Below are 55429 nucleotides of genomic sequence, written 5' to 3' on the forward strand. Positions count from 1 at the left end.
GCGGCAGCAGGTAGCAGGCCTGGTTGACCGACAGGATGTTCGAATCGAGATCCACCGTCAGGCAGGCCGCCATCGCCACGGCCAAAGCCAGCAGGAAGCCGGCGGGCCGGTCCATCGCATGGGCGACGTCGAGCAACGCCACCACGGTGAAGATCAGGAACAGCGCCTGCAGATACCAGAAATGGGCATAGGGGAAGACGTAGATCCGCCACATCGACTCGGGAGCGTCGGTGCCGTGGGCCCCCGGCGCGTTGGTCTGCAACAGGTAGAAGATCGCCGACACCACCAGGAACGGAAAGCCCAGCCGCCGCAGCTTCTTGACGAAGAAGCTGTCCAGCCGGTCCGCCCGCGCCGGGTTCAGGGCGTAGACCAGACCGGAAATGAAGGTGAACAGCGGCATGCGGATCAGCTCGAAGCTGTCGGTGGCGTAGCGGTAGATGGAATCCGCCCCCACCTGCATGCCCGATCCCGGTATGCCGACGACGTGGTAGGCGACCAGCAGGATGCAGGCGAGCCCCCTCAGCTCCACGACATGGTACGGAAGCGTGGCTTTGCGCATGTTCAAGGTCTCCGACACGGCGCTTGTTGGCGTTGGCCGCCGGCCGGGCTCCCGGCAGCGGAAGCGCGGCCTTACGGCGGACGCTACATGGCACCTGCGGACGGCAATTGCACTTCGGGTAAATGCGCCGAAGATCATCCGTAGCGACACTCGGCGCCGCACTGGCGTTACCCTGCACAGCCCCGGCCGGCCCGCCGGGGCACTCCCGACCGGATTTTCCCACCCACCAAGTGGATTGTTCCGGCGCGGCGTGCCGGCTCCGGGATTTCCGCTTGCTACCACGGCCGGCCTGTGCATACTGCGCGCCTTCATAACTCCTTGCCGGCGGCCCGCCGTCGGCTAGGCCCGGGCGGCTGACCTGATCCATGAGGGAACGGGCGCAGCGCCGGACCATGAACAGCCATGGGGAGTGCAATGGCACTTTACGAGTGCGTGCTGATCGCGCGCCAGGACATTTCGGCCGCCCAGGCCGAGCAGCTCTCCGAGCAGTTCGCTCAGATCGTCCGCGACAATGGCGGCACGGTCGCCAAGAGCGAGTACTGGGGTCTGAAGACCCTCACGTACAAGATCAAGAAGAACCGCAAGGGTCACTACACCCTGTACAACATCGACGCGCCGGCCGCCGCCGTTGCCGAGATGGAGCGGAACATGAGCATCAGCGAAGACGTGCTGCGCTACATGACCGTGCGTGTCGACGCCCTCGACGCCAACCCGTCGGCGATGATGCAGAGCCGCAACGAGCGTGGTGATCGCGGCGAGCGTGGCGATCGCGGTCCGCGTCGCTTCGACGACCGTGGCCCGCGTCCGCCGCGCCGTCAGGAAAACACCGCCGCTGCCGAAGGGGAGTCCGTGTAAATGAGCGACAAGCAGACCACGGGCGCTCCGGCCCGCACCGGCGGCGCCCGCCGCCCGTTCTTCCGCCGCCGCAAGACCTGCCCGTTCTCGGGTGCGAACGCCCCGGCGATCGACTACAAGGACGTCAAGCTGCTGTCCCGCTTCATCTCCGAGCGTGGGAAGATCGTCCCGAGCCGCATCACCGCGGTCTCGACGAAGAAGCAGCGTGAACTGGCCCGCGCCATCAAGCGCGCCCGTTTCCTGGCCCTTCTCCCCTACGTGGTGAAGTAAGCCCGGCTGACGGCCGAAATGTGTTGGTGAAGGTCTGAAGGGGTTTCCATGGCCTGGGGTCCGGCCGTTCCGCTGGTGGTCGCCGTCGGCGGTGGTCTGGTCAGCGCGTTCTTCTACCTGTCCGTCATGTTCGGCGGGGTGGGCGCGCTGATCCTGGGTTACCTGGCGCCTTTGCCGCTGTTCCTCGTGGGGCTGTGGCTGGGGACGTCCCCGGTGGTGCTGGCCGGTCTGGCCGGCACGGTCGCGGTGATGCTGGGCACCTCCGGCAGCACGCTGGTGGCGCTGTCCTATCTGGTGACCGGGGCCGCCCCGGTCATCCTGGTGGTGCGGCAGTCGCTGCTGGCCCGGCCGGTCGAAAACGGCAAGGTCGGAAACGGCGGTGCCGCGGGTGCTGGAACCCTGGAATGGTATCCGCCCGGACGGGTCCTGATGGGCCTGACCGGGATGGGCGTGGCGGCGCTGCTCGCCGCGGTGATCCTGACGCTCGACCAGCCCGACGGGCTGGAAGGGCTGATGCGGCAGACCCTGGCCCGAGTCGTCGAGCCGGCGTTCCGCGCGCAGGGCCAACCGGCCCCGGATCCCGCGGAATTCTGGGTGGCGGCTGTCCTGCCGGGACTGGTGGCGGTGTCATGGCTGGTCATGACCATCGTCAACGCGGTGCTGGCGCAGGGGGCGCTGATGCGGTTCGGCCGCAACCGGCGCCCGCCGATGCGTCTGGCCGAACTGGAGTTGCCGGTGTGGCTGGTGCCGCTGTTCGCGGTGTCGGTGCTGGCGGCCTCGGTTGCTCCGGGACCCTTGGGGTTCCTGGCGGTCAATCTGGCGCTGATCCTGGCCGTGCCGTTCGCCTTCGCCGGGCTTTCGGTGGTGCATGTGGTGGCCAGCCGTCGATCGGCGCGCACGCTGATCCTCGTCGGCTTCTACATGATGCTGTTTCTCTTCGGGTGGCCGATCGTGCTTTTGATCGGCCTGGGCATGATCGAGCAATGGATCGGGCTGCGCCGCCGGTTTTCCCCCGCGGCCCCCGGTCAGGAGGACGAGTGATGGAAGTTATTCTGCTGGAGCGGGTCGAGAAACTCGGCCAGATGGGCCAGGTCGTCAATGTGCGTCCCGGCTTCGCCCGCAACTATCTGCTGCCGCAGAAGAAGGCCATGCGCGCCACCAAGGCGAACCTGTCCGTCTTCGAGAAGCAGAAGGCCCATCTGGAGGCCGTGAACCTGGAGCGCCGCAAGGACGCCGAGCAGGTCGCGACCAAGATGGACAACGTGTCGGTCATCGTGATCCGTCAGGCCGCCGAGACCGGCGTGCTCTACGGCTCCGTGACCACCCGCGACGTCGCCGACGCGCTGACCGCCGCCGGCTACACGACCGACCGCAAGCAGGTCCAGATCGACACCCCGATCAAGACCCTGGGTCTGTTCAAGCTGCGCGTCGTGCTGCACCCGGAAGTCGCGATCTCGGTGACGGTCAACGTCGCCCGTTCGCAGGAAGAAGCGGAACTGCAGGCCCAGCGCGGCGGCATGATCACCGCGGCCGACCTGCGTGACGCCGAAGAGGAAGAGACCTTCGTCGAAGAGACCGCGACCGAAGAGGAGGAGGGCTGATCGCCCTTCTCCGCCGCGACGGCCCGTAAAGGACCGTTGCGGCGAACGTCGCACCGCTCGTCCGGAAACCGCCCGCCCCACCCGGGGCCGGGCGGTTTTTCGCGTTTGCGGCCGGCGCTCCCGCTTCGGTTCCGATCGACCGCCCGCCATACGCCCGTAATGCCCGAATTGGGGAGCAGCACTGACCAATTGACAGATTGTCGCACCCTTTGTCGGGGGTCATCCTTGCACCGGCACCGCGGAAGGAGTTCGGCATGCTGCTGGTTCGTCTGCTTGCCGCCGCCATGGGCGACGGAACCCTTGATCTCGTCACCGCCGATGGACAGCACCATCGCATCGGATCCGGACCACCGACGGTAACGCTGCGCCTTCATGATCGCGCCGTGGAACGCGACCTGCTGATCAATCCCCGGCTCCGCTTCGGCGAGGCCTACATGGACGGCCGGCTGTCGGTGGAAGGCGGGACGATCTACGACCTGCTGGCTCTGCTGATGAGCGGCCGCGACGTTCAGGGGGCGCTCGGCCAGATCCGCGAAGCGCTGTCGCCGCTGCTGCGCCGCATCCAGCAATACAACCCGATGGTCCGCGCGCGCCGCAACGTCGAGCATCACTACGATCTGTCGCGCCGCTTCTATCAGCTCTTCCTCGACCGCGACATGCAGTATTCCTGCGCCTATTTCCCCGACCCGGCGATGTCGCTGGACGACGCGCAGGAGGCCAAGAAGCGCCACATCGCGGCCAAGCTGCTGCTGGTCCCCGGCATGCGGGTGCTCGACATCGGCTGCGGCTGGGGCGGCATGGCGCTGTATCTGGCGCGTCACACCGGCGCGCGGGTGACCGGCATCACCCTGTCGTCGGAACAGCTGGCGGTCGCCCGGCAGCGCGCGGAGGAAGCCGGGCTGTCCGACCGCGTCACCTTCGAACTGCGCGACTACCGCGAGTTCGCCGCCGCCAACCACGGTGCCTTCGACCGCATCGTCTCGGTGGGCATGTTCGAGCATGTCGGCGTGCCGCATTACCGCCATTTCTACGATGCGGTGCGCGACATGCTGAACGACGAGGGGGTGGCGCTGGTTCACGCGATCGGCCGACTCGACGGGCCGGGTTCGACCAACGCCTGGATTCGCAAATACATCTTCCCCGGCGGCTACTCCCCCGCCCTGTCGGAGGTGCTGCCGGTCATCGAACGGTCGGGGCTGCTGACCACCGACGTCGAGGTGCTGCGCCTGCATTACGCCGAGACGCTGCGCCATTGGCGGAGCCGCTTCAACGCCCGCCGCGACGAGGCCAGGGCGCTGTACGACGAACGCTTCTGCCGGATGTGGGAGTTCTATCTGGCCGGGGCGGAGCTGAGCTTCCGCCTGCAGGGGCACATGGTGTTCCAGGTCCAGGTCGCCCGCTCGCTGGGGGCGGTGCCGCTGACCCGCGACTACATGCTGAACGCGGAACGCGACCTTGCCGCCGTGTCGAAGCCCGCCAGCGACGCGCGACCGGCGCGGGCGCCGGAATCCGCGGCCTGAACCGGGGAAACCGGGCCTGGACGGGACGGAACGACGAACCGGTAATACCAATCGACCATCTAAACCGGGCGCGGGGCTGCGTTGCAACTGTTTTCCTGCGACATCGACGCCGCAGGCGCCGCCGCGCCTTCCTTTCCGCGACGGGGCAATGCTATATAACCGCGATTAATTTTCCGCCCGGGGTATCGGGGAGCCACCCATCCGGCATGCTCCCCGGCAACAAGCGCCCGCTGGACGGCGCGCCCGGCACCCAAGGAAACACAACGCCCTTACCCGTTCGGGGAGATCTCGCACCCATGACCAAGATCAAGGTAGCCAATCCGGTCGTCGAACTCGACGGCGACGAGATGACGCGCATCATCTGGCAGTTCATCAAAGACAAGCTGATCCTGCCCTACCTCGACATCGACCTGAAATACTACGACCTCGGCATCGAGAACCGCGACAAGACCGACGACAAGGTCACCGTCGAGTCGGCCAACGCCATCAAGCAGTATGGCGTCGGTGTGAAGTGCGCGACCATCACCCCGGACGAAGCGCGGGTGAAGGAGTTCAACCTCAAGAAGATGTGGAAGTCGCCGAACGGCACGATCCGCAACATCCTGGGCGGCACCGTCTTCCGCGAGCCGATCGTCTGCGAAAACGTTCCGCGCTACGTTCCGGGCTGGACCAAGCCGATCATCATCGGCCGTCACGCCTTCGGCGACCAGTACAAGGCCACCGACTTCGTCGTCCCCGGCCCGGGCAAGATGACGATCAAGTGGGAAGCGGCGGACGGCAGCCAGCAGATCGAGCATGAGGTGTTCGACTACCCGAGCGCCGGCGTGGCGATGGGCATGTACAACCTCGACGACTCGATCGAGGGCTTCGCCCATTCCAGCCTGATGTATGGCCTGGAGCGCGGCTACTCGGTCTATCTGTCGACGAAGAACACGATCCTGAAGGCCTATGACGGGCGCTTCAAGGACATCTTCCAGAAGATCTTCGACGAGAGCTACGCCGAGCAGTTCAAGGCGAAGGGCCTGGTCTACGAACACCGCCTGATCGACGACATGGTCGCGTCGGCCCTGAAGTGGGAAGGCGGTTTCGTCTGGGCCTGCAAGAACTACGACGGCGACGTGGAGTCGGACGTGGTGGCGCAGGGCTTCGGCTCGCTGGGCCTGATGACCTCGGTCCTGGTCACGCCGGACGGCAAGACGGTCGAGGCCGAGGCGGCGCACGGCACCGTGACCCGTCACTACCGCGAGCACCAGAAGGGCAAGGAGACGTCGACCAACCCGATCGCGTCGATCTACGCCTGGACGCAGGGCCTCGCCTACCGCGGCAAGTTCGACAACACGCCGGACGTGATCAAGTTCGCCCAGACGCTGGAACGCGTCTGCGTCGAGACGGTCGAGTCCGGTTACATGACCAAGGATCTCGCCATCCTGATCGGCCCGCAGCAGCCGTGGCTGACCACCAAGCAGTTCCTGGACAAGCTGTCGGACAATCTGGAAAAGAAGATGGCCGCCTGGTCGTAAGACCCGGAGGCACGTTTTCACGGGTGCGACGCCGCGTCCGGGTCAAACCGGCGCGCGGCTCAGCTAGGGTTCGGGCGGGGAGTTTCGGCTCCCCGCTTTTTTGTTGCCCGGCTCGTGGCACACCCTTGCGAGGAACGAACCCCATGCCAAACGACCTGTTCCGCGTCGCCGTCGTCGGCGCCGGAGAAACCGGAACGCCCCTGCTGCGCAAGCTGTTGGCCGCGCCGTTCGTGGAGCTGCTGGGGGTGGCCGACCTCGACGACGACGCGCCGGGCATGCGGCTGGCCCGCCACCGCGACATCATGACCACCACCGACTTCATGACGCTGGCCGCGCTGGGCGAAAAACTGGACGTGCTGATCGACGTCACCGGTGTGCCGGCGGTGCGCGAGGCGTTGCGCCGCGCCATGCAGGACAGCGGCAACCACCACACCGTCATCGTGCACGAGATGGTCGTGCAGTTGATGCTGTCGCTGCTGAATGGCGAGCTGGTGCGGCTGAAGCACGAGACGCAGGACTACTGACCCATCCCAAAGGGATTGCCCCCGGGGCGGATTGCCCCATGATGGTGTCGGGCGCCCGCCGTGGCGCCCGCCTTTCCCCGCCTTATCCCAGGAGCGGCCATCCGATGGATCTCGGGATTCTCGTCATCGCGGCCTTCGTGCTGGTCGTCGTCCTGGCGATCACCAGCGTCCGCATCGTCCCCCAGGGCTTCAACGTCATCGTCGAACGGCTGGGCCGCTATCAGGAAACCCTGAAGCCGGGCTTCAACGTCATCATCCCGGTCATCAGCTCGGTGCGGGCCCGGGTCGACATGCGCGAGACCGTGGTCGATGTGCCGGAACAGAGCGTCATCACCAAGGACAACGCGGCGGTGACCGCCGATGGCGTGCTGTATTTCCAGGTCGTCGACCCGATGAAGGCGACCTACGAGGTCAACGACCTGCAGCGGGCGATCCAGACGCTGGCGATGACCACCACCCGCACGGTGATGGGCTCGATGGACCTGGACGAGCTGCTGAGCCAGCGCGAGACGATCAACGCCAGCCTGCTGCGGGCGGTCGACGAGGCCACCTCCTCCTGGGGCGTGCGGGTGACGCGAATCGAACTGCGCGACATCACCCCGCCGGCCGACATCGTCCAGGCGATGGCCCGCCAGTTGAAGGCCGAGCGCGAGCGCCGCGCCGTGATCCTGGAGGCCGACGCCGAGAAGGAAAGCCAGATCCGCATCGCCCAGGGCCGGCTGGAAGCCGCCAAGCTGGAGGCTGAAGCCCGCGAGCGCCTCGCCGCCGCCGAGGCCAAGGCGACCCGCCTGGTGTCGGAGGCGGTGGCGCAGGGATCGAATCAGGCGCTCGGCTATTTCCTCGGCCAGAAATACATGGAGGCGTTGACCGCCTTCGCCACCTCGCCCAACCAGAAGACCATGATCCTGCCGGTCGAGATGTCGGGCATCGCCGGCGCGCTGGCCGGGCTGAGCGAGATCGTGCGTGACGCCACGCCGCCCCGCCCACCGACCGCGGCGGAGTTGCGCTCGCAGCCACCAGGGCCCTGGTCACGGCCGGCCAACACCGAGCCCGTGATGCCGCCGCCGACGGCGCAGGAGTAGACCGATGTCGCCGCTGCTGTGGGGGGCGCTTGGCGCCGGTCTGATTGCGGCCGAGCTGGTCATCCCCGGCATCTTCCTGATCTGGTTCGGCGGCGCCGCGCTGCTGACCGGGCTCGTCACCGCGCTGTCGGGCGACTGGGGGCTGGTCAACGAGGCCGGCTTCTTCACCATCGCCGCCGGCGCCGCGGTGTGTGCCGCCATCATCCGCGCACGATCGCGGCAGACCGCGGCCGGCGCTCAGGCGGCCGGCGACCGCGAGGCCAACCGCATCAACGACCGGGCCGGCCAACTGGCCGGCCGTCACGTCACGCTGAGCGAACCGATCGTCAACGGCCATGGCCGCCTGTTCATCGGTGACACGCTGTGGCCGGTCGAGGGGCCGGACCGCCCGGCCGGCACGGCGATGATCGTCGCCGGCCACCGTGGTCTGGTGCTGACGCTGCGCGACGCCACCCCGGCGGACACACCCGTGGACGGGCGAAAGGGGGCCTGACATCGGCCCCCTTCCCACTCACTCGTCGGCGTAGGGATTCTTGCCCTTGCGAAGCAGCAGGCGCAGCGGCACGCCGGGCAGGTCGAAGCTGTCGCGCAGGTGGGTGGTCAGATAGCGCTGGTAGCTTTCCGGCAGGTCCAGCGGCTTGTTCACGAACAGCGCGAAGGTCGGCGGGCGGCTTTTCACCTGGGTGACGTAGCGGATCTTCACCCGGCGGCCCTCGATCAGGGGCGGCGGGTGATGCTCCAGCACGCCTTCGATCCAGCGGTTCAGCTGGGCGGTCGGGATGCGGCGGGTCCACACGTTGTAGGTCGCCAGCACGGCGTCCAGCAGCGTGTCGAGCTTGTGCTGCTTGAGGGCGGAGATGGTGACGACCTGCACGCCCTTGATGTAACCCAGCGCGGCCTGGAGCTTGTCCTCCACCTGGCGCAGGGCCATGGCGCGATCCTCGACCGCGTCCCACTTGTTGACGGCGATGACCAGCGCCCGCCCTTCGGAGATCACCAGCCGGGCGATGGTCAGGTCCTGCTTGTCGAGGATGGCACCGGCATCGACCACCAGCACGACGACGTTGGCCATGCGGATGACGCGCAGGCTGTCGGCAACCGCCAGCTTCTCCACCTTCTCGTCGACGCGGGCACGGCGGCGCATGCCGGCGGTGTCGACCAGCTTGAAGCGGCGGCCGCGCCACTCCCAATCGACGGCGATGGCGTCGCGGGTCATGCCGGCCTCCGGGCCGGTCAGCACGCGTTCCTCGCCGAGGATGCTGTTCAACAGGGTCGATTTGCCGACGTTCGGCCGACCGACGATGGCGATCTGGATCGGCTTGCTGCGGTCTTCCTCCGGCTCCGGCTGGTCGCCGATCGGGAGCGCGGCGTTCTCACCGCTGTCCGCCTCCTCTTCGGGAGCGTCGTCCTCGTCGGGCGGGGCGTAGGGCAGCAGGGCTTCGACCAGATCGGCCATGCCCTCGCCATGCTCGGCCGACAGCGGGATCGGGTCTCCGAGGCCAAGCTCATAGGACTCGAACAGGCCGGGCTGGCCGGCCTTGCCCTCGGTCTTGTTGGCGACCAGCAGGACCGGCGTCTTGCTCTTGCGCAGCAGGGCGGCGAAGTGGCGGTCGAGCGGCGTGATGCCGGCGCGCGCGTCGATGATGAACAGGGCGACGTCGGCGCGTTCCAGCGCCTGTTCGGTCTGGCGGCGCATCCGCGCCTCCAGGCTGTCGTCGGTGACGTCCTCCAACCCGGCGGTGTCGACCACCGTGAAGGACAGCCCGCCCACGAAGCCGGGGGCGGAGCGCCAGTCACGGGTGACGCCCGGCGTATCGTCCACCAGGGCCAGCTTCTTGCCGGCCAGACGGTTGAACAGGGTCGATTTGCCGACATTCGGCCGACCGACGAGGACCACGGTGAACGACATGGGGCCAAAGGCCTTTCACAACAGACAGAAGAGAGAAACCGCGATCAGCGGAACGCGACCAGCGTTCCGTTGTCGCACAGGACATAAAGAGTGTTGTTGGCGACGACCGGCGGCAAGTAGGACCCGGCCGGAAGCGTGCGGGTGACCTCGATTCGGCCATCGGACGGCGACAGGCCCAGCAGCTTGCCGTTCGACCCGGCAACCCACAGCCGGTCGCCGGCCAGAACGGGGCCGGCCCAGACGATCGGGCCGGACTTGTCCTCCGGATCCTTGAAGCGGTCGAGCGGAGCCACCCAACGGACGCGGCCGGCCTGACGGGTGACCGCCACGACCTCCTGGTCGTTGGTGATGACGAACAGATGGTCGCCGGCCAGCCACGGCGTCTGGACGCCGCCGATTTCCGTCTCCCAGATGCGGTTGCCGATGCGCTCGTCGATGGCGACCATGCGGCCGGAATGACCGATGGCGTAGACGGCGCCGCGGTCGACCACCGGCAGGCCGCGGATGTCGGCCAGATTGCTCAGCGCACCGGTGCGACGCACCGCCGCCAGGCTCTCCTGCCAGGCGACGCGGCCGTTTTCCGGACGCAGCCCATACAGCTCGCCCGAGGAATAGGGCGCGACGACCAGCGTCGAGGTCGCCGCCGGGCTGGCGGCGCCGAGCAGGCCGGCGGTCTCCAGGATGCCCTGGTGCGACCACTGCACCGCCCCGTCATCGGCCGACAGCGCCTGCAACTGGTTGTCGAGCGTCACCACCAGGACACGGCCGCCCGACACCGTCGGGGCGCCGCGCACCGGGCCGGCGATGCGCTTGCGCCACAGGATCTTGCCGGTGGCGGGATCGAGCGCCAGCACCTCGGCGTAGCCGGTGGCGGCGTAGACCCGGCCGTCGGCGTAGGCGACGCCGCCGCCGGTGGCACCGCCGCGCTCGTTCTCCGGCCGGGTGTCGACGCGCCACAGCGACTGGCCGCTGCGCTCGTTCAGCGCCGACACATGCGAATCGGCGTCCATGGCGAAGATGCGGCCGTCGGCGATCACCGGCGTGCCCAGCAGCGCGCGCGAGCTGCTGGAGCCGGAACCGATGTCGGCGCGCCACGCGTCGTTCGGGTTGGCCGACAGGGCGAGGTTGCCCAGGGCATGGTCAGGCGTGCCGCCGGGCTGCGCCCAGGCGTTGTTGGCGACCGCCTGCGGCACGGTGACGGCGACGCCGGCCAGTTGGGCGTCCGGCTCCACCTTGCGCTCACGCGTCAGGACCGACACGCGCTTGCCCGGCAGGGGCGGATCGGGCGTCTTGCCGAACCAGCCGCCGATGGTGTCGCAGCCGCCGAGGAGGAGAGCCAGCAGCGACGCGGACAGAAGCGCGGTGCGGCGGATGTTGCGGGCCGTGGTGGCGGCCGTCGCCTGGATGGTGGTCATGGCCTTGGGTCAGCCCTTGCCGTAGAGGGAGGCGAGATCGGCGGCGCGGGTGCGCACACCGGCGGGCGCCTGCGAATCGTCCGCCAACTGCTTGTACAGCGTGCGGGCCTTGTCGGTGTCGCCGGCGCGGGCCGCCAGCATCGCCATCAGCTCGCGCGCCGTGAAGCGCCAGGGGCTGCCTTCGGCGGTCAGCGGCTGGAGCGTCGCGCTCAGCTGCGCCGCGTCGCCGCTGTCGGCCCGCTGCATCACCGCCAGCAGGGTGGCGAGGTCGCGGTAGGACGGGGCGACCGCGCCGTTGGCGGCGATGCGGTCATAGATCGTCGCGGCGTCGGCCGGCTTGCCTTCGCGGATCAGCAACGCCGCGGCGTTGAACTGGGCGATGGCGGCCAAGCTGGGGTCGGCCGATCCGGCGAAGGCAGCCAGCGCGTCGACGCCCTTTTCCGGCCCCTGCGCGGTCTGCGAGATGGCGGTGACCAGGGCGGCGGTCTGGTCGTAGCGCTTCTGCTGCTGCCAATGGCGCCAGTAGCTGTAGCCGCCGGTGCCGGCGACGACCAGCACCGCCGCGGCGATCATGGCGCCGCCGTACTTCTTGAACAGGTGCTCCGCGCGGTCCCGGCGCAGATCCTCGTCGACTTCGCGGAAAATATCGCTCATGGCGCTGCGGTGGCGTCCTTGCGGTGGCGGCTTCGCGCGTGGCCCGGATGGCGGCGCGGGTCGGTCTGGTCGTGCGGAGCGGCGCCGGCCGGCGGGCCGGACGGACGATTCCACAGGACCAAGAGGGGCGGATAGCATCGGCCCGCCCGCCGGGTCAAGAGCGAGGGCGCCGCAGCGGGCCCGCAGGCCCGACTTTCCGCGACTTTCCTTCCAGCCGGAGCCGGCTCCCGCCCATAAAAAGAGCCGCGGAGCGATGCCCCGCGGCCCAGTGTGCTGCCCCGGACGTGCCCCGGGCCCTCATCAACGATCGAACGAACGACGGTCAGGCGGACATCGCGGCGGCGGCGATGACGGCCTGGGTCCGGTTCTTCACGCCCAGCGACTTGAAGATCGCGGTGACGTGGATTTTCACGGTGCCTTCCGACAGGCCCAGCTCATAGGCGATCTGCTTGTTCGACTTGCCCAGCCGCAGGCATTCCAGCACTTCGCGCTGGCGCTGGGTCAGGCCATAGCCGGCGTTGCGGTCGGACACGTCCATGGTGCGGCGGCGCGGGGCGGCCTCCATGCTGGCGGTCAGCGCCCCCGGCGGCAGGTAGATGCCGCCCGAGAACACCAGGTTCAGGGCGCCCATCATCACCTTGACGCTGCTGGATTTCGGGATGTAGCCGGTCGCGCCGTGGTCGAGCGCGCCGCGGATGTCGCCCAGCGCTTCCGACGCGGAGATCACCACCACCGGAACGCCCGGCTGCAGCGCCTGGATCTCGCGCAGCCCGTCGAATCCGGGCCAGCCCGGCATGTGCAAGTCCATCAGCACGATGTCGAAGGTGCCGCCGACGCGGCACTGCTCCACCACCTCGTCGAAGGTCCCGGCCTCCACGAAGCTGGCTTCGCCCTGCAACTGCTCGAGCAACCGCCGCAGGCCTTCACGGAACAGCAGATGGTCGTCACCGATCAGAATTTTCATGGTCCCCGTCATCCTCGCTCGCCGGCCCGTCAGGGCTCCTGTCGATAGCTGCCCGGTCGCCCCCGCGGCACCCGGATCACCCCACGCACTTCGGTCCTGGTCTCAAGGCTGCGGCAGTGGTCGTCGATGGCCGATGGCCGGCGCTTGAATGGCCCCGGCCGTTGGTGGTGGTTGATGGTCTTTCATCCACATCGGCCTGACGTCCGTCTGCCGTTCTTGGCTCGTATTGGCTGTGTTGGGTACCTGATACCACGATCGGAAGAGCACCTGTATCCGGACAAGGGCCATAGGTCATTCGAGGCCGCAGCATTCAGGCGAAGCGCCTTTGGTCATGGGGCCGCCAAGCACTCCTTCCGACAAAAGTCATAGCGTCACCTGTGACGGAGAATTGAGTTATCCTGCCGGCTCATTGGAATCATTCGGAATGTGCCCTGTTGTTTCCGTCAGGGTTGGGATTTTCCTTGGAACATTGACTGCGGGACAGCGTTCGTGAAGCAGGACGCGGGGCTACCCCCGAATCGGCCGCGAAAGTGAGGACGCCGAACCCACCACCAAACCGATCGGGTGACTCTGAAGGATGCCTGTACCAACGCGCATTCCCGTGTGACCCGTCCAGCACACATCATCCCTTAGGTGTTACCGTTCCGAAACATGGAGCGACCAACAAGGAGACGACAAGCGATCTTGGCTGATCATCCATCGCCTGATTTACGCAGAGCGTCATTCATTTCTAAATCACCCAGTGCGATCAGGACTTTCCTCCCGGGAATTTCCTGCCGTGCAGAAATACTTGGATATCCGCTGAGGTTTTTCGACGACGTGCCTGGGCCAACCGGCCGGTTTCCTTCTCAACCCTTGATGCAGGCGGCGACGCCCCAAGCCGGGCCGGCCGTGGATGCCTCCTCCAGACAGAGCTGACCCATGCACACACACCATGAGTACGCCCATGAGAAAGCATCTCACCAGACCCGCAACGCGGTGACTCCCATGCATGTCTGCCTGATCCTCGACAACAACGCGCTCACCGAGACGGTGGTGCAGCAGCTCGACCGCGGCGGCCGGCACCGGGTGACGGTCCTGCACGACATCGGCGAGCTGACGCAGAGCGCGCTGACGCCGGATGCGATCCTGATCGGGCTCCAGCAATTCACCGCGCTGCGCGAAAACGAACCGATGGTCTATCTGAGATTGTCGCGCCGGTCGCGAATCGTCGTGGTCCTGTCCTCGCGCGAGTTGCTGGACGCTGCCCACATCCTGGCCTTCGCCGACGCCTGGGTGTTCGAGGATCTCAACGTCGACCGCATCAACGAACTGCTGGATCTGGGGCTGGAGGGGCATTGCCTGATGCCCAAGCAGTTCCTGTCCCGCCTGGGCGTCGACGAGATCCGGCTGACGCTGCTGCCGCGCCTGTCCGATCCGGAGTTCGAGACGCTGCGCCTGCTGGGCGAGGGCATGAACAACCGGACGATCGCCAACGCGCTGGACCTGTCGGAAGCGGTGATCAAGTCGATGGTCCGCAGCGTGCTGTCCAAGCTCCATTTCCGCAACCGGACGGAGGCCGGCGTCTTCGCCGCCCGCCAGCAGGGCGCGCTGGAGCAGGCCCGCGCCGGGGTGACGCCCCCCCACATGCTGGCGTCGCAGCAGCGCCGCGCCGGGGTCTGACACCCCAGCACCCCTTCGCGGCCGGCAAGGTTGCCCGGCGATCGATCGGCCAGCGGTTGGTTGGCCGGCGGCCGGCCAACCGGACGGCCGTCAGGCGGCGGCGATGCGTCGCCCCGCCATCGCCTCTTCGAAACGGTCGAAACGGGCTTCGAAGGCCTGCCGGTCGATCTCGGCCAGCCGGAAGCGGACGCGCACGACGCCATCCTCGCGGTTGATCGCCTCGAACGGCACGGCCATGCCCAGGCTGTCGAACAGCAACGTGCCGCGGTCGCCGACCGCCTCGGCCTCGCCAAGCGCCGCGCCGGCGCGGGAGATGTCGAGCAGGCGGACGGACAGCCGGCCGGCGGACCCGCCCGCCTGCCCATCGATCCTGCAGGGGGCTTCGACCCGATAGCGCGGCAGGTTGCGGCGGTCGACATCCTCGGTCGCCGTGCGCACGGCACGAACCAGCACATGCATCAACTCGTCGATGCTGGCGGCGACACCGGACGCCCCGGTCCGCAGGTCGGCCGCGCGCTGTTCGGTCACCACCGCCTCGCGCGACACCTCGTCGATGCGCGTCGACACGTCGGTGGCCGCCGCCGCGGTCTGGCCGACGTTGCGCGAGATTTCCTGCGTCGCCGACGCCTGCTGCTCCACCGCCGCGGCGACGGTGCCGGAGATGGCGTCGATCTCGCCAATGGTCTGGCTGACGTCGCGGACCTCCGCCACGCTGCGGGCGGTGACCGACTGGATCTCGGCGATCAGGCGCGAGATCTCCTCGGTCGAGCGCGAGGTCTGGTTGGCGAGGCCCTTCACCTCGTTGGCGACGACGGCGAATCCCTTCCCCGCCTCCCCTGCCCGCGCCGCCTCGATCGTGGCGTTGAGCGCCAGCAGGTTGGTCTGGGCGGCGATGCCCTGGATCAGTTCGGCGACGTCGCCGATGCGGCCGACGGCCGACGACAGCGACTCGATGGTGCTCTCGGTCCGGTTGCTGGCGGCGACCGCGGCGCGGGTGACGCTGGCGGCATGGCCAACCTGCGACCCGATCTCCTCGATCGAGGCGGACAGCTCCGCGGCGGCGGACGCAACGGCCTCCGCGTTGCTCAGCGCCTGGGCGGCGGCGGCGGCGACGTTCTGGGCGTTGGCGCCGACCAACCCGGCGGACCGGGCCATCGCCTCGGCGTTGCGGTCCATCTCCTGGGTGCGGACGGCCACGCGGTCGACCGCGCCGCGGCTTTCCTGCTCCACCGTGTCGGCCATCGACTGCAACGCCTTGCGCTTCAACGCCTCGCCGGCGATCCGCTGGTGCTCCTGCTCGGCGCGCAGCCGCTCGGCCTCCGCCATGCCGTCGCGGAACACCATGACCGACCGCGACATCGCCCCGATCTCGTCCAGCCGGCTGGCGCCGTCGATGGTGGTGCTCAGGTCGCCGGACGACAGGGCGGTCATCACCCGGTTCAACTGGCCGAGCGGGCGCAGCAGCCAGTGCGACACCAGATAGCCCGGCACCGCCAGCACCACCGCGCACAGCACCACCAGCATGGTGGCGAACCGCATGCTGTCGTCGAAGGTCTTGAACACCTCCGCCTTCTTGATGCCGACATAGAGGACGCCGACGGTGGTCCCCTTGGCGTCCTTGATCGGGTCGTAGGCGGCGTAATAGGGCTCGCCCAGGATGTCGACCATGCCGCGATAGGGGGTGCCCCGGCGCAGCACCGAATCATAGGCCGGCCCCTGCGCCAGGGTGGTGCCGACGGCGCGGGTGCCGTCGGCGTTCAGCACGTTGGTCGCGATGCGGCGGTCACCCAGGAAGACCGTCGCGGTGCCACCGGTGATGCGCTTGATCTTGTCGACCATCGCGGTGTCGCCGTTCAGCACCAGATCGTCCAGCCTCAGCGTGCCGTCCACCACCGCGAAGCGGCCGCCGCGCTCCTGCATCGAAGACCAGGCGATGTCCATGCTGAGCCGCTGCATTTCGATCGCCTGCCGTTCCAGGTCGCGGACGATGACCTGACCGATCGCGAACAGGATCGCCGTGCTGAGGATCAGCATGCCGAAGAGGTTCAACACCGTGACTTTCGTGGAAATAGAAAGTCGACCGATCAAGGAGCGCAGCGCGTCCATTGTTGCCATCCACCGGGAATATATGTTGCAAGTGCGAAGAGAAAGCGTCGCGCACTATGCCATTCCGGTTAAGACCACAATCGACTAAAATGCTATGAACCCCTGTGGCGGCTTGTCGCGCTAGTACGAACTATATACGGGTAAACCCTGGTTTTGGCTGCTGAATTCCGGCGGCGTCAGAACAGGCGCGCGCCATCGGGGACCGCCTGATCGGGCCCGACCAGCACAACCGCGCCGTCGGCATCCGGCAGGCCCAGGCATAGAACCTCGCTGGTGAAGGGGCCGATCCGCTTGGGCGGGAAGTTCACGACGGCCAAAACCTGCCGGCCAACCAGCGCGTCCACCGCGTAATGGCCGGTGATCTGGGCGGAGCTGCGTTTGGCCCCGATCTCGCCGCCGAAATCGATGGTCAGCTTGTAGGCGGGCTTGCGGGCTTCCGGAAACGGTTCCACCGCGCGGATGGTGCCGACGCGGATATCGACCTTGGCGAAATCGTCGTAACTGATGGTCATCTCGGGCCCTTCCAGGTTGCGGACGGGGCCCAGCCTAGCGTGGCTGCCGGGGTCGCGAAAAGGCCAAAGCCCAAACGCAAAAAGGGGCCGCCGACGGCGACCCCTTTCCGGATCTTGGCAAAGCCCTGCGAGAGGACCTTACTTCTGGACCTTGGCGATGGCGGCCTTGACCTCGTCCAGGCTGTCCGACACGCGCTTGGCCAGGATCTCGGCGGCCTCGGTGTTGGACTTGGCGACCAGCTCGCTCAGCTCGCGGATGTTGGACAGCGACTTCTCGAAGGCGGCCTTGACCAGATCGGCCTGCTTGGCGGCCTTCTCTTCCGGGGTGCCGGCGGAGATCACCTGGTTGACGTAGCTGCTCGCCTCTTCGGTGGCGTTGCGCAGCAGCTCGGCCTGGCGGCGCAGAACGGCCTGGAGGCCTTCAAAGGCCAGCTGGTTGGCGGCAGTCACAGCCTCGATGTTCTTGCGCTGGCTGGCGAGGATCGACTCCATGTCCAGGCCCGGCATCTTCAGATCGCCCATCAGCTTGGACGGATCGAATTCGAGGAAGGGGTTACCGCTCAACTTGGCCATGTTTCTCATCCCCGCATAAGCGTTAGGCATGTTGCGTCGCAACATTTCAGGTGCCGACTATGCATAGTGCTGAAAAGTTAGTCAACGCGATTTTTGCAGTGCAGCGTAACCTTGACGGGTTACTGCCAACCGTCAGGCCGGTTAAATGGTTGATGCCATGGAGTCTTGCTCCGGCCGTCGACCACGCCCGCTCCAGCGGCAGAACGTCGCGCCCCAGCGCTCCGCTCGCCGCAATCCATTGTCGAGCGCCGACATGGTGCGCGACAGGTCGGCGGTGTCGTCGTCGAGGAAGACACGCATGACCCGCGCGTGCACAGCGCCCAGCCCGGCGACCAAAGCCGCCCCACCCCGCTGGTCGGGATCGATCGAGGCGGCGCGCAGCATCCAGGCCATGGAACGGCCGAAGGCGCAGGTGAAGCCCAGCGCGGTGGCCGGCTCGCCCGGCAGGTCGCGCACCACCGCACGCAAGCCGTCGCGGAAGGGGCGCAGCGCATCGAAACGCCGCATCATCACGTCGAACAGCCGGTCGCGCGGCGGTTCGGTCAGGTCGACGGCCCCTTCGGCCGCCAGCACGGTGGCATCGGCGACCCGCGACACCGCGGCGAGCAGGTCGGCCCGCCCGCGATAGCGCTGGTGGAAGCGCGACAGCGGCACGCCCGCCGCGTGCGCGACCTCCAGCAGGCCGACACGGCGCCAGCCCTTCTCGGCAGCCAGCCGCATCGCCGCCGCCGCCACGCTGCGGTCGAGCGAGTCCGGATCGAACGGATCGGAGCGGAAGCCGGCGTCTTCGGAGGAGCCGGGGGAGGAACCGGGGGTAGGACCGGGCGACGGGCCTGGGGAAGTCCCGAAGGGCGTATCGGACATCGCACCACCTCAAGCGACGGAAAACCGCATCATAAGGTGGTGTGCGCGGGGACGAACGTCACCCGTCGCCACCGATCTTTAAAGGGGCAACCTTACGCCTTGCGCACACTCTCCACCCGGCCGCCGGTCATGCTGACCAGATCGGCGGGGGTCAGGCGGAACACGGCGTTGGGCGTGCCGGCCGCCGCCCAGATCGTCTCCAGCCGCATCAGATCGTCGTCGATCAGCACCAGCGGCGGCACCGCGTGACCGATCGGGGAGACGCCGCCGATGGCGTAACCGGTCGATTCGCGGACGAACTCGGGGTCGGCCCGCTCGATCTTCTCGCCGATCAGCCGGCCGACCGCCTTCTCGTCGACCCGGTTGGCGCCGCTGGCGATCACCAGCACCGGCTGGCCCGAGGTCTTGGCGCGGAAGATCAGCGACTTGGCGATCTGCGCCACCGTGCAGCCGACCGCCGCCGCCGCGTCGTCCGAGGTGCGGGTGCTGCCCTCATGTTCGACGACCCGGTGGCCGAGGCCGATCGAGTCCAGCAGGGTCTGGACGCGCTGGGCCGACGGGCTGAGCGGCTTGGTCATCGCGCCCTCAGCCGGCCAGTTCGCGCGACCGCCGGGCGGCGGCGGCGATGGCGGCGGTCATCACCGGCTGCAGCCCGTCGCCGGCCATCAGCACCTCCAGCGCCGCCTGGGTGGTGCCGTTGGGACTGGTCACCGCCTTGCGCAGCTCGGCGGCCTCCTGCGGGGAAGCGTCGAGCAGGGCGCCGGCGCCCGACACGGTGGCGCGGGCCAGCCGCATCGCCAGCTCGGCCGGCAGGCCTGCGGCCTCGCCGGCCTTGGCCATCGCCTCGACCAGGAAGAAGACATAGGCCGGGCCGCTGCCCGACAGCGCGGTAACCGGGTCCAGCAGCCCCTCGTCCTCGACCCAGGAGACGTCGCCGACCGCGCGCAGCAGCGTGTCGGACAGCGCCCGCTGGTCGGCGGTGACGCGGGCGTTGGCGACGGCGACGGTCATGCCGCGGCCGATGGCGGCCGGCGTGTTGGGCATGGAGCGGACGACGACCGCCCCCTCCCCCAGCACCCGCTCGAAATAGGCAATGGTCTTGCCGGCGGCGATCGACAGGAAGACGGTGCCAGGACGGACCAGCGCGCGATAACCGGGCAGCGCCTCGTCCATCACCTGCGGCTTGACCGCCAGCACGACCACGTCGGGCACGAAGCCGGCGGGCAGGTCGTCAGCACCGGTCGCGGCGGCCACCCGCGGGTTGCCGGCCAGCGACTCGGGCAGGCCCATGCGGTCGACCACCACGACGCGCGAGGCGGTGCCGGCGGCGAGCCAGCCGTCCAGCATGGCGCCGCCCATCTTGCCGCAGCCGATCAGCAGCAGCGACGCACCGGTTTGCACCGTCATCGCGGTCACGCCTCGCCCATGGTGTCGAGAATGGCGGCGGACACCGCCTCGGACGCGGTCTTGCCGCCCCAGATCACGAACTGGAAGGCCGGGTAGAAGCGCTCGCACTCCGACAAGGCGATCTCCACCAGATCCTCCAGCTGCTCCACCGCGGCGCCGCGGGCGCCGCGCAGCAGCATGGTCTGGCGGAACATCGGCGTGTGCTCCTCCGAGCAGACGTCGAAATGGCCCAGCCACATGCGGCCGTTCACCTCCGCCAGCAGTTCGGCGACGGCGGTGCGGCGGGCGGCCTGCACCTTCATGTCGAACTGGCAGGAGAACTGCATCGCGCTGACGTCGGGCTGCCAGACGAAATAGAGCCGGTAATCGCACCAGCGCCCGCCGATCTCGACGACCAGCTCGTCCTCGCTGGCGCGGTCGAAAGGCCATTCGTTGGCCGTGACGATCTCCTCGACGACGTCGAGCGGATTGTGGGAGGGAGTGGTGGTTTCGACGGCGACGGCCGACATATCAGCGTCCTCCTGTGAAGGCGCAATGGGCGGTACCGTTCACCCGGACACGGAACGCGCGTTCCGGGCCAATACCCCGAAGATGATGAAAGGGACGCGTCACGACCCGGTGTCCGAAGCCGGTTTGCCAAATCCGGCGCCCGTCTGCCCGGCGCCCGTCTGCCCGGCGATCGTCTGCCGGACGGGCGGCATACCGCGACGCCGCCGCGGCGGACGGTTTGCACCGGCGCGACGGCGGCTGAATGGACAGGCCGCGGCAGACGGAGCGGTGACGGCCGGCTGGGTCAGGACCCCGATCCGGCGCCGGCGTCCTTGGCCGGCTCCTCCACCGCCACCGGCAGACCGGGCTCCTCCACCGGGACCGGCGCACGGGCGGCGGTCAGCGGCGTGGCGGCGGTCAGCGACGCAACGGTGGCCTCCAGCGCGGCGAGCCGTTCGGCCATCGCCTCCTGGTCGGTGCGTGCCTTGGCGGCCATGGCAAGCACCGCCTCGTGCTCTTCGCGGCTGACCACGTCCATCCGCGATAGCACGCGTTCGAGCTGGGCGCGCAACTGGCCCTCGGCCTCTTCACGCAAGGACGAAAAGGCGCCGAGCGCGCCACCCGCCACACGGGCGAGATCGTCCAAAATCTTGTTGTCCACCTGCATCGGCTCTAACTTCCGGTTACCGTCCGTTCATTATGGCTGCCGGACGCCGGGACTTCAACGCCCTTGGCCGATTCTCCCCACACCGGCGCGTGCAGCCGTGGCATGCGGCGCACGGGCGGGCGGTCCGTCACGGCTTTGCCGGGGCCGGGTTCGCCGCCCCCGGGCTGGAACCCGATCCGAAGCGCTCCTTCAGCGCCTGGAGGTCCAGCGTCTGGTTCGGCGTGGCCCAGGGACCGGCGATGCGCAGGGTCAGCGGCGGCAGGTCGTTGTCGGCCTTCACCCGCAGCACCAGCCCCAGATCGACCCGTTCGTCGGGCAGGGACACGGTGCCGCTCAGGGTGCCGTCGGCCGGTCCGGTGGTCAGGCGGGCGTCGTCGGTGCGGATCACCCCCCGCTCGATCGTGAAGCGGGCGTCCAGCCGTTCCAGCTTGGTTTCACCACCCTGGAGGGCACCGGCGACCGCGCCCAGCACGTCCTGCGTCCGCTCCACCCCGGCCATGCGGTTGCGCAGCGCCGTCAGATCGACGCCGCGCAGCACCCCGCCGTCGGCCACCGCCCGGCCGCGGCCGCTCAGGCTGCGCAGCAGCGCCTCGCCCCGGCCGCTGGCGGACAGCGCGGCATCGATGTCGACGGTCCCACCACTCAGGCCCAGCCCGGTGGCGCCGGACAGCGCCGGCCCCAGCGCCGCCTTGATGACGGTGATGTCGGCGTCGAGCTTCGGCGCCTGCCCCGGCGCGGTCGCCAGCCGGCCGCTGAGACCGATCTGGCCGCCCTGCCATTCGCCGTCCAACTGCTCCAGCGTGGCGATGCCGTCGGCGAGCGTCGCCCGCAAGGCCGGCTGAACGATGCGCTGCCCGCCCAGCGTCAGCGAGGTGGAGGTCAGCGCCAGCCGCCCGTCCGCCCCGCGCAGCCAGCCGAGGTCGCCCAGCACGTCCTCGGCCGGGTCGGCCGCCGACGCGACGCCACCCGACGCGGCGTTCCGGCCGGCGCCGTCCCCCACCAGCGGGGCGGAGCGCAGCCGGTCGAGGTCGAGGTCACCGGTCTGGAGGTCGGCCTGGAAGGCCGGCCGCGCCGGCTTGCGGTCGAGCACCAGCTTGCCGCGCACCGGCACGCCGGCGACCAGCCCCTGGATGTTGCCGAGCGTCGGCGCCATGACGCTGCCGCCCAATTCGCCATAGAGGTCGAGCGGCCCCAGGGCACGGGCCAGCCCACGGTCGGTGAACAGGGCGGCGATCCGCCCCAGCTCCGGCTGGGTCGCCCGCAGCTTGAGGTCGGCGGTCGGGTTGCGGTCCAACCCCAGGATGGCGCCGCCGGCGTCCAGGGTGCCGCCGAGCAGGCCGGCCGACGCTTCCACCGCCATCCGCTCGCCGTCGCCGGCCAGCCGCGCCTTGGCCGTCACCGCCCCCAGCCGCTCCGGCGCCGGCAGGCCGGGCGGCCAGGAGACGGCGCGCGGCAGACCGCCCAGCGACTCGGCGTCCGCCGTCAGGGCAAGGTTGACCCCACGCAGCGGCGACAGGCTGGCGATCTGCCCGTCGATCCGCGCGCTGAGCCCGACCAGATCCTCCACCTTCGCCTCGCGCACCGTCAGGGCGCCGCCGGCGACGGTCGCGTCCAGGCGAAGCCCCTGGATCGGCAGGCCACCCACCGTCAACTGTCCGACCCGCAGGTCGAGGTTGGCGTCGGCAAGGCCGAGCAGGCGCTGGGGCAGCAGGTCGGCGGCGGCCGGCTGGGCCGTGGCCGGACGCGCCGTCGAAGCCGATGGCGATGACGGCTGCTCGGCCGGACCGGCGACCGGCAGGTAGCCGTCCAGGTTCAGGCGGTCGAGTTCGAGACGGGCGCCGAAGGCCGGACGCCCCCGGTCGACGTAGGCGACGGCGCCGGTCAGGCGGCTGCTGTCGACGCGGAAATCCAGGCCGGACATCTCGAACCGGTCGGCGTGCCCCTGCAGCCGGGCGGACAGCGAGGCGCGGCGCAGCCGGTCGGCCGGCACGCCGCGGATGTCCAGCTTCGCCCAGTCGAGCAGCGCCCGCAGATTGTCGGCGTTGGCCTCCATCCGCAGGTCGAGCGTCGGCTGGCCACCCGGGGTGGTCACCTCGCCCGCCGCGACGATGTCCGATCCGCCGGGCAGCAGCGCGCTGACCCGGTCGATGTTCAGCCGTCCGGCGGACAGGCTGGCCTCGATGCGGCCCTGGCGCACCACGCCGCCGTTGTAGGTCAGCCCGTCGACGGCGACGTCCAGCTTCGCCTCCATCCCCGCCGGCAACGCCAGCACGGCGGAGCGCAAGGCGGAGCCGGTCCCCGCCGCCGGTGCGGCCGGCGCCACCGCCGCGCCGCGCCCGCTGCCGGCCGGCGACGCGCCGCGCGACAGCCAGGAATCGAGGTCGAGGCGATTGATCGCCAGCGTCAGGTCGGTGCGCGGCGCCTCGCGCTTGGCCGGGTCACCCGACCGGAAGGTGGCGGAGCCGGTGGCGCGGGTGTCGCCCAACTGCGCTTCGAGGCTGGAGAAGGTGGCGAGGCTGGTCCCCGCCTCCACCGTCGCCCGCAAATTGTAGGGCTGGGCCAGCGCCGCCGGCATGCCGCTGTCCAGCAGCTTGGCGAAGTCGCTGCCCTCCGCCCGCAGGTCGCCCTGCGCCTTCAGCGCGGCGCCGCCGGTGAGGATGCCGGCGAAGCGCAGCGTGGCGTCGGTGTGCTGCATCGACAGGGTGGCGCGGACCGGCACCGCCGCCCCCTCGGTGAAGCGGCCGGCCGTCGCCTCGCCGTGCAGCGGCAGGCCGCGCAGGCTGAAATCCCCTTGGAACTGGAAGGGACCGGTCAGGCTGCCGGCGGCGATGCGGGCGGTCAGCCCCTCCACCGTCTCGACCCGGCCGTTGCGGTCGTCGCGGTAGATGACGGTGCCCTGGTCGATCAGCACCTGATCGAAGCTGACGGCCGACACCAGCCCCTCGGCGGCGGCCAGCCCGTCCTTTCCCTGGGCGGCGCCGGTCGCCAGATCCCAGTTGATGCGGCCGTCCTTCAGCACCTCGACCACGAAGGTCGGTTCGACCAGCGCGATGCTTTCCACCTGGATGCGGCCGCCCAGCAGCGGGCCGAGCGCCACGCGGGCGTCGAGCTTCTTCAGCCGGACCATGTCGGCCTCGGCGGCACCGGACGCGTTGGCCAGCCGGGCGTCGCGCACCGTCAGCGCCGGCGACGGCAGCAGCGTGAAGCCGACGTTGCCGCGCAGTTCCACCGTGCGGCCGGTCGCCGCCGATACCCGCTCGGCGATGGCGCCCTTGTAGGCGTTCCAGTCGATGAGGCTCGGCGCCGCAAGAAGGAGGCCGGCCAGCACCACCAGTCCGGCCAGAGCAGCGATCAGGATCTTCTTCACCGGGTGTCCGCCTTCTGTGCGATCGGCCTTGTCGTCGGCCGCGCCCCTTATTCCCACGTCGTTGCCATCGCCCGCGCCCGCCTCCGTCCCCCCTTGCAGGGCGGCGGGCGGCGCGGTCCTCCTTCGGTGCCAACCATCTTCCGGCCGAAGCCGTCCTTCGGTAAGCTAGCGCCGGCAGAAGAAACAAGCAATTTGGGCAATCCCACGGCCAAGTTACGGCCGACCCCAAATTTTTCCGTCGCGCCCGTCCGCCGAGCGGGGCCGGCGGCGCGCAAATCCGCCAGAACCGTCACCGGAGACCGTGCCATGGGCGACGTGGTCAACCTCAACCGCTTTCGCAAGAACCGCGACCGCGCCGACCGTGCCAAGGAGGCCGAGGCGAATCGGGTCCGATTCGGCCGGACCAAGGCGGAAAAGGACCGCGACCGGATGGAGGCCGAGCGGCGCGCTCAGACTTTGGAAGGAAAAAAGCTGGACGATCCGTCATAGCCGATTCGGCCGAGTCCGCGGCAAAGACCAAGCTGGGTGGTCAGAATAACCGCTCGCGGAATGTTACTATTGGGTACCCAAACAGTTCTCTATTGCGACTATCGGCCCGGCTGTGGGACAGTGCGCTCATGAGCGCCGTCAGGCGCGCGTCCACGCCTTGGGGGAGAGTCGTCATCATGGTCGACATGACGTCGTTTCGCGGACCGGCCCACCAGCCCGAACAGCAGGCCCACGCCTACCTCCCCCCGATCCGCGCGGTCGAGGTCGACCGGCCCTGGGTGTGGCTGTCGGCGGCGTGGCGGGACATGATGGCGGCGCCGCTGATCAGCTTCGGCTACGGCGCGCTGGCGGTGATCTCCAGCCTCGTCCTGGTGGTTGGGCTGGCGAGCTACGACATGGAGTATCTGCTGCTGCCGATGGCGGCGGGCTTCATGCTGATCGGCCCGCTGCTGGCCGTCGGTCTGTACGAGAGCAGCCGGTTGCTGGAGTTGGGCGAACGCCCGACCCTGGGCAAGGTCGTCGCTGCCTACCAGCGCAACGGCGTGCAGATCGCCGGGATCGGGCTGGTGCTGATGCTGGCGCTGCTGGCCTGGATCCGCGTCGCCTTCCTGATCTTCGCACTGTTCTTCTCCGGTTCGCCGCCGTCGCTGGACCAGCTGGTCGACCGCATCTTCTTCTCGGCCGAGACCATTCCCTTCCTGTTGACCGGCACGCTGTTCGGCGGGGTGATCGCCGCGGCGGTGTTCTCCATCGCGGTGGTGTCGGTCCCGATGCTGCTCGACCGCGACACCGACGTCTTCACCGCGATGGCGACCAGCGTCGCCGTGGTGCGTGAAAACATCCGGCCGATGATCGGCTGGGCCTTCCTGGTCGCCCTGTTCACCAGCGCCGGGATGGTCACCGGTTTCCTGGGGCTGGGGCTGGCGCTGCCGCTGATCGGCCACGCCTCCTGGCACTGCTACCGCGATCTGGTGGGCGGCAGCCGCTGACCGCACCGCCGGCGGTTCCTGGAACAAGGCCCTTTCCTCCGGCGGGGAAAGGGCCTTTTCCATTTTGACCGGTCTTCGCGCGCGGTCAGCCCTTCCGGAAGAAGGCCTCGGCCGCCGATTTCTGCGCCTCCTTGGCGGCGATGGCGGCGCGGGCGCGGTCGATCTCCGCCTCCAGCGAGGCGATGTAGGCCTGCAGTTCGGCCACGCCCAGCACGCCGAGATCCTTCGGCGCCGGCTTGGCCTTGCGCGGCTCCAGATCCTCGAAACGCTCGTCAATGCTCATCGTCCGGCCCCTCCCCTCTGCGGCCCGGCGCGGCGGTGCCGTTCGGGCGGCCGCCCCGGTCCTATGATCCCGTTCGCCTTGTCAGGCAGGTCCGACAAATCTACCTTTCGCCCCAATCGATTCCAACGATCGCGATTCCAACGCTCTCCAGAGGAAAACGCCATGGGCCTCGCCTTGCCGGACAGCATGCGCTGCGTCGAAATCAGCCAGCCGGGAGGGCCGGAGGTGCTGCGCCCGACCCGGCGTCCCGCCCCGGTGCCGGGACCGGGCGAGATCCTGGTGGAGGTCGCGGCGGCGGGCGTCAACCGCCCCGACACGCTCCAGCGCCAGGGCCGCTACGATCCGCCGCCGGGCGCCTCCGACCTGCCGGGGCTGGAGCTGTCCGGCACCGTGATCGCCATCGGCGAGGGGGTGGAAGGCTGGGCCAGCGGCGACCGGGTGTGCGCGCTGGTGGCCGGCGGCGGCTATGCCGAATATTGCGTCGTCCCGGCGGTGCAGGCACTGCCGGTGCCGGGGCCGCTGTCGATGGTCGAGGCCGCGGCGGTGCCGGAGACCTTCTTCACCGTCTGGACCAACGTGTTCGAGCGCGGCGCGCTGAAGCCCGGCGAGACCCTGCTGATCCATGGCGGGTCGAGCGGCATCGGCACGACGGCGATCCAGCTCGCCAAGGCGTTCGGTGCCACCGTCTTCACCACCGCCGGCAGCGACGACAAGTGCCGCGCCTGCGAGGAGCTGGGGGCCGACCGCGCCATCAACTACAAGACCGAGGATTTCGTCGCGGTGATCCGCGCGGCGACCGGCGGGCGCGGCGTCGACGTCGTGCTGGACATGGTCGGCGGCGACTACATCGCCCGCGACGTCGAGATCATGGCGCCGGACGGCCGCCACGTCTCCATCGCCTTCCTCCAGGGCGCCAAGGTGTCGCTGAACATGGCGCCGGTGATGACCAAGCGGCTGACCCTGACCGGATCGACCCTGCGCGCCCGCCCGGTGGCGGAAAAGGGCCGCATCGCCGCCGCGCTGCGCGAGAAGGTCTGGCCGCTGCTGGAGGCCGGCCGGATCAAGCCGCAGATCCACGCCACCTTCCCGCTGGAGCAGGCCGACGAGGCCCATCGCCTGATGGAAAGCAGCGCCCACATCGGCAAGATCGTGCTGACGGTCGGCCCCGAGGCCACCCAGGACGCCGCCTGAGCGGCGGCGACGACGCGGTTCGGACGAAATCCGAACCGCATTTCGCGCTTTTCTTCGCTGTCCCGGCGCCGTCACGCTTGCCTTGCGCAGGCAAGACGGGTTAGCAGAAGCGAGCGGGCGGCCGGGATACCCCGGTGCGCCTGCGCAAGCATGCTTACGCGGACCGGTTTTCGCCCTATATCGTGGTGACGGGAGTGGGGCGACGGATCCCGGCTCCGCCAGTCCGTCCAGCGCCGAACACTGGTTTGAAACAGTCGGCCGCACCATCCGCCAGCGGGTGCGGCTGGTATAAGAGTTGTCAGGAGGGATGATGGCACTGCCCTTGATGCCGAAAGCGACAGCCGTCTGGCTGGTCGAGAACACGTCCTTGTCCTTCGAGCAGATCGCCGCCTTCTGCGGGATGCACTCTCTGGAAGTCCAGGCCATCGCCGACGGCGAGGTCGCGGTCGGCATGGTCGGGCTGGACCCGATCGCCAACGGCCAGCTGACCAAGGCCGAGATCGAGCGGTGCGAGAAGAACCAGGATCTGCGCCTGAAGCTGCTGGTCGCCGACCTGCCGCAGGTGGCGTCGCGGTCCAAGGGCCCGCGCTACACCCCGATCACCAAGCGCGGCGACAAGCCCGACGCCATCGCCTGGCTGCTGAAGCACCATCCGGAGCTGTCGGACGCCCAGATCTGCCGCCTGATCGGCACGACCAAGCCGACGATCGCCGCCGTGCGCGACCGCACCCATTGGAACGTCGCCAACATCAAGCCGCGCGGCCCGGTCATGCTCGGCCTCTGCTCGCAGCGTGAGCTGGAGGAGGCGCTGGCGCTGGCGATCCGCCGCGGCGGCGTCCCCCGCCCGCCGGAAGAGGCCGAGAACCTCTATGGCGAGGACCAGGACGACGACAGCTATTCGTCCGAACGGGAAGACGCCCGCTGATCCGGGCTTCCCACCGCAACCACCCCTCTCCCCGCCGGGGAGAGGGTTAACAGCTTCGGACCGCCGCATCCCATGACCGACCCAGCCCCGACCACACCGCCCCGGCTCGTCGTCGGCATCAGCGGGGCATCGGGGGTGGTGTACGGCATCCGCATGCTGACGACGCTGCGGCGGATCGGGGTCGAATCGCATCTGGTGGTCAGCCGCTCGGCCGAGGTGACGCTCGCCCACGAGAGCAGCATGAAGGTGGCGGAGCTGCGGGCGCTGGCCGACGTCAGCTACGCCGCCGCCGACATCGGCGCGGCGATCTCCAGCGGCAGCTTCCGCACGCTGGGCATGGTCGTCGCCCCCTGCTCGGTCCGCACGATGAGCGAGATCGCCAGCGGCGTGACCTCCACCCTGCTGACCCGCGCCGCCGATGTCGCGCTGAAGGAGCGGCGCCGGCTGGTCCTGATGGTGCGGGAGACGCCGCTGCATCTGGGCCATCTGCGCACCATGACGGCGCTGGCCGAAATGGGCGCGGTGATCGCCCCGCCGGTCCCGGCCTTCTACGCCAAGCCGCAGAGCATCGACGAGCTGGTCGATCATTCCGTCGGCCGCGTGCTCGACCTGTTCGGGCTGGATTCCGGCACCCTGCGCCGCTGGGGCGAGCGTCCGGACGCCGACCGCGACCGCTGATCCGCATCGCCAAGCCGATCCTTGCCGCAATGCCGCAACAGGTGGCTTGGACTGCAAGGCCAATGCCGGTATACCACTGGCGACGTGTGTGATGCGGGACCGGCTTTCCGCCGGCCGGCAGGAACAGGGACAAGCCGATCATGCCCTTTACCAAGCAAAGCCAGCCGATCAGCCAGCTTCTGGCTGGAATCCGCGGGTTCCGCGCCCGCTATTACGAGCGCCGCCCCGACAGCATGCGACAACTGGTCACGGAAGGGCAGCATCCGGAGGTGCTGATGATCGGCTGCTCCGACAGCCGGGTCGACCCGGCGCTGCTGACCCAGTCCGAACCGGGCGAGCTGTTCGTGGTGCGCAACGTCGCGAATCTCGTGCCGCCCTACCAGCCCGACGGCGCCTATCACGGCACGTCGGCCGCGATCGAATACGCGGTGAAGGCCCTGAAGGTGTCGGAGGTGATCGTGCTGGGCCACGCCCAGTGCGGCGGCATCCGCGGCCTGATCCGGCTCCGCACCGGCGAGGCCACCGACGACGATTTCGTGTCGCCCTGGGTGTCGATCGTCAACGCCGCCCTCGACCCCTACATCAGCACCGAGGACACCGAGCAGGCCAAGGCCGACGTCGAGCGTCTGCAGAACTCCCCGGCGGTGATCGAGCGCGCCGCCGTGCGCGCGTCGGTCGACAACCTGATGACCTTCCCCTTCGTCCGCGAACGGGTGGAGGCCGGGACCCTGACCATTCACGGCTGGTGGTTCGACCTGGAAAACGGCGAGATGTGGGCGATCAACCCGACCACCCGGCTGTTCCAGCCGGTGGAGTGATCGTCCGGCCGGGCGACTCTTCCGAGGGGCAGGCACGGGCGCGGGAATTTACGGCGGCCTTTCTCTGTTGAGTGCGAAGGATCAACCCTCCTTCACTCAGAACAGGAAAGGAAACGCCATGAAGACCGCGCTTCGCCTTGCCATCCTGGTGGCCGCCCCGCTGGCGCTCGCCGCGTGCAACCAGACCAGCAGCAACAGCGGCGGCGGGCTGTTCGGCGGCAGTGGCGGCGGGCTGTTCGGGTCGGGTGGTTCCGATTCGCCCTACGCCCGCAACGGCCGCTGCGACGACCCGCGCTACAACACCTCCAACGGCGGCCGGGCCGAAGCCGGGACCGACGATTACGACTGCTCGCGCTACGGCAACGGCCTGAAGCGCTGAGCCAGTTCCGCCAGGGCGGCGGCCATCCGCCCGGCGACGCTCTGCCAGTCGCCGGGCGCCGGCTGCCGGAACAGCCGCGCGGTCGGGTACCAGGGACTGTCATCGCGGTCGAGCAGCCAGCGCCAATCCGGCGAGAAGGGCAGCGCGACCCACAGCGGCACGCCCAGCGCGCCGGCGAGGTGCGCCGGCCCGGTGCAGGACGACACCACCAGATCCAGGTTGCTCATGATCGCCGCGGTGTCGGCAAAGTCGGCGATCTCCGGCCCCAGATCGGTGAACGCGGCCGGCAAAGGGGTGGCCGCCAGATCGCCCCGCCCCGCCCCCATCTGCAGGCCGTAGAACCGGCAGCCCGGCACGTCGAACAGCGCGCGCAGGCCCGCCAGCCGGGGTGAGCGCAGGGCGTCGCCGGGAAAGCGCGGGTTGCCCGCCCACACCACGCCGACGCTAAGCCCCGATCCCGCCAGCCGGGCACGCCAGCGGTCGGCGCGCACCGGGTCGGCTCGCAGGTAGGGCACCGCCGCCGGCACCGCATCGACCACCGTGCCGAAGGCGCGCGGCAGGCTCATCAGCGGGCATTCCAGCTCGAACGGCGGCAACGGATCGCCGCGGGCGATGACCTGCGCCGCCCCTTCCACACCGGCGGCCAGCGGCAACAGCGGCCGCTGCACCTCCAGCACCACCTGCGCGCCCAGCCCGGCGACCAGCGGCACATAACGCAGGAACTGCAGCGTGTCGCCCAGCCCCTGTTCGGCGTAGAGCAGGATGCTGCGGCCGGCCAACGGCTCCCCCCGCCACGTCGGCTGGTCGAAGCGGCGCCAGGGCGGCTCGGCGCGATCATCGTGGCGGCGCCAGTCGAACTCCGGCCAGCCGTCGGCATAATCACCGGCCAGCAGCCGGGCAAAGCCGCGGTTCCAGTGCAGACCGGCATCCTGCGGCCGTTCGGCCAGCGCGCGGTCGAAATCGGCCAGCGCCGGCCGCGGCCGGGCCATGGCGACCAGCGCGGTCCCGCGCGCCGCCCACAGCGACGGACCGGGCCGCAGCCGCTCCGCCGCGGCGAAGGCGTCCAGCGCCTCCTCGAAGCGGCCAAGCTTGGCCAGCACCGCGCCCAGCACTTCGCACGCCTCGCCGTTGTTGCGGTCGATGGCCAGGGCGTCGCGGGCCGCCGCCTCGGACTCGGGCCAGCGTCGCTGGGCGGCCAGCGCCGCCGCCAGCGTCGCGTGCGCCGCCGCGGTGGACGCCGCGGCCCCCCGGCCAAGCCGCAGCGCCCGGCGGGCGCAACGCTCCGCCGCCGGCGCGTCGGCACGACCCAGCAACGCCCCGGCGCGGTTCGCCAGCGCGTCGGCGTGGGCGGGGACCAGCGCCAGCGCCCGCTCCGCCGCCGCCAGAGCCGGTTCCGCCCGCCCGAGCCGGCGCAGCGCCGCAGAGCGGCTGGCGTGGGCATCGGCCAGTTCGGGATTCAGCCGCAGCGCCCAGCCATAGAGCCGCACCGCCCGTTCCGCCTCGCCGGTCGACTGCTGCACGCCGGCCAGATTCGATAGGCCGCCGGCCCCGGCCGGCCGCAGCGCCACGGCACGGCGCAGCCGATGCCCGGCCTCCTCCAGCCGGCCGAGCTGGGCGGCGAGGACGCCCAACAGTTGCATGGAATCGGCGTGCTCGGGATCGGCGCCGAGGATGCGGCGGTACAGATCCTCCGCCTCCGCCACCCGGCCCGCCTGATGGTGGTCGAGCGCGATCTGCAGGGCCTGCGACAAAGTGACCATTCGGTGCCGTCTGGGGTTGGAGGGGCGGCGGGATGCGTCGGATCATGCCCCGGCACGACGGCACCGGTCCAGTGGACGACCGCTGCAATCGGTCGCAATCGGTCACAGGATCAGGATTTTCCCTGCATTGTCATGAGACTGACGCATCGCTATTCTCCGCGCCGATCACCAAGGAGCGGATTATGACCTCCCGCCCAATCACGGGCCTGCGCCGGTCCGGCCCCGTCCGGACGCTGGCCTTCGTTACGCTGGCCGCTGCCGCCGCCGGGATGTTCGCCGGGCCGGCCGCCGCCAACGAAGGCGCCAAATCGAACGGTTGCCCCTGGGCGCAGGACGTGACGCTTGAAATAAATGGCAAGACTCTTACCCTGAACCAGTCGGTTTTCACCACCGCAGGTTCGGAACCGGTCGAGATCGATCAGTTCAAGGTCTACCCGCTGGTCGACCAGCTCAAGCTGCGGATCGTCGGCCCCAAGGGGCGGGAATGGGAAGCGGCGCTGACCCGTCTGGTCAGCGGCAAGCGCTGCAGCGCCTTCTACGCCGGCAAGCCGGAGCTGGTGTCCAGCACCGTGCGGAATCCCGACGAGCTGATCCTGAACCGCTGAGCGGCTTCACCGGCGCAAGGCCGCCGCATCACAGCGCCGCGAGCAGCGCCTCCAACGCCGGGTCGCCGCCGGGCACCAGCAGCGCCATGTTGGCCGCCGCCAGCCCGTTGCTGCCGCCGTCGCGCGGCATCAGCCCGGCAGCGGCGAACAGGCGGTCCTGCTGGACACGCTCCGCCTCCAGTTCGGCGGCTTTCATCCGGCGGTAGAGAGTGTCGTCCTCCGCCTTGGCGCGGCGGCGGAGGGCACGCAACGGGCGCACCACCTCCTCCCGCCAGCCGGCGACCGCCCCGTCGATGCGCGCCAGCTCCGCGTCGGACAGGCGTGCGGCGCAGGCGATCCCCGCCCAGGCCGCGAACAGCAGGGTGTTCACGTCCACCCCGCGCCGGTCCTGCAGGGCAAGGCAGGCGGCCGGAACCCCCGGCCGCCCGTAGACGGCCAGGGAGAAGTCCCAGAACGGGTTGGCGCTCACGCCACCGTCCTCAGTCGCCGAAGCTGATGTTCAGGCCGCGGGCGGTCTTCACCAGCGCACCGTCCAGTTCGACGCAGGAGTAATGCTCGATCGCCTCGGTGATCGGCACGTCGATCACACCGCGGTTGTACCAGGCGACCATGCGGTTGAACTTGCCCTCGGCGATCAGGTCGACGGCGTGCACGCCGAAGGCCGAGGCGATCAGCCGGTCGCGCGGGCTGGGCATGCTGCCGCGCTGGACATGGCCCAGCACGGTGACGCGGGTTTCGGCCCCGGTGGCGTCGGCGATCTTGTCGCCGATGTAGTCGCCGATGCCGCCGTAGCGCCTCTCGCCGCCCTGCAGCAGCTTCTTGACCCCGGTGCCCTCCAGCGTCTTCACCGCCTCCGACACCACGACCAGGGCGAAGTTGCGGCCGCTGGCCCGCACGTCCTGGATCTTGGCGGCGATGCTTTCGATCGAATAGGGGATTTCCGGAATCAGGATGACGTCGGCGCCGCCGGCGATGCCGGCCGCCAGCGCGATGTGGCCGGCGTCGCGGCCCATCACCTCCAGCACCATGACGCGGTGGTGGCTGGCGGCGGTCGGCTGAAGCCGGTCCAGCGCCTCCACCGCCACGGCGACGGCGGTGTCGTAGCCGACCGACACCTCGGTCTTGCCCAGATCGTTGTCGATCGTCTTGGGCACGCCCACCATCGGGAAGCCGCCCTTCTGCGCCAGCTTGTGCAGGATGGCGAAGCTGCCGTCGCCGCCGATGCCGATCAGCGCGTCGAGCCCGAGTTCGCGGTAGCCGCCGATGATCTCGTCGGAGCGGTCCTTCACGGTGCCGTCGGGCATCGGATAGGCGAAGGGGTCACCGCGGTTGGTGGTGCCGAGGATGGTCCCGCCCTGACGCATCATGTGGCCGTCGACGGAGCCGAGGTCGAGCGTCTGGTACTGCACCGGCCGCTGGAGCAGGCCCTGCGTGCCTTCCTTGATGCCCAGCACCTGCCAGCCATAACCCGTCGCGCGGTGGACCACCGCGCGGATGACGGCGTTCAACCCGGCGCAATCGCCGCCGCTGGTCAGGATGCCGATACGCTTTCCGGCTTTTGTTGGGGCAGTCATTGAGGGGTTCCCGTCCCGTTCGCCTGTTTGTTGCACTGGGCTCCATGTTACCGGAACAGGCATTTCCCGCAATCATTGCCCGCAGCGGCAAAAGGGGTGAACGCACCCGTCGACGGGCCAGCCGGTTTCGCGCTGCCGCTTTGCCGGAAATCTGATATAGTCCCGCCCGCCCAACCAACGGGTCTCCCGCAAGAGCACCCCCGGACCACCGGGGCAACGGCCATTCCTAACGGGCGCGATGAACGAGCAAGAGACTTTGAAGGAAAAGCTGGCGAGCTTGCGCAGCGAGCACCGCGACCTGGACGACGTCATCGCCCGGCTCGTCGAGCGTGCGCCGTACGACCAGTTGCAGATGCAGCGCCTGAAAAAGCGCAAGCTGATGCTGAAGGACCAGATCATGGTCCTGGAAAGCCGCCTGCTGCCGGACATCATCGCGTAAGGGTGACGCCCGGGGCATGGCCGGGATGCGGCGCCGTGTCAGTCCTTCTTCGGCACCGTGAAGAACTGGATGCCCATCTGGAAGCTGCGGGCGATGTTTTCGGCCTTGCCGACCAGGAAGGCGGCGCCGTCCGGCGGGAACAGTTCCGCCGCGGTTTCGCGGAACAGGCCGAGCCAGCGTTCGAAATGCTGCGGTTCCAGGCCAAGCGCGATGTGGACCGGCATCGGACGCCCCTCGTAGCGCTGGGACATCAGCGCGATCGACGACCAGAAATCCATCATCTTGCGCAGATGCGGCTCCCAGTCGGTGATGGCGCGGCCGAAGATCGGCCCCAGAACCTCGTCCTTCATGATCTTGCCGTAGAAGCCGCGGACGAGCCTTTGGATCGACGCCTCGTCGATGCCGAGGGCCGCCATCCGTTCCTCCGCCATGGCGGCGCGGATGTCGCGGCGGTCGGCGTGCGGCGTGTCGCTGTGGGCGTTTTCGGTCATGCAACGGGTCCGGTGCTGGGAATGCTGCGTGTTCATATGGGTTCGCACCATAAGGCGGACCCATGTCCCACCGGAAGGGCCGCAATGTCGCAGACGCCCAAGCACGATGGCGGAGCGTTCGACGGCCGCGCCCCCGAGATTCGGAAGATCGCTGTGCCGGATGGCGGCGGCGCTGGACAGTTGCCCGACTCTTCCTATAATGCGCCGCTTTCCGGACCTTAAGGAAAGCGCGCGCCCGTGTCCGCAGACGTCAATCCCAACGCCTCCGCACCGACCGACGGCCCCCAGCCGCTGGTCGGCATCATCATGGGCAGCCAGTCGGACTGGACGACCATGAAGCACGCCGCCGACACGTTGACGGCGCTGGGCATCGCGCACGAGGTCCGCATCGTTTCCGCCCACCGCACGCCGCACCGGCTGGTCGATTACGCGACCACCGCCAGGGCCCGCGGGCTGAAGGTGGTGATCGCCGGGGCCGGCGGCGCCGCCCATCTGCCGGGCATGGCGGCGTCGATGACTCCGCTGCCGGTGTTCGGCGTGCCGGTCGAAAGCCACGCGCTGAAGGGCATGGACAGCCTGCTGTCGATCGTGCAGATGCCGGGCGGCGTCCCGGTCGGCACGCTCGCCATCGGCAAGGCCGGCGCGATCAACGCGGCGCTGCTCGCCGGCTCGGTCATCGCGCTGATGGACCCGGCGGTGGCCGAGGCGCTGGACGGCTGGCGCGCGCGCCAGACCGCCGCCGTCGCCGACGCGCCGGTCGATGATCCGGCCTGACCCTCCCCCGGCCTGACCCTCCAGAGAACGCGAAAGGGCGATTGCAGCGATCATGACCGGCACCCCCCTCCCCCGCCTCGCCCCCGGTTCCACCATCGGCATGCTGGGCGCCGGACAGCTCGGCCGGATGACGGCGCTGGCGGCGGCGCGGCTCGGCTACACGACGCATGTCTACGCCCCCGACGCGGCGGACAGCCCGGCCTCGCAGGTCAGCGCGGCGGCGACGGTCGCCGATTGGGACGACCTCGACGCGCTGGAGCGCTTCGCCCGCTCGGTCGACGTGGTGACGCTGGAGTGGGAGAATGTGCCGGTGGCGACGGTGGAGCATCTGCGCCGCTTCACCGCCGTGCACCCCGGCCCGAACGTCCTGTCGGTGGCGCAGGACCGCATCGCCGAGAAGAGCTTCGTCAACGCGCTGGGCATCGCGACGGCGCCCTGGCGCCCGGCCGGCAGCGCCGACGACGTCGCCCGCGCGGTGGCGGAGGTCGGGCCGCGCTGCGTCCTGAAATCGACCCGGCTCGGCTATGACGGCAAGGGCCAGGCCCGGCTGGACGGCGGCGACGGCGCGGCGGCGGCCTGGGCCGCCATCGGCGGCGGAAAGGCCGGCGTGGAGGGCATCGTCGAGGGCTTCGTCACCTTCGCCTGCGAGGTGTCGGTGATCGTCGCCCGCGGCGGCGACGGGGCGATGGTCGCCTATCCGGCGGTGGAGAACCGCCACAAGGACGGCATCCTCGACGTCACCATCGCCCCGGCCCGCGTCACCCCGGAGACGGCGGCGGAGGCCGACCGCGTCGCCCGCCGCATCGCGGAGGCGCTGGATCTGGTCGGCGTGCTGGCGGTGGAGATGTTCGTCACCCCGGACGGCGCCGTGCTGGTCAACGAAATGGCGCCGCGCCCGCACAATTCCGGCCACTGGACGATGGACGCCTGTGCCAGCGACCAGTTCGAGCAGTTGGTGCGCGCGGTGTGCGGCCTGCCGCTGGGCTCGGTCGAGCGGGTGGCGGACGCCGAGATGACCAACCTGATCGGCGACGACGTCCTGCGCTGGCCGGAGCTGCTGGCCGAGCCGGGCGCCCGCCTGCACCTGTATGGCAAGGCGGAGGCGCGGCCGGGCCGCAAGATGGGGCACGTCAACCGGCTGGTCCCGCGCCGCTGATCCCGGCGCGGACACAAGCGCTTCAGGACCCCGCAGCACAGGCCCCGCCAACCGAGTCGGCGGGGCCTTTTTCGTGTCTGCGGGCAAGGGGACACGTCAGTTCCCACCCGGGATAATCCCTATTGCAAAGTCGCGCGGACGGCGTGTCATGCCGCCGCCCGCTTCGCCGTGAAAGCGCGTCAAATTGCTGCGCTCGCCTATGACGGACGTCAGGGGTGGATCGCTTGCCTTTTAACCTGTGACAATTTTCGTTACTCTGTGCCGCAATCGACTGCGTAAACGATAAACTTTGTTGCAATTTGTAGCCAGATGACGATGCCCCTCCTGCAGGACAGCGCAACACGGACCGGCGCGGCCCCCGCCGCGGCTGAACAGCGCCGTCCGCAGTCCAGCCGTGATCGGGATCGTTTCGTTGGCTTCGCCTTCGCCGCCGCCGACCTGCTGATCGAAACCGACGGGCTGGGCCGCATCCTGTTTTCCGCCGGCGCCCGCTGCCGCCTGACCAAGGGCGACGTCGGCGGGCTGGTCGGCACCAACCTGATGGACGTGGTGGCGCCGGCCGACCGCAAATACGTCCATGTCCTGTTCGACCGCATCCGGGAAAAGGCGCGGATCAAGCCGGCCCGCGTGCTGTTCCAGGCTTTCGACGGCCAGAAGTTCCCGGCTCTGCTCGGCGGCTGCCGGCTGGACTCCTGCCCGGGATCGCTGTTCCTGACCGTGCTGCTGACCGGCCCGACGCGCGCGGCCATCGCCATGGGCGCCGCACCGCAGGGCGAACTGCTCGACCAGCACGGCTTCTCCAACCTTTTGGAAGAGCGGATCCTCGCCGCCCGCGAGAGGGGCCTGGAACAGGGGCTGACCCTGCTGCTGGTCGAAGGGTTGCAGGCGATGGTCGACGCGATGCCGGAGGGCGCGGCGGAGGAGGTGCGCGCCGGCATCGACGCCTACCTGCGCGGCATTTCCGCCGACGGCGACAGCGCCGGGCAACTGTCGGGCGACCGCTACGGCATCGTCCACGCCGCCGACATCGACGGGCGCGAGGTGCAGGGCCACATCGCCCAGATCATCGAGGCGGCGGGCGGCGCGCTGCCCGGCGGCATCCGGTCCTGGACGCTGGACATGGCCGACGACACGCTGGACGCCGCCGACGCGGCGCGCGCGCTGGTCTACACGGTGCAGGCCTTCGCCTCCGCCCAGGGCGGGGAGTTCACCATCTCCAGCCTGGAGGACGGCGCCAACCGGATGATGGCCGGCGCGGTGGAGCGGATCGGCCAGATGCGCGCCACCATCGACAACAAGGACTTCATCGTCGTCTACCAGCCGATCGTCGACATCGCCACCGGTGCCGTCCATCACCTGGAGGCGCTGACCCGCATCGACGGCAGTTCGCCGACCGACTTCATCACCTTCGCCGAGGATGTCGGGCTGATCTACGACTTCGACCTTCTGCTGACCCAGACGGTTCTGGAGACGCTGCAGGCCTTTCGCAAGGAACCGAAGCTGCCGGACGTCGCGATCAACCTGTCGGCCAAGACGCTGATGAGCCCGATCTTCCTCAAGCAGTTCCTGTCGGTGGTGGAGCCCTACGGCGGCCTGGCGCAGAAGCTGCTGGTCGAGGTGACGGAAACCGTGATCGTCACCGACATCGCCAAGCTGAACGACGTGCTGCAGAAGCTGCGGCAGGCCGGCTTCCGCATCTGCCTGGACGATGTCGGCGCCGGTTCGACCTCGTTCCAGTCGCTCTATGGCATCCAGGCCGACTACGCCAAGATCGACGGCGCCTTCGTGCGCGGCGCCGTGAACAGCCCGCGCGACATGGCGATGCTGCGGTCGATGGTCGACGTTTGCCGGCAACTGGGCCTGGAACTGATCGGCGAACAGGTGGAGGAACAGGTGCACGCCGACCTGCTGACCGACCTGAACGTGCCCCTGGCCCAGGGCTTCCTGTTCAGCCGGCCGTCCCGCGATTTCGGCTATTTCGCCAAGGACTGGTCGCGGGTGCGCAGCGGCGGCAAGGTGCTGCTGAAAGGCTGACGGCAGGCCCGCTCGTTCGGGATGCCGCGCTCGGCCGACGCGTGCCGGTTACGCCCGCGCTGGTGCGAAATCGCCCAAGCGCTGGACGGCGTGGACCTGTTCGAGGCGGCGGCGTGCGGCCTCAAGAAGTTCCCGGTTGCGGGCCAGCGCGTCGCGGCCCGGCCGGCCGTCGCGCAGCCGCATGCGGCGCAACAGGTCTTCGGCCTCGTCCAGCGATTCCATGATGGCCACTGCGGTATCGGCGTTCATCGTCGCCCTCACTCTTCCTGCGTTCCTGGACGGTCGTCGCGGTGCGTTGCACAACGATGACACTGAAACACCCCAGCTCGCGTCAGGGTAGAGGATATTCTGTCGCAGATCTCTTCTTTCGCGTGGTATTTTATTTGTTATTTACGTTCGCTTGAATCGTTTCTCTCCAACCAGTCGGTCTGAACGCGGATGACCTTCTCCGTGGCAGAAAATGCCTGCCGACGGGTAAGAACCACGATGACGGCGGTGGTGGCGAGCAGGAATGGAACCGGACCGATGATCCAGGCCAGTGCCGCCAGCGCGAAGTAATAGGAGCGCATGCCGCCGTTGAGCGCGGTGATCGCCAGGGTCAGCGCCTCGCTGATGGCGGCGGCGATGAACTTGCGGTCGTCACGGGCGACCGGCGGCATCGGCGCCGACCCGATCAGGGCGCAACAGTAATTGTACTGGCGCAGCGCCCAGGTGAACTTGAAGAAGCCGAAGGTGAAGATCACCACCATCAGCAGCATCTTGATCTCGAACAGCTGGCGCGTGGTCTTCACGGTGAAGGACAGGTTGGACACCAGCTCCTGCGCATGGTCCATCGCGCCGAACGAGCCGACGAGACCGGCCAGCACCAGCATGTTGGTGGAGGCGAAGAAGGTGCAGCTGTGCATGATGTGGCCGACCAACTGCGAATCGATGATGCGGTTGTCGCGCTCCAGCATCCGCTCGATCCAGTGACGGCGCACCACCTTCAGATGCTGGTTGACCATGCGGCGGCCGGTCAGCAGATGGTCCTGGATGACGGTGAAGCCGACCCAGCTGATCACGAACCAGGCGAAGGCGAAGAAGTCGAGCGAGGAGGCGTCGGGCGGCATGGTCGGGCGTTCGCAAACCAAGGGGGGAGCCGGCTGGCCCGCACCCGTGTACGCTGGCACGGGTCGGGTGTCCACCCGCCACGGATCGCGCCCAGCCCCCGCTCTTCACCCGCTCCCGCCGCCGTTCCCGCCGCTTCAGCCGTCCGACCCCGGCGGCCGGGCCTGCACCGCCTTCAGCACATGGACGCGGATGGCGCTGGACAGGTTGCCGGTGCGGGTCTGGTCGATCTCCTCGATCAGGGCGTTCACCGACAGGCCGCGCGCCTGGGCCACCGCCTTCAAGGCGTCCCAGAACTCCTCCTCCAGCGAGACGCTGGTCGGATGGCCGGCGATCAGCACCGAACGCTTCTTCATGATCACGCACGCACCCATGATAGGGACCGGGACCGCACCGCAACACCGGCACGGCCCCACCCTAACCCGGAGCTTAGCCGGGACCAACCATCCGTTCGGGGCGAACCCATTGATCGAATTGCTCATCCGTCAGGAGTCCAAGCGCCCGTCCGGCCTCCTTTAGGCTTGTCCCTTCCTTGTGGGCCTTCTTGGCGATCTTCGCGGCGTTGTCATAGCCGATGTGGGGGTTCAACGCGGTCACCAGCATCAGGCTGTCGGCCACCAGCCTGGCGATCCGCTCGCGGTTGGCCTCGATGCCGACGACGCAGTTGTCGGTGAAGCTGACCGCCGCGTCGGCCAGCAGGCGGATCGATTGCAGCACGTTGTAGGCGATCACCGGCTTGAACACGTTCAGCTCGAAATGGCCGGTGGCGCCGGCGACGGTCACGGTGGTGTGGTTGCCCATCACCTGGGCGCAGACCATCGTCATCGCCTCCGACTGGGTCGGGTTGACCTTGCCGGGCATGATCGAGGATCCCGGCTCGTTCTCCGGCAGCGACAGTTCGCCGATGCCCGACCGCGGGCCGGAGCCCAGCATGCGGATGTCGTTGGCGATCTTCATCAGCGACACCGCCAGCGTGTTCAGGTGGCCGTGGACGTCGACCAGCGAATCATGGGTCGCCAACGCCTCGAACTTGTTCTCCGCCGTGACGAAGGGCAGACCGGTGAAGGCCGCCACCTCCTCGGCGAAGGCCTCGGCGAAGCCCGGCTTGGCGTTCAGCCCGGTGCCGACCGCCGTGCCGCCCTGCGCCAGCCGGTAGAGCTGCGGCAGCGACCCGCGCAGCCGGCCGATGCCGTAGGACACCTGCGCCGCATAGCCCGAGAACTCCTGCCCCAGCGTCAGCGGCGTGGCGTCCTGCAGGTGGGTGCGGCCGATCTTGACGATGTCCTCGAAGGCCCCGGCCTTGGCGTCCAGCGCGGTGCGCAGACGCTCCAGCGCCGGGATCAGGCTGTGGACGATCTGGTCGGCGGCGGCGATGTGCATCGCGGTGGGGAAGCTGTCGTTGGACGACTGCCCCATGTTGACGTGGTCGTTGGGATGGATCGGCGTCTTCGACCCCATGGTGCCGCCCAGTTGCTCGATGGCGCGGTTGGCGATCACCTCGTTGGCGTTCATGTTCGACTGGGTGCCGGAGCCGGTCTGCCACACCACCAGCGGGAAATGGTCGGCCAGCCGGCCGTCGATCACCTCCTCCGCCGCGGTGATGATGGCGACGCCGTGCGTGGGGTCGAGCGCGCCCAGCTTCATGTTGGCGACGGCCGCCGCGCGTTTCTGGATGCCCAGGGCGCTGACCAGCGCGGGCGGCATGCGTTCGCCGCCGATGCGGAAATTCTGCAGGGAGCGCTGGGTCTGCGCGCCCCAATAACGGTCCGCGGGGACCTCGATGGGGCCGAAGCTGTCGGTTTCGGTGCGGACGCCGCTCATGGCTGGACCTTTCCTGATCGCCGCTTTTGATCTCGAAGGGGCGGGTTGCAATCGCTCCCGCCCAGCCTGATCTTTGGAGTGGACGGCCGAACGACAAGGGGAACAGCCAAGGTTCCCCGGCCGCCGCAGGGGCGACATCCGACGAAACCTTGCCGGCTCCCCTAATTTGTTCTTGTTGTGTTCCTTCTTCTTCCGTACGCTTTCTTGGAACGGCCCGATGTTGCCCTGGACGTGTCGCCCCGGAAATGGGGTCCGGGATTCGGGTTCGGAACGCCGCATCGCGACGGCGACCGTGACGATTGGGGGACTTCAACCATGAACGATCTCGCACCGGAACATATCCGCGCGTTCATCGCCCGGACCCGCGTCGCCGACATGAAAAGCCGCGGCTGGCGTGTCCTCGGTCCCGGCGAGGAAGGCTCCGTCCTGATGGAGGGCCCGATGGTCGCCAGCCGTGGCGCGCGGCTGGACCGGCCCGCCCCGGCCGTTCACGTCGGCGACCTGTTCGACGACCTCGTCGCCCGCGCGCTGGAGCGTGCCGACGGCCGCGACCGGCTCGACGCCAGCCGTCGCGCCGCCTGATCTCCGCGTTCCGCCGACAGCGCCCGCTCCCGGCGCGGGCTCTCCCGGAAGGGCGCGCCCGTGCCGGTGGCACCACCATTCGTCCATCCAACGGGTGGCGGGACTGCACCCTTTGGTAGACACTCCCTCCAATTCCCTCGGGCGCTCTGAGCAACCGGACATAGCGACAGGTGTTGAGAGTGGGCACAGCAGACGTCACCGTGTCCCACCTCACCCTATGCAGCAGGATTCAAGCCGCGATTTGAAGCGGAAGGGGTAACTCATCGGGATAGTCATAGACACTATGCCCAAAGATCGGAAGTACCCCTCAAGATACGACCTGCCGCATAGCTCCGTTAGGAAGTCGTTAACCGAGCCGATGGCTCTATTGAGACATCGGGAATGCTCAGGCCAAGGGAGAATTACATGATCGACGCCATCAACTCGAAGAAGATCACCGCATCGTCCGTGGCCCACATTGCACTTCTCAACGAGTTTATCCGGCTGACCGAGGACACGATCGTCGAGCAGGACGACGCCTTCGTCCGCGACAGCCTGGTCGATCTGCTGTCCAGCCTGCGTTCGGAGCGCGCCGACTATGCCGAGATGATCGGCACGACCGCCCTCAACCGCGCCGCCTGATCTCCCGCCCGGGTTCCCGCCGCCAGGCGTCGTCACCCCTCCACGGCCAGGGCCGCCAGCGCGTCGCCGCTCAGGCGATAGGGCAGCCATTCCTTCATCTGCCGGAAGCCGATCCGGTCGTAGAAGCCGCGCGCCGGGTTCCAGTCCAGCACGTTCAGGTCCACGCGGCGATACCCGCGTTCGACCGCCCGTTGGGCGACCGTGGCCAGCAGCCTGCGCCCGACGCCGTAGCGCCGCGCGTCCGGCGTGACGTAGAGGTCCTCGACGAACAGGCCCGGCCGCCCCTCCCAGGTCGAGAAGTTGCGGAAGGTCAGGGCGAAACCGACCGGCACGCCGTCCAGTTCGGCGATCAACGCCTCGAACACCGGCTGCTCTCCCCAGCCGTCGCGGCGGAAATCCTCCTCGGTCGCCTTGACCGCGTCGGCCTCGTTCTCGAACGCCGCCAGTTCGTGGACGAACCGCAGGATGGTTGGACAATCGGCCTCGACGGCGGGGCGGATGGTGACGGACGGCATCGGACAGCGGCTCTCCCTGGCCAGGATGGGAAACACAAGAACGACAAAGGGAGCGGACGATAGACCGCTCCCCCTGGTTCCGCATCAACTCGTTCCGTATGGCGCGTCCGGTGTGGCGCGTCCCGGCCGGCGTTCCGTTCAGTCGTCGCCGCCACCCTTCAGGTCCAGGATGCTGCGCAGTTCCTGCACCCGCCGCTCGGCGCTGTGTTCGGCCAGCACCCGCTTGCGCGCCCGGCGTCCCAAATCGGTCAGGTGGTCGCGCGGCAGCATCATCGCCGTGGTGACGTCGTCGGTCTGGGCGGCCACCAGGATCTCGCGGCCGGGCTCGAAGAAGTTCTCCAGCCCGTCCCACTGGTCGGCGACGATGGCGGAGCCGCAGGCGGCGGCGGCGAACAGCCGGTCCGACGGGCACCAGCCGATCCGCCGCTCGTCGTCGCGCGCCAGCGTCAGCGCCAGATTGGCCGAGGCCAGCACGTCGGCGTGCTGCGCCGGGTCGAGGTCGGGGAAGGTCAGGATGTTGGACGCCTTCGGCACGCCGTCCGGCAGGTCGGCGCCGACCAGAACGAAGCGCCGCCGGGTCAACCGCAACGCCGGATCGATGAAGAAGCGGTCCAGCCCCTCGCGGATGCCCTCGGGTCCGGCGACGATGCAGCAGAGGTCGCCCAGATACTCGCGCCGGAAATCGCCGGCCTTGTGCGCCTCCGGCACGATCCAGGGATAGAGCGGCGCCACCGCCGTCGCCCCGGCCTTGCCCCGGTAGCGTTCCAGCGCCGGCCCACCGCAGGAGGCCAGCACGATGTCGAAGCCGCCCAGCCCGTCGGCCGGCAGATGGGCCACCGTCTCCCCGGCCTCCAGCGCGGCCAGGGTGACCGGCGCCTCCGGATCGTAGAGCGCGTGGCGCACCGCCTTGGAGTTGCGGACGAGGTCGGCGGCGGCGCGGGCGTCCGGCCCATGCGCCACGACCAGCGCCACCCCGGCATCGTCGGCCTGGGCCGCAGCCTCGACCGCGACGGCGTCCCAATCCTGATAGGTCAGCACGTCGCCGCCGGGAATCGCCCAGGGCGCGTCGGACGCGGCGTCCGGCCCGGCGCGTTCCACCGCGACCACGCGATGGCCCCGGTTGGCCAGCGCCTGGATCAGCGCGCGCCAGCGCACATTGTGCCCGCCGTCGCGGCGGTACCCGGTGGTCAAGCCGAAGATCACGATTTTCATGGCGTCGACACCCTTGGCATTCCGTGGCAGAAGGCGGTCCCGGATCGAACCACCGCGATCGAGCCACCGCTGTCGAATCGATGGTGTGGAACTCGATGTTGTCGAACTGGCGTCGTCGGGCCGCTCTCCTCAGGTCATCACCGCGAACCGTCATCACCCGATCAACGCGGCCGGCGACGGCCGGGTTCCAGGTGAGGGTCCGGCGGCGGACGAGAGACGCCGAACGGCGCGTGAAACTGTCGGCATGACTTGAGATATGGACCGGTCCGCCGGCTGTGCAAGCGCGACGGCCGCCCAATCCCAGGGTTACCGATTTCGCGGTTGAGCGGCGCGGCCCGGCGCCCTAGGGTCACGCTCCGGCTTCCCCAGAGACCACGGTCGAGCGCATGCGATTCCCGCCCCGTCATTCCGCCCGCCTCCTTCTCGCCACGCTCCTCGTGGCCGGCTGCCAGAGCACCGGCGTCACCGCGCCGGTCGCCTCGACCGGTGTCCCGGCGACCCAGGCCGCCGCCCAAGGTGCGACCCAGGCGCCGCTGACCCCGGCGGTCGCCCAACCGGCCGTGCCCTTCCCGCAATGGCTGGCCGCGCTGCGCACCGAGGCGATGAGCCAGGGCATCCGCGCCCAGACCTTCGACCGCGCCTTCCAGCGCGTGCAACTGTCCGACCGCGTCGTCGAACTGGATTCCAGCCAACCCGAGTTCACCCGGCAAGTGTGGCAGTATTTGGACAGCGCCGTGAATGAAAAGCGTGTCCAGGCCGGCCGGGAGAAGATGCAGGAACACGCGGCGTTGCTGAATCGCATCACCCGCCGCACCGGCGTTCCGGCGGAGATCCTGACGGCCTTCTGGGGTGTCGAATCCGATTTCGGCAAATCGACCGGCAACTTCTCGGTGATCGACGCGCTGACCACGCTCGCCTACGAGGGGCGGCGCGCCAGCTATTTCCGGTCGGAACTGCTGGCGGCCCTGCGCATCCTCGATTCCGGCGACATCGCGCCCGAACGCATGACCGGGTCCTGGGCCGGCGCCATGGGGCAGACCCAGTTCATGCCGACCGTCTTCCTGAAGAACGCGGTGGACGAGGACGGCGACAGCCACCGCGACATCTGGAACAGCATGCCCGACGTCCTGGCCTCCACCGCCAAGTTCGTCCTGGCCAACGGCTGGAAACCCGGCGAGCCCTGGGGCCAGGAGGTGCGGCTGCCCGGCGGCTTCCCCTACGACCAGGCGGAGCTGACCATCGTCAAGCCGGTGTCGGAATGGCGGCGGATGGGCGTGGTCCCGGCCGGCGGGGCGGAGCTGACGGGCGATGCCCCGGCGGCGATCATCGTGCTCGCCGGGCACCAGGGGCCGGCCTTCCTGGTGCGCGAGAATTTCCGCGCGATCATGCGCTACAACCCGTCGACCAGCTACGCGCTGGCCGTCGCCCTGCTGGCCGACCGCATGGCCGGCCGCCCCGGCGTGCTGGGCAGTTGGCCGCGCCAGGAGCAGGCGCTGAGCAAGGACGAGCGGATCGACCTGCAGCAACGGCTGGCCGCCCTGGGGCTGGAGCCGGGCAGCGCCGACGGCATCGTCGGCGCCAACACCCGCAACGCGGTGCGCCGCTTCCAGGGCTCCATCGGCGAGATCCCCGACGGCTTCGCCACCAAGGGCCTGCTGGAGCGGCTGCGCCAGCGGTCGTGACGCGGTCGCTTCAGGCCGGAAACCTCAGGCCGTTTCGGACGGCGGCGCCACGGCGTAGCTGCTGAGGTCACCCTTGCGCCGCTCGTCCGCCGGCAGCCGCCCCTTGACCAGGAAGCTGACATTCTCGGCGACGTTGGTGGCGTGGTCGCCGATCCGCTCGATCGACTTGGCGGCGAACAGCAGGTGGGTGCAGCCGGTGATCTGCGCCGGCGCCTCCATCATGTAGGTCAGGAACTCGCGGAACAGGCTGGTGTAGGCGTCGTCGACCTCGCCGTCGCGGTCGCGGACGGCGGCCGCCAGATCGGCGTCCTGGGTGCTGTAGGCGCGGCGCATGTCGCCGATCATCTCCTGCACCGTGCGGCCCATCCGGATCAGCGACGACACCGGCGGCGCCACCGGCAGAGTCGCCAGGGTGACCGCGCGCTTCGCCACCGATCCGGCGAAATCGCCCATGCGCTCCAGGTTGGAGGCGATCTTCAGCGCCGCGATGATCTCGCGCAGATCCTTGGCCATCGGCTGGCGCAGGGCCAGCAGGCGGACGGTCATCGCCTCCACCTCGACCTCCAGCCGGTCGATCTCGGCGTCGCCCTTCAGCACCTCCGCCGCGACGTCGGCGTCGGGGCCGGCCAGCGACTCGAGCGCGTGGGCGAACTGCCGTTCGACCAGCTCGCCCATGCGGTCGACGGTCGCCCGCAGGGCGGCCAGTTCGGCGTCGAACGCCGCGACGGTGTGTCCAGCGGACATGATCGCAATCCTCTCATTCCCAAGGCGTTTTCCAGCCGCATCCGCAGATGGGGCCGGACGCGCGCCGCGCCAAGCGGTCGCCGGCACAGCCTTGCCTTAACCTTTGGCCCGGCCTTAACCTTTGGCCCAGCCTTAACCTTTGGCATAGAATATTTTCCGACACTGGTCTATCGATGGGGAGCGCAACCAGGCAGACCGGACCGGACCGATGACACCGCACGAATTGGTTGCCGTGCTGGAAAAGCACGAGCGCTGGCTGAAGAACAAGTCGGGCGGTTCGCGCGCCAACCTGACCATGTCCAACATGGAGGGGTCCAACCTGTCCGGGGTCAATCTGGCGCAGGCCAAGCTGTCCGGCGCCAACCTGTCCCACTGCGACCTGTCCAACGCCAACCTCAGCACCGCCGACCTGTTCGCGGCGCACCTGACCAAGGCCGACCTGTCCGGCTGCAACCTCTACCGCGCCGACCTGCGCGGCGCCCACATGCGCGGCGCCAAGATGAAGCGCGCCATCCTGAAAGAGGCCGACCTGCGCGGCGGCGCCCTGCTGTATGGCGGCCCCGGCGGCAAGGGCGGCGGCCGGGGGCTGGATTTCGTCCGTTCCGACCTGGCCGGCAGCGACTTCGACGACGCCTCGCTGACCAACGCCAACCTGTCGGGCGCCGACCTGACCGACGTGTCGATGAACGGCGCCGACTGCGAAGGCGCGCTGTTGACCGGCGCCACGCTGATGCGCGCCAGCATGAAAAGCTGCAACCTCGCCCGCGCCGACCTGCGCGGCAGCAACATGTCGGGCGTCAACCTGCAAGGGGCGGTTCTGCGCGACGCCAACCTGACCGGGGCGATGCTGGCCGGCGCCAACCTGCGCAACGCCGACCTGCAAGGCGCCAAGCTGGAGGGCGCCGATCTGGCCGGGGCCGACACCACCGGCGCCAACCTGGCCCGGTCGGCCGACAACTTCTCGGTCCAGATCCAGCAGGCGCTGCACAGCCACTACACCTGGATCAACACCAACGGGACGATGGGCGCCCGCGCCGACCTGACCGGCGCCGACCTGACCCACATCGACCTGTCCGGCGTGAACCTGTCCGGCGCCAACCTGAAGCGGGCCAACCTCAGCGGCGCCAAGATGCGCGAGTCGCTGCTGATCATGTGCGACATCTCCGAAGCGGTCCTGGCCGATGCCGACTTCACCGGGGCGATCCTCGACGGCGCCAACCTGCGCAGCGCCAACATGGACGGCGCGCGGCTGGACGGCGCCGGCATCGGCTGGGTCGACATCAAGGGACCGGACGGCCAGCCGACCGGCCGGCTGTGGGCGGCGAACCTGACCGGGGCGCGGCTGACCGGCAGTTCCTGCGTCCGCACCAACCTGCGCGGCGCCAATCTGGCCGGCTGCGACTTCAGCAACGCCAACCTGACCGGCGCGATCCTGAGCGACGCCAACATCCGCGACGCCCGTTTCACCGGCGCCAACCTGACCGGCGCCAGCCTGCCGCCGCCGCCCGATCCGGACGACGACTGAGCCTTCGGGACACCCGGCGGCGGTTCGCGCTGTCGCCATGCCCTTTGGTGAGCCCAACCATGGCGCCCGCCATTCCCATGCCGACGCGATCCCGGCTTACCCGTTTGGCTTCGTTCTGAAAAGGGCTTGATCCCCGCCTTCGCGGGGAGCGCATTGAGACGCCGGCAATCGGGGTTCGGCCGCTTGGGACCATGGGGCACCGACACCGGCACCATCCCCCGTCAACTCACGCTTCGTGCTCGCCCGCTTCCCTGGCGGCGGCCGACACGGCGTTCAGGTTCGCACCGACCCGCCGCAGCACGTCGAGAGTCAACGCCAACTCCGCCGGCGCGATGCCGTCGATGGCGAGGGCGGCGATCTCCGCCGCGCTGGGCATCATGGCGTCGCGCAACTCCCGCCCCTTGTCGGTCAGGAAGATGTTCATCTTGCGGCGGTCGTGGGTGTTGCGCACCCGCTGGACCAGCCCCTGGCTTTCCATCACGTTCACAGCGGTGACGGTCGTCGGCTCCATCATGCCGACGCGGTGGCTCAACTCGCGCTGGGTCAGCCCGTCCTCTTCCCACAGGGCGCGCAGGAAGAACCACTGCCCCATGCTGACGCCCGACCGCGCGATGCGCGTTTGAAGGGCGCGGGCGAAGGCGCGGTTCACCTCGCGGACGACGAACGATAACGCACCGTCGTCCGAACCGGCCGCACTCCCCGAATCACCGGGGTTTGCGGGCTCCCACCCCTTGACAGACCCCTCCATACCGACAATCTCTCTGCCGTCGTTCCCGTGCCCACAACCATCCCGTTCACCGACTCGGCCCCGCGAGGGGGCGTCACGACCAACGGGGACACCGCCACCTTGGCACGAGCGGGCATGGCTGCGTCAATCCAATCATAACGTGCTGCACGCAAAGCGCAAATCAAATGCGCAGGCTGCGCTGTCAGACATGCAATGATATGTCGCTGATCAGCATCAACGCCCAGGAAGCTAAAACAGAAGCGATCCGTAAAATCCCCCGATGCTCCGCAGCGCATTGGACCGATCTTTTTCAAGAGCGCCCGCAACCCCATATCCCGATATGAGAGGCCACATCAACACTGCAAAGACTGTGGCCTTTACTTGCCCGATACGTCTCAAATACGCATCAAAGCAGCGGCCGAATGTGAATATTTCGCTAAAAGTTTCGACAAACCGTTAAGGTTGCTTGTTTTCGCCGCGGCCTTTGGTCACACAACCCCCGATCACCTCAACGCAAACGCACGGACAAGAGGAGCCAGCGCCCGCCATGACCGCCGCCCCGCCCCGTATCGTCACCGTCGCCGCGACCCAGATGGCGTGCAGTTGGGATCGCGCCGCCAACGTCGACGGCGTCGAATCGCTGATTCGCGAAGCCGCCGGCAAGGGTGCCCGGATCATCCTGCCGCAGGAGCTGTTCGAGACGCCCTATTTCTGCAAGGACCAGAAGCAGTCGCTGTTCGACTTGGCCGCCCCGGCCGAGGGCCATCCGGTGATCGAGCGGATGAGCGCGCTGGCCCGCGAACTGTCGGTGGTGATCCCGGTCAGCTTCTTCGAGCGGGCGCGCAACGCCTATTACAACTCGATGGCGATGGTCGACGCCGACGGCAGCGTGCTGGGCGTCTATCGCAAGTCCCACATCCCCGATGGCCCGGGCTATCAGGAGAAGTACTATTTCAGCCCCGGCGACACCGGGATTCCGGTGTTCAAGACCCGCTACGCCACCGTCGGCTGCGCCATCTGCTGGGACCAGTGGTTCCCGGAAACCGCCCGCGTCATGGCGTTGAAGGGGGCCGAGATCCTGCTCTACCCCACCGCCATCGGGTCGGAGCCGCAGGATGCCTCGATCGACAGCCAGGGCCACTGGACGCGGGTGATGCAGGGCCACGCCGGCGCCAACCTGATGCCGCTGGTCGCCTCCAACCGGGTCGGAGTCGAGCAGGGGGACAGCTGCGCGCTGACCTTCTACGGTTCGTCCTTCATCGCCGGGCCGCAGGGCGAGATCGTGGCGCAGGCCGACCGCGAGAGCCGGGCCGTGCTGACCGCCAGCTTCGACCTCGACCGCATCGCCGCACAGCGCGCCTCCTGGGGCCTGTTCCGCGACCGCCGGCCGGAGCTGTACGGCGCCCTGCTGACCCTGGACGGCGAGACGACGCCGCGGCGCTGACGCGGGCGGCGGGGGCGCCCGACGCCCCCGCCCGTCCGTCACACCACCAGTCCGCTCCCGCGCTGGCCGTCGGACCGCCCCAGCGCCTGCGCCGCGCCATAGGCGGCGGTGGCGCTGGCGCGGACGGAGCTGCCGCCGGCACCCGGCCCGCCCCCTTGCTGGCGCTGCTCCGCCTGGGCTTGCAGCTTGGCGGCGTCGGCCTGGGCGGCGACGCGCACGTCCTGCGCCGAGGGATCGGCGGGGGCGAGGGCCGCGGCCTTGACCTGCTCCATCTTGGCGATGGTGGCCGCCGGCTCCCCCTCCGGGCTGATGTCGATCGGCACCTCGCCGGCGGTGGCGTAGTTCTTGCCGTCCGGGCCGCGGGTGTAGGTGAAGGAGGCACCGCCGGCGTTGCTGCCGCCGGCCGCCTGGTGCGCCGCCTCGTGCTGGCGGACGCTGGTGTCGGCCTGCTTGAGCTTCTGGACCTGCTGCTGCGCGGCGTCGGACAGCGTCACCGTGGTCGCGGACGAGGCTTTGCCCGAACCACCGCCGTCCGCCGCGGCGTCCTTGCCGGAGGGCGCGGTTTTGCCGTCCCCCCGCATGGTCGTTGTGCGGGGGGTGGCGTAGGTCCCGATGGACAGGCTGGATATGGAAACGTCGACAGCCACCGCCGGCGTCCTTCACGCGGCCGAACCTATCCGAAATTTAGGACGAATCGGCCGCTTCGGCAATGGCGCGGCGATCGGGTCACGCGTTCGTGAAGCCGGTCAGCACGTTCGCGACGTTGACGCCGAGATCGTCGACGGCATAGCCGCCCTCCATCACGAACAGCGTCGGCAGGCCGATGCCGGCGATGGCGGCGCCCATCCGCAGGAAATCCTCCGACAGCAGACGGAAGCGTGAAATCGGGTCGCCGCCGTAGGTGTCGGCGCCCAGCGACAGCACCAGTGCGTCCGGCGCAAACGCGCGGATGCGCCGGGCGGCGACGTCCAGCGCCGCGCCGTAGACCGCCCAGTCGGTGCCCCAGGGCAGCGTCAGGTTCAGGTTGGCGCCCTCGCCCGCCCCGGCCCCGGTTTCGTCGGCGTGGCCGCAGAAATAGGGGAATTCGTCGGCCGGGTCGGCGTGCAGCGACACGAACAGCACGTCGCCGCGCTCCCAGAAGATCTCCTGCGTGCCGTTGCCGTGGTGGTAGTCGACGTCGAGCACCGCCACCCGCGCCGCGCCGCCGTCGCGCAGCGACTGCGCCGCGACCGCCGCGTTGTTCAGGAAGCAATAGCCGCCGTAGAAGGCGTGGCCGGCGTGGTGTCCCGGCGGTCGGCACAGGGCGAAGGCGCCGCGGTCGCCGGCGCGCAGCCGGTCGGCCCCGGTCAGCGCGCAGTCGGCGGCGGCCGTCGCAGCGCGCCAGGTGCCGGCGGTGATCGGCGTGCCGGCGTCGAACGAGTAGTGGCCGAGCCGCCCGTCGATGGAGCGCGGCACCCGCCGCCGCGTCATGCCCGGCGCCACCCAGTTCAGCGGCAGGGCGTCGATGTCGGCGCTGTGCTCCGCCACCCACTCGTCCCAGGCGGTCTGGAGGAAGCCGAGATAGCCGGCGTCGTGGACCCGTTCCAGCGGCGCCAGACCGTGGCGGGTGGGTTCGACGATCGGGCCGACCCCGACCGCGTCGAGGCGGGCGCGGACGATGTCGGCGCGCGCCGGCTTCTCATAGCAGGGAACGAGTTGCCCATCGTTCAGTTCGGACCGGCCGGACTGGAGCCGATGCTCTTCGCTGTGGATGACGATCACGCCGGGTGTATCCTTGGCAAAGCCGCGCAATCGGGGCGGAAGCACCCCGTTGCGGCGGCAGGGTGCGGCGATGATAGCCCCGGCGCCGCAGCGGCGGATCCCGCCCTTTTGCATGGCGCCCCGGATGCAGGGCATTGCCTTTCGCCGAATCGCACGCAATAGTGTTCTTTGCTCACTGTTCGCGCCGTGCGGGTGGTGATTGGGGTTGTTTGACATCCGATGTTGTCTGCTGCGTGCAGGATATTCGCCCGTCTGGCGCCGGGGACGGCGCTGATGCTGTGGGCGTGCGCCGTGTTGGCCGCCGGGCCGACGCGCAGCGATCCTCCATTGCCGCAACCGTCGCCGCTCGAATCCGCCTTCTCCGCCCGTGCCGGCGAGCCGCTGCGCCAGTTCGGCTACGACCTGTTCGCCGCCACCGCCGAGCCGGGGACCGGCGACAACGTGGCGCCCGGCGCGATCCAGGGCGACTATGTGCTGAACACCGGCGACGCGCTCCTGGTGACGCTGCGCGGCCAGAAATCCTTCAGCAAGCGCTTTCCCATCGACCGCAACGGTCAACTGCTGGTCGACGACCTGCGCCCGGTGACCGCCGCCGGGCTGACGCTGGACGGGCTGCGGCGCGAGCTGGCGGCGGCCGTCGCCGCGACATGGCCCAACACCGACAGCTTCGCCTCGCTGGCGGAGGTGCGGCGGATCGGAGTGGTGGTCACCGGCGCGGTGCGCCGCCCCGGCCGGCAGGAGGTCAGCGCCTTCGCCACCGTGCTGGACGCGCTGTCCGCCGCCGGCGGGGTCGAGCGCACCGGCTCGTTGCGCGCCATCCGGCTGCTGCGGAGCGGGCCGGCGGCGGCCCCCACCGTCATTGATCTCTACGGGCTGCAGGTGGCGGGCAGCCAGGGCGCCGGCAACGCCGATCTGCCCCTGCGCGATGGCGACCGCCTGTTCGTGCCGCCTCTGGGGGCCACCGTCGGCGTCGCCGGACCGGTGAAGCGGCCGGGCATCTTCGAGCTGCCGCCGAACACCGGTCCCGGCGAAGGCCCGCTGTCGGCGGCGGAACTGCGCGACCTCGCCGGTGGTGCGCTGCGCCCCGGCCGGGCACGGCTGTTGCGGTTCGGCATCGGCCCGTCGGGCGAGGAGATGACGGAGGAGATCGCCGATCCGGACGCCCGCCGCTTCGGCGACGGCGACCTGCTGCTGTTGGCGCCGCAGCGCGAGGACCGCCGCAACGAGGTCCGGCTGGAGGGGCATGTCCTGCGCCCCGGCCCCCGCGCCCTGCCCCCGACGCGCACGCTGGCCGGGCTGGTCGCCCGCACCGATCTGCAGCCCACCCCCTACCTGCCCTTCGCCGCGCTGGAGACCACCGACCCGGGCAGTGGCGCGCGGCGGCTGCGGCCGGTCGATCTGTCGGCGGTGCTGAACGGGCGCGACCGCCGTCGGCTGGCGGAAGGCGACACCCTGTATGTGCTGGGGGCGGAGGATGTCGACTTCCTCACCGCCGAACCGGTGCTCGCCCTGCTGCGCAGCGCCCGGTCGCGCGACGGGCGGCCGTCGCCGGATGAGACCTGCGCCGGGCTGGTGGTGTTGGCCCGGACGCTGGCGGCGGAACCGGACGGGACGCTCGCCACCGGTCCGCAGGCCCGCGCCGCCGCCACGCTGACCGGTGCCCGCCGTGCCTGCCCGCCGCTGTTCGCCACAGTGCCCGACCTCCTGCCGCTCGCCCTGCGCCATTCGGTGTTGCGGCTGGCCGGCGTCCCGCGCCCCGGCTTCTACCCGGTGGCGGGCCGGGCCACGGATGGCCCCGCCGACCCCGATCCGGCGGCTGGGACTATCGTCGATTCGACCGTCGCCCAGTACGAACTGATCGGCCATGTCCGCCATCCCGGCACCCACCGGTTGACCGCCGGCGCCACGCTGCGCCAGGCGTTGGCCGGCGGCAAGGCGCTGAAGCGCGACGTCTACCCGCTGCTGGGCGTCCTCGAGCGATTCGACCGCCGGACCCTGACCCGGGCCTTCCTGCCCTTCTCGCCGCAGGAGGTCGCCGCCGGGCGGGCCGATCGCAGCCTTGCCGACGGCGATCGCATCCACCTGTTCGCGGTCGACGACATCCGCGCCCTGGTGCCGCCCGCCGACGGCGGCGCCAGGACGGCCGCGGCGAAGGGGACGACCAAGGCAGCACCCGACGCGGTCCCACCGGAATCCGAGGACGGCGACGACGCGAACCTGCTGTCGGCGCTGCTCGACCCGGCCATCGTCGCGCTGATCGGTGAGCGGACGGTGCAGGTGCGCGGCGCGGTGCGTGATCCCGGCGGGTACCCGGTCGCCGACCGGACGCCGCTGTCGTCGCTGATCGCCGCCGCCGGCGGATTGTCGGCCGACGCCGACCCGGCGGCGCTGGAGCTGACCCGCGCCACCGGCACCCGCAGCGGCATCGACCTCGGCCGGGAGCCGGGGCGCGGCGCGGAGGTCGGCGTCGGCCCCGGCGACGCGTTGCGTGTCAACCCGCGGCCACAGGCGCTGGAGGCCCGCGCCGTCGCCATCCAGGGTGCGGTGCGGCGGCCCGGCCGCTACGACATCGGCCGGGGCGAG

57 protein-coding genes (1 of these 57 running past the window's edge) are annotated in these 55429 nt (G+C 69.4%); 28 read left to right on the top strand and 29 right to left on the bottom strand.

Annotation, left to right across the window (positions count from 1 at the left end):
• Positions 1-559 (bottom strand): acyltransferase (locus tag TSO352_RS06250; protein ID WP_146210724.1); only part of this gene is annotated, 559 nt, incomplete at its 3' end.
• 414 nt (positions 560-973) lie between these two features.
• Here TSO352_RS06250 and rpsF point away from each other — a divergent pair.
• The 9 genes from rpsF to TSO352_RS06295 all read left to right on the top strand — a co-directional run bounded on the left by rpsF (position 974) and on the right by TSO352_RS06295 (position 8424).
• Entirely contained in the window at positions 974-1414 is a 441-nt protein-coding gene (gene rpsF / locus TSO352_RS06255; RefSeq protein ID WP_109106438.1) for a 30S ribosomal protein S6, read from the top strand.
• A complete protein-coding gene (gene rpsR, locus TSO352_RS06260; protein WP_012974291.1) occupies positions 1415-1684 on the top strand; it encodes a 30S ribosomal protein S18 in 270 nt (89 codons plus the stop codon).
• Positions 1685-1732: 48 nt separating this feature from the next.
• Positions 1733-2725, top strand: coding sequence for a DUF2232 domain-containing protein (locus TSO352_RS06265; protein ID WP_109106439.1), 993 nt, complete (start codon positions 1733-1735; stop codon positions 2723-2725).
• Positions 2725-3285 (top strand): 50S ribosomal protein L9, encoded by a 561-nt coding sequence (rplI, locus tag TSO352_RS06270; RefSeq protein WP_109106440.1) that lies wholly within the window; start codon positions 2725-2727, stop codon positions 3283-3285. Before TSO352_RS06265 ends, rplI begins: the two co-directional genes overlap by 1 nt.
• A 254-nt stretch (positions 3286-3539) precedes the next feature.
• Complete coding sequence (locus tag TSO352_RS06275) at positions 3540-4805, top strand: cyclopropane-fatty-acyl-phospholipid synthase family protein (protein ID WP_109106441.1); 1266 nt, start codon at positions 3540-3542, stop codon at positions 4803-4805.
• A 296-nt stretch (positions 4806-5101) separates the two neighbouring features.
• Positions 5102-6325, top strand: coding sequence for an NADP-dependent isocitrate dehydrogenase (locus tag TSO352_RS06280; protein WP_109106442.1), 1224 nt, complete (start codon positions 5102-5104; stop codon positions 6323-6325).
• A 143-nt stretch (positions 6326-6468) separates the two neighbouring features.
• Positions 6469-6849 (top strand): oxidoreductase, encoded by a 381-nt coding sequence (locus TSO352_RS06285; protein ID WP_109106443.1) that lies wholly within the window; start codon positions 6469-6471, stop codon positions 6847-6849.
• A gap of 104 nt (positions 6850-6953) precedes the next feature.
• Complete coding sequence (locus tag TSO352_RS06290) at positions 6954-7931, top strand: SPFH domain-containing protein (RefSeq protein ID WP_109106444.1); 978 nt, start codon at positions 6954-6956, stop codon at positions 7929-7931.
• A 4-nt stretch (positions 7932-7935) separates the two neighbouring features.
• Positions 7936-8424 carry an NfeD family protein gene (locus tag TSO352_RS06295; RefSeq protein ID WP_109106445.1) on the top strand — a complete coding sequence of 163 codons (489 nt, stop codon included), beginning with the start codon at positions 7936-7938 and terminating at the stop codon, positions 8422-8424.
• 18 nt (positions 8425-8442) lie between these two features.
• On the opposite strand, the gene der is transcribed toward TSO352_RS06295, so the two are convergent.
• The 4 genes from der to TSO352_RS06315 all read right to left on the bottom strand — a co-directional run bounded on the left by der (position 8443) and on the right by TSO352_RS06315 (position 12873).
• Complete coding sequence (der, locus tag TSO352_RS06300; RefSeq protein ID WP_109106446.1) at positions 8443-9840, bottom strand: ribosome biogenesis GTPase Der; 1398 nt, start codon at positions 9838-9840, stop codon at positions 8443-8445.
• Positions 9841-9884: 44 nt separating this feature from the next.
• On the bottom strand, positions 9885-11255 hold the full coding sequence (locus TSO352_RS06305) for a PQQ-binding-like beta-propeller repeat protein (RefSeq protein ID WP_109106447.1): 1371 nt from the start codon (positions 11253-11255) through the stop codon (positions 9885-9887).
• A gap of 9 nt (positions 11256-11264) precedes the next feature.
• On the bottom strand, positions 11265-11909 hold the full coding sequence (locus TSO352_RS06310; protein WP_109106448.1) for a tetratricopeptide repeat protein: 645 nt from the start codon (positions 11907-11909) through the stop codon (positions 11265-11267).
• Positions 11910-12231: 322 nt separating this feature from the next.
• Positions 12232-12873 carry a response regulator transcription factor gene (locus TSO352_RS06315; protein ID WP_109106449.1) on the bottom strand — a complete coding sequence of 214 codons (642 nt, stop codon included), beginning with the start codon at positions 12871-12873 and terminating at the stop codon, positions 12232-12234.
• Between the two features lie 921 nt (positions 12874-13794).
• Between TSO352_RS06315 and TSO352_RS06320 the strand changes: the two genes are divergently transcribed.
• A complete protein-coding gene (locus TSO352_RS06320) occupies positions 13795-14535 on the top strand; it encodes a LuxR C-terminal-related transcriptional regulator (protein WP_247871924.1) in 741 nt (246 codons plus the stop codon).
• Positions 14536-14625: 90 nt separating this feature from the next.
• Here the strand turns inward: TSO352_RS06320 and TSO352_RS06325 are convergent, their stop codons facing one another.
• The 9 genes from TSO352_RS06325 to TSO352_RS06365 all read right to left on the bottom strand — a co-directional run bounded on the left by TSO352_RS06325 (position 14626) and on the right by TSO352_RS06365 (position 24520).
• Positions 14626-16587 (bottom strand): cache domain-containing protein, encoded by a 1962-nt coding sequence (locus TSO352_RS06325; protein WP_247871925.1) that lies wholly within the window; start codon positions 16585-16587, stop codon positions 14626-14628.
• Between the two features lie 230 nt (positions 16588-16817).
• The gene (locus TSO352_RS06330) at positions 16818-17153 is read right to left on the bottom strand and encodes a tRNA-binding protein (RefSeq protein WP_109106452.1); all 336 of its coding nucleotides are present in this window, start codon (positions 17151-17153) and stop codon (positions 16818-16820) included.
• A 138-nt stretch (positions 17154-17291) separates the two neighbouring features.
• Positions 17292-17726, bottom strand: a complete 435-nt coding sequence (locus TSO352_RS06335; protein WP_109106453.1) for a phasin family protein — start codon at positions 17724-17726, stop codon at positions 17292-17294.
• Between the two features lie 141 nt (positions 17727-17867).
• The gene (locus tag TSO352_RS06340; RefSeq protein WP_109106454.1) at positions 17868-18590 is read right to left on the bottom strand and encodes a TetR family transcriptional regulator; all 723 of its coding nucleotides are present in this window, start codon (positions 18588-18590) and stop codon (positions 17868-17870) included.
• A gap of 92 nt (positions 18591-18682) precedes the next feature.
• Positions 18683-19168, bottom strand: coding sequence for a YbaK/EbsC family protein (locus TSO352_RS06345; protein WP_109106455.1), 486 nt, complete (start codon positions 19166-19168; stop codon positions 18683-18685).
• Positions 19169-19175: 7 nt separating this feature from the next.
• Entirely contained in the window at positions 19176-19997 is an 822-nt protein-coding gene (gene proC, locus TSO352_RS06350) for a pyrroline-5-carboxylate reductase (protein WP_109106701.1), read from the bottom strand.
• Between the two features lie 5 nt (positions 19998-20002).
• The gene (locus TSO352_RS06355) at positions 20003-20506 is read right to left on the bottom strand and encodes a YbjN domain-containing protein (protein ID WP_109106456.1); all 504 of its coding nucleotides are present in this window, start codon (positions 20504-20506) and stop codon (positions 20003-20005) included.
• A 284-nt stretch (positions 20507-20790) separates the two neighbouring features.
• A complete protein-coding gene (locus TSO352_RS06360) occupies positions 20791-21153 on the bottom strand; it encodes an accessory factor UbiK family protein (protein WP_109106457.1) in 363 nt (120 codons plus the stop codon).
• Positions 21154-21280: 127 nt separating this feature from the next.
• Positions 21281-24520 carry an AsmA family protein gene (locus TSO352_RS06365; protein ID WP_109106458.1) on the bottom strand — a complete coding sequence of 1080 codons (3240 nt, stop codon included), beginning with the start codon at positions 24518-24520 and terminating at the stop codon, positions 21281-21283.
• A gap of 306 nt (positions 24521-24826) precedes the next feature.
• Here TSO352_RS06365 and TSO352_RS06370 point away from each other — a divergent pair, with 306 nt between their 5' ends.
• Complete coding sequence (locus TSO352_RS06370; protein WP_109106459.1) at positions 24827-25009, top strand: DUF4169 family protein; 183 nt, start codon at positions 24827-24829, stop codon at positions 25007-25009.
• Between the two features lie 176 nt (positions 25010-25185).
• Entirely contained in the window at positions 25186-25998 is an 813-nt protein-coding gene (locus TSO352_RS06375; RefSeq protein WP_109106460.1) for a DUF2189 domain-containing protein, read from the top strand.
• 85 nt (positions 25999-26083) lie between these two features.
• On the opposite strand, the gene TSO352_RS06380 is transcribed toward TSO352_RS06375, so the two are convergent.
• Positions 26084-26281: a DUF1192 domain-containing protein gene (locus TSO352_RS06380; protein WP_109106461.1), complete on the bottom strand. Its 198-nt coding sequence runs from the start codon at positions 26279-26281 to the stop codon at positions 26084-26086.
• 162 nt (positions 26282-26443) lie between these two features.
• Between TSO352_RS06380 and TSO352_RS06385 the strand changes: the two genes are divergently transcribed.
• The 5 genes from TSO352_RS06385 (at position 26444) to TSO352_RS06405 (ending at position 30272) form a co-directional block, all read left to right on the top strand.
• Complete coding sequence (locus TSO352_RS06385) at positions 26444-27472, top strand: NAD(P)H-quinone oxidoreductase (protein WP_109106462.1); 1029 nt, start codon at positions 26444-26446, stop codon at positions 27470-27472.
• Between the two features lie 310 nt (positions 27473-27782).
• Positions 27783-28397 (top strand): DUF1013 domain-containing protein, encoded by a 615-nt coding sequence (locus tag TSO352_RS06390; protein WP_109106702.1) that lies wholly within the window; start codon positions 27783-27785, stop codon positions 28395-28397.
• A 72-nt stretch (positions 28398-28469) separates the two neighbouring features.
• A complete protein-coding gene (locus TSO352_RS06395) occupies positions 28470-29075 on the top strand; it encodes a UbiX family flavin prenyltransferase (RefSeq protein WP_109106463.1) in 606 nt (201 codons plus the stop codon).
• A gap of 140 nt (positions 29076-29215) precedes the next feature.
• Positions 29216-29893, top strand: coding sequence for a carbonic anhydrase (locus TSO352_RS06400; RefSeq protein WP_109106464.1), 678 nt, complete (start codon positions 29216-29218; stop codon positions 29891-29893).
• Between the two features lie 118 nt (positions 29894-30011).
• The gene (locus tag TSO352_RS06405) at positions 30012-30272 is read left to right on the top strand and encodes a hypothetical protein (RefSeq protein ID WP_109106465.1); all 261 of its coding nucleotides are present in this window, start codon (positions 30012-30014) and stop codon (positions 30270-30272) included.
• On the opposite strand, the gene TSO352_RS06410 is transcribed toward TSO352_RS06405, so the two are convergent.
• A complete protein-coding gene (locus TSO352_RS06410; protein WP_109106466.1) occupies positions 30248-32032 on the bottom strand; it encodes a tetratricopeptide repeat protein in 1785 nt (594 codons plus the stop codon). The two genes, TSO352_RS06405 and TSO352_RS06410, sit on opposite strands and share 25 nt — an antisense overlap.
• A gap of 182 nt (positions 32033-32214) precedes the next feature.
• Between TSO352_RS06410 and TSO352_RS06415 the strand changes: the two genes are divergently transcribed.
• Complete coding sequence (locus TSO352_RS06415) at positions 32215-32637, top strand: hypothetical protein (RefSeq protein WP_109106467.1); 423 nt, start codon at positions 32215-32217, stop codon at positions 32635-32637.
• Positions 32638-32665: 28 nt separating this feature from the next.
• On the opposite strand, the gene TSO352_RS06420 is transcribed toward TSO352_RS06415, so the two are convergent.
• Complete coding sequence (locus TSO352_RS06420; RefSeq protein WP_109106468.1) at positions 32666-33106, bottom strand: TIGR02444 family protein; 441 nt, start codon at positions 33104-33106, stop codon at positions 32666-32668.
• A gap of 10 nt (positions 33107-33116) precedes the next feature.
• The gene (locus tag TSO352_RS06425) at positions 33117-34211 is read right to left on the bottom strand and encodes an ATP-dependent 6-phosphofructokinase (protein WP_109106469.1); all 1095 of its coding nucleotides are present in this window, start codon (positions 34209-34211) and stop codon (positions 33117-33119) included.
• Between the two features lie 238 nt (positions 34212-34449).
• Between TSO352_RS06425 and TSO352_RS06430 the strand changes: the two genes are divergently transcribed.
• Positions 34450-34650: a DUF465 domain-containing protein gene (locus TSO352_RS06430; protein ID WP_109106470.1), complete on the top strand. Its 201-nt coding sequence runs from the start codon at positions 34450-34452 to the stop codon at positions 34648-34650.
• Between the two features lie 38 nt (positions 34651-34688).
• On the opposite strand, the gene TSO352_RS06435 is transcribed toward TSO352_RS06430, so the two are convergent.
• The gene (locus TSO352_RS06435) at positions 34689-35141 is read right to left on the bottom strand and encodes a group III truncated hemoglobin (RefSeq protein WP_247871926.1); all 453 of its coding nucleotides are present in this window, start codon (positions 35139-35141) and stop codon (positions 34689-34691) included.
• Positions 35142-35447: 306 nt separating this feature from the next.
• Here TSO352_RS06435 and purE point away from each other — a divergent pair, with 306 nt between their 5' ends.
• The 3 genes from purE (at position 35448) to TSO352_RS06450 (ending at position 39105) form a co-directional block, all read left to right on the top strand.
• Positions 35448-35915, top strand: coding sequence for a 5-(carboxyamino)imidazole ribonucleotide mutase (gene purE / locus TSO352_RS06440; protein WP_109106704.1), 468 nt, complete (start codon positions 35448-35450; stop codon positions 35913-35915).
• Positions 35916-35967: 52 nt separating this feature from the next.
• Positions 35968-37071, top strand: coding sequence for a 5-(carboxyamino)imidazole ribonucleotide synthase (locus TSO352_RS06445; protein ID WP_109106471.1), 1104 nt, complete (start codon positions 35968-35970; stop codon positions 37069-37071).
• Between the two features lie 309 nt (positions 37072-37380).
• The gene (locus TSO352_RS06450) at positions 37381-39105 is read left to right on the top strand and encodes an EAL domain-containing protein (protein ID WP_109106472.1); all 1725 of its coding nucleotides are present in this window, start codon (positions 37381-37383) and stop codon (positions 39103-39105) included.
• Between the two features lie 48 nt (positions 39106-39153).
• Here the strand turns inward: TSO352_RS06450 and TSO352_RS06455 are convergent, their stop codons facing one another.
• The 4 genes from TSO352_RS06455 to fumC form a co-directional block, all read right to left on the bottom strand.
• Positions 39154-39354 carry a hypothetical protein gene (locus TSO352_RS06455; protein WP_109106473.1) on the bottom strand — a complete coding sequence of 67 codons (201 nt, stop codon included), beginning with the start codon at positions 39352-39354 and terminating at the stop codon, positions 39154-39156.
• 137 nt (positions 39355-39491) lie between these two features.
• The gene (locus TSO352_RS06460; protein ID WP_109106474.1) at positions 39492-40214 is read right to left on the bottom strand and encodes a DUF599 family protein; all 723 of its coding nucleotides are present in this window, start codon (positions 40212-40214) and stop codon (positions 39492-39494) included.
• A 135-nt stretch (positions 40215-40349) separates the two neighbouring features.
• On the bottom strand, positions 40350-40568 hold the full coding sequence (locus TSO352_RS06465; RefSeq protein ID WP_109106475.1) for a ribbon-helix-helix domain-containing protein: 219 nt from the start codon (positions 40566-40568) through the stop codon (positions 40350-40352).
• Between the two features lie 73 nt (positions 40569-40641).
• Positions 40642-42033, bottom strand: a complete 1392-nt coding sequence (fumC, locus tag TSO352_RS06470) for a class II fumarate hydratase (protein WP_109106476.1) — start codon at positions 42031-42033, stop codon at positions 40642-40644.
• 315 nt (positions 42034-42348) lie between these two features.
• On the opposite strand from fumC, the gene TSO352_RS06475 reads away from it, so the two are divergent.
• A complete protein-coding gene (locus tag TSO352_RS06475) occupies positions 42349-42615 on the top strand; it encodes a hypothetical protein (RefSeq protein WP_109106477.1) in 267 nt (88 codons plus the stop codon).
• Positions 42616-43020: 405 nt separating this feature from the next.
• Positions 43021-43236 (top strand): hypothetical protein, encoded by a 216-nt coding sequence (locus tag TSO352_RS06480; protein WP_109106478.1) that lies wholly within the window; start codon positions 43021-43023, stop codon positions 43234-43236.
• Between the two features lie 32 nt (positions 43237-43268).
• On the opposite strand, the gene TSO352_RS06485 is transcribed toward TSO352_RS06480, so the two are convergent.
• Entirely contained in the window at positions 43269-43751 is a 483-nt protein-coding gene (locus TSO352_RS06485; RefSeq protein ID WP_109106479.1) for a GNAT family N-acetyltransferase, read from the bottom strand.
• 138 nt (positions 43752-43889) lie between these two features.
• Entirely contained in the window at positions 43890-44963 is a 1074-nt protein-coding gene (locus TSO352_RS06490; protein ID WP_109106480.1) for a glycosyltransferase, read from the bottom strand.
• Between the two features lie 386 nt (positions 44964-45349).
• Between TSO352_RS06490 and TSO352_RS06495 the strand changes: the two genes are divergently transcribed.
• Entirely contained in the window at positions 45350-46645 is a 1296-nt protein-coding gene (locus tag TSO352_RS06495; RefSeq protein ID WP_109106481.1) for a lytic murein transglycosylase, read from the top strand.
• Positions 46646-46669: 24 nt separating this feature from the next.
• Here the strand turns inward: TSO352_RS06495 and phoU are convergent, their stop codons facing one another.
• The gene (gene phoU / locus TSO352_RS06500; protein ID WP_109106482.1) at positions 46670-47389 is read right to left on the bottom strand and encodes a phosphate signaling complex protein PhoU; all 720 of its coding nucleotides are present in this window, start codon (positions 47387-47389) and stop codon (positions 46670-46672) included.
• A gap of 208 nt (positions 47390-47597) precedes the next feature.
• On the opposite strand from phoU, the gene TSO352_RS06505 reads away from it, so the two are divergent.
• Positions 47598-48914 carry a pentapeptide repeat-containing protein gene (locus tag TSO352_RS06505; RefSeq protein ID WP_109106483.1) on the top strand — a complete coding sequence of 439 codons (1317 nt, stop codon included), beginning with the start codon at positions 47598-47600 and terminating at the stop codon, positions 48912-48914.
• Between the two features lie 226 nt (positions 48915-49140).
• On the opposite strand, the gene TSO352_RS06510 is transcribed toward TSO352_RS06505, so the two are convergent.
• A complete protein-coding gene (locus tag TSO352_RS06510) occupies positions 49141-49662 on the bottom strand; it encodes a MarR family winged helix-turn-helix transcriptional regulator (RefSeq protein ID WP_109106484.1) in 522 nt (173 codons plus the stop codon).
• 526 nt (positions 49663-50188) lie between these two features.
• Between TSO352_RS06510 and aguB the strand changes: the two genes are divergently transcribed.
• Complete coding sequence (gene aguB / locus TSO352_RS06515; protein ID WP_109106485.1) at positions 50189-51085, top strand: N-carbamoylputrescine amidase; 897 nt, start codon at positions 50189-50191, stop codon at positions 51083-51085.
• 38 nt (positions 51086-51123) lie between these two features.
• On the opposite strand, the gene TSO352_RS06520 is transcribed toward aguB, so the two are convergent.
• Together TSO352_RS06520 and TSO352_RS06525 are read right to left on the bottom strand one after the other, a co-directional pair.
• Positions 51124-51732, bottom strand: a complete 609-nt coding sequence (locus TSO352_RS06520; protein ID WP_247871927.1) for a putative metalloprotease CJM1_0395 family protein — start codon at positions 51730-51732, stop codon at positions 51124-51126.
• Between the two features lie 79 nt (positions 51733-51811).
• Positions 51812-52846 carry a histone deacetylase family protein gene (locus TSO352_RS06525; RefSeq protein ID WP_109106487.1) on the bottom strand — a complete coding sequence of 345 codons (1035 nt, stop codon included), beginning with the start codon at positions 52844-52846 and terminating at the stop codon, positions 51812-51814.
• Positions 52847-53119: 273 nt separating this feature from the next.
• On the opposite strand from TSO352_RS06525, the gene TSO352_RS34235 reads away from it, so the two are divergent.
• On the top strand, positions 53120-55429 hold the 5' portion of the coding sequence (locus TSO352_RS34235; RefSeq protein WP_282183829.1) for an SLBB domain-containing protein. Its footprint extends 666 nt past the window's final position; 2310 of the gene's 2976 nt are visible here — the first part of the coding sequence; the start codon lies at positions 53120-53122; its stop codon lies off the right edge, out of view.

The sequence above is a fragment of the Azospirillum sp. TSO35-2 genome, from assembly GCF_003116095.1.
Lineage (GTDB): Bacteria > Pseudomonadota > Alphaproteobacteria > Azospirillales > Azospirillaceae > Azospirillum.

Bases quoted from the DNA above. Each gene is read 5' to 3' on its own strand.
- TSO352_RS06315 (WP_109106449.1), bottom strand. From the start codon at position 12,873: ATGAAAATTCTGATCGGTGACGACCATCTGCTGTTCCGTGAAGGCCTG.
- TSO352_RS06330 (WP_109106452.1), bottom strand. From the start codon at position 17,153: ATGACCATCAGTTACGACGATTTCGCCAAGGTCGATATCCGCGTCGGC.
- aguB (WP_109106485.1), top strand. From the start codon at position 50,189: ATGACCGCCGCCCCGCCCCGTATCGTCACCGTCGCCGCGACCCAGATG.
- TSO352_RS06425 (WP_109106469.1), bottom strand. From the start codon at position 34,211: ATGACTGCCCCAACAAAAGCCGGAAAGCGTATCGGCATCCTGACCAGC.
- TSO352_RS06375 (WP_109106460.1), top strand. From the start codon at position 25,186: ATGGTCGACATGACGTCGTTTCGCGGACCGGCCCACCAGCCCGAACAG.
- TSO352_RS06285 (WP_109106443.1), top strand. From the start codon at position 6,469: ATGCCAAACGACCTGTTCCGCGTCGCCGTCGTCGGCGCCGGAGAAACC.
- TSO352_RS06355 (WP_109106456.1), bottom strand. From the start codon at position 20,506: ATGTCGGCCGTCGCCGTCGAAACCACCACTCCCTCCCACAATCCGCTC.
- TSO352_RS06335 (WP_109106453.1), bottom strand. From the start codon at position 17,726: ATGGCCAAGTTGAGCGGTAACCCCTTCCTCGAATTCGATCCGTCCAAG.
- TSO352_RS06340 (WP_109106454.1), bottom strand. From the start codon at position 18,590: ATGTCCGATACGCCCTTCGGGACTTCCCCAGGCCCGTCGCCCGGTCCT.
- TSO352_RS06505 (WP_109106483.1), top strand. From the start codon at position 47,598: ATGACACCGCACGAATTGGTTGCCGTGCTGGAAAAGCACGAGCGCTGG.
- TSO352_RS06275 (WP_109106441.1), top strand. From the start codon at position 3,540: ATGCTGCTGGTTCGTCTGCTTGCCGCCGCCATGGGCGACGGAACCCTT.
- TSO352_RS06345 (WP_109106455.1), bottom strand. From the start codon at position 19,168: ATGACCAAGCCGCTCAGCCCGTCGGCCCAGCGCGTCCAGACCCTGCTG.
- TSO352_RS06295 (WP_109106445.1), top strand. From the start codon at position 7,936: ATGTCGCCGCTGCTGTGGGGGGCGCTTGGCGCCGGTCTGATTGCGGCC.
- TSO352_RS06475 (WP_109106477.1), top strand. From the start codon at position 42,349: ATGAACGATCTCGCACCGGAACATATCCGCGCGTTCATCGCCCGGACC.
- TSO352_RS06430 (WP_109106470.1), top strand. From the start codon at position 34,450: ATGAACGAGCAAGAGACTTTGAAGGAAAAGCTGGCGAGCTTGCGCAGC.
- der (WP_109106446.1), bottom strand. From the start codon at position 9,840: ATGTCGTTCACCGTGGTCCTCGTCGGTCGGCCGAATGTCGGCAAATCG.
- TSO352_RS06460 (WP_109106474.1), bottom strand. From the start codon at position 40,214: ATGCCGCCCGACGCCTCCTCGCTCGACTTCTTCGCCTTCGCCTGGTTC.
- TSO352_RS06410 (WP_109106466.1), bottom strand. From the start codon at position 32,032: ATGGTCACTTTGTCGCAGGCCCTGCAGATCGCGCTCGACCACCATCAG.
- TSO352_RS06280 (WP_109106442.1), top strand. From the start codon at position 5,102: ATGACCAAGATCAAGGTAGCCAATCCGGTCGTCGAACTCGACGGCGAC.
- TSO352_RS06390 (WP_109106702.1), top strand. From the start codon at position 27,783: ATGGCACTGCCCTTGATGCCGAAAGCGACAGCCGTCTGGCTGGTCGAG.
- TSO352_RS06370 (WP_109106459.1), top strand. From the start codon at position 24,827: ATGGGCGACGTGGTCAACCTCAACCGCTTTCGCAAGAACCGCGACCGC.
- TSO352_RS06310 (WP_109106448.1), bottom strand. From the start codon at position 11,909: ATGAGCGATATTTTCCGCGAAGTCGACGAGGATCTGCGCCGGGACCGC.
- TSO352_RS06510 (WP_109106484.1), bottom strand. From the start codon at position 49,662: ATGGAGGGGTCTGTCAAGGGGTGGGAGCCCGCAAACCCCGGTGATTCG.
- rplI (WP_109106440.1), top strand. From the start codon at position 2,725: ATGGAAGTTATTCTGCTGGAGCGGGTCGAGAAACTCGGCCAGATGGGC.
- rpsR (WP_012974291.1), top strand. From the start codon at position 1,415: ATGAGCGACAAGCAGACCACGGGCGCTCCGGCCCGCACCGGCGGCGCC.
- TSO352_RS06305 (WP_109106447.1), bottom strand. From the start codon at position 11,255: ATGACCACCATCCAGGCGACGGCCGCCACCACGGCCCGCAACATCCGC.
- phoU (WP_109106482.1), bottom strand. From the start codon at position 47,389: ATGTCCGCTGGACACACCGTCGCGGCGTTCGACGCCGAACTGGCCGCC.
- rpsF (WP_109106438.1), top strand. From the start codon at position 974: ATGGCACTTTACGAGTGCGTGCTGATCGCGCGCCAGGACATTTCGGCC.
- TSO352_RS06265 (WP_109106439.1), top strand. From the start codon at position 1,733: ATGGCCTGGGGTCCGGCCGTTCCGCTGGTGGTCGCCGTCGGCGGTGGT.
- TSO352_RS06400 (WP_109106464.1), top strand. From the start codon at position 29,216: ATGCCCTTTACCAAGCAAAGCCAGCCGATCAGCCAGCTTCTGGCTGGA.
- TSO352_RS06415 (WP_109106467.1), top strand. From the start codon at position 32,215: ATGACCTCCCGCCCAATCACGGGCCTGCGCCGGTCCGGCCCCGTCCGG.
- TSO352_RS06395 (WP_109106463.1), top strand. From the start codon at position 28,470: ATGACCGACCCAGCCCCGACCACACCGCCCCGGCTCGTCGTCGGCATC.
- TSO352_RS06465 (WP_109106475.1), bottom strand. From the start codon at position 40,568: ATGAAGAAGCGTTCGGTGCTGATCGCCGGCCATCCGACCAGCGTCTCG.
- purE (WP_109106704.1), top strand. From the start codon at position 35,448: ATGGGCAGCCAGTCGGACTGGACGACCATGAAGCACGCCGCCGACACG.
- TSO352_RS06450 (WP_109106472.1), top strand. From the start codon at position 37,381: ATGACGATGCCCCTCCTGCAGGACAGCGCAACACGGACCGGCGCGGCC.
- TSO352_RS06435 (WP_247871926.1), bottom strand. From the start codon at position 35,141: ATGACCGAAAACGCCCACAGCGACACGCCGCACGCCGACCGCCGCGAC.
- TSO352_RS06380 (WP_109106461.1), bottom strand. From the start codon at position 26,281: ATGAGCATTGACGAGCGTTTCGAGGATCTGGAGCCGCGCAAGGCCAAG.
- TSO352_RS06320 (WP_247871924.1), top strand. From the start codon at position 13,795: ATGCACACACACCATGAGTACGCCCATGAGAAAGCATCTCACCAGACC.
- TSO352_RS06445 (WP_109106471.1), top strand. From the start codon at position 35,968: ATGACCGGCACCCCCCTCCCCCGCCTCGCCCCCGGTTCCACCATCGGC.
- TSO352_RS06485 (WP_109106479.1), bottom strand. From the start codon at position 43,751: ATGCCGTCCGTCACCATCCGCCCCGCCGTCGAGGCCGATTGTCCAACC.
- TSO352_RS06455 (WP_109106473.1), bottom strand. From the start codon at position 39,354: ATGAACGCCGATACCGCAGTGGCCATCATGGAATCGCTGGACGAGGCC.
- fumC (WP_109106476.1), bottom strand. From the start codon at position 42,033: ATGAGCGGCGTCCGCACCGAAACCGACAGCTTCGGCCCCATCGAGGTC.
- TSO352_RS06480 (WP_109106478.1), top strand. From the start codon at position 43,021: ATGATCGACGCCATCAACTCGAAGAAGATCACCGCATCGTCCGTGGCC.
- TSO352_RS06490 (WP_109106480.1), bottom strand. From the start codon at position 44,963: ATGAAAATCGTGATCTTCGGCTTGACCACCGGGTACCGCCGCGACGGC.
- TSO352_RS06360 (WP_109106457.1), bottom strand. From the start codon at position 21,153: ATGCAGGTGGACAACAAGATTTTGGACGATCTCGCCCGTGTGGCGGGT.
- TSO352_RS06405 (WP_109106465.1), top strand. From the start codon at position 30,012: ATGAAGACCGCGCTTCGCCTTGCCATCCTGGTGGCCGCCCCGCTGGCG.
- TSO352_RS06290 (WP_109106444.1), top strand. From the start codon at position 6,954: ATGGATCTCGGGATTCTCGTCATCGCGGCCTTCGTGCTGGTCGTCGTC.
- proC (WP_109106701.1), bottom strand. From the start codon at position 19,997: ATGACGGTGCAAACCGGTGCGTCGCTGCTGCTGATCGGCTGCGGCAAG.
- TSO352_RS06495 (WP_109106481.1), top strand. From the start codon at position 45,350: ATGCGATTCCCGCCCCGTCATTCCGCCCGCCTCCTTCTCGCCACGCTC.
- TSO352_RS06385 (WP_109106462.1), top strand. From the start codon at position 26,444: ATGGGCCTCGCCTTGCCGGACAGCATGCGCTGCGTCGAAATCAGCCAG.